The organism is Streptomyces sp. NPDC048461 (assembly GCF_055587105.1).
Genome location: NZ_JBVJGW010000002.1, coordinates 470,258 through 526,845, shown reverse-complemented (window position 1 = coordinate 526,845; position 56,588 = coordinate 470,258). Strand labels below are relative to the sequence as shown.

The following is a 56,588-nucleotide window of genomic DNA, read 5'->3' as shown; positions in this document are numbered from 1 at the left end:
CGCGGCCGCAGGACGTGATCGGCATGCACTTCTTCAACCCGGCGCCGGCGATGAAGCTGGTCGAGGTGGTCCGCACGGTGCTGACCGCCGACGACGTGCACGCCACGGTCCGCGAGATCTGCCTGAAGGTGCGCAAGCACCCGGTGGACTGCGGGGACCGGGCCGGCTTCATCGTGAACGCGCTGCTGTTCCCGTACCTCAACAACGCGATCAAGATGGTCGAGCAGCACTACGCGAGCCTCGACCAGATCGACGCGGCGATGAAGCTGGGCGGCGGCTACCCGATGGGGCCCTTCGAGCTGCTCGACGTGGTCGGCCTGGACGTCTCGCTGGCCATCGAGAAGGTCCTCCACAAGGAGTTCCGCGACCCGGGTCTGGCCCCGTCCCCGCTGCTGGAGCACCTGGTGGCGGCGGGCTGCCTGGGCCGGAAGACCGGCCGCGGATTCCGTGAGTACGCCCGCCGGTAAGCCGACGGGCCACGAGCCGGATGCGTGGGGAGGGCTGCTCGGGTCCGCCGGACCCTCACGGCGGACACACCCTCCCGAGCCCAGTGCGGGCTCTCCCCCGCATCCACCCCCGTCCCGCCCCCCGCAGGCGCGCTCCCCTGCGCGGATGAAGTACTTTCGCTCTATGTCCCAGCCCGCCAAGACCTCGCCCCGCGCCTCCTCGGCCTCCGACGCCCCGGAGAGCCCGGCCGGCACCAAGGCGGCCGCCCAGCGGCTCAGGATGCGCCGCGAGCTCGCGGCGGCGGCCATGGAGCTGTTCGCGACCAAGGGGTACGAGGCGACGACGGTCGACGAGATCGCGGCGACCGCCGGGGTGGCGCGCCGGACCTTCTTCCGGCACTTCCGGTCCAAGGAAGAGGCGATCTTCCCGGACCACGACGACACCCTGACCCGCGCCGAGGCGGTGCTCGACGTGGCCCCGGCGCACGAGCACCCGCTCGACACGGTGTGCCGTGGGATCAAGGAAGTCATGAAGATGTACGCCGCCTCGCCCGCGGTGTCGGTGGAGCGTTACCGGCTGACCCGCGAGGTGCCGGCGCTGCGGGAGCGGGAGATCGCCTCGGTGGCCCGGTACGAGCGGTTGTTCACCCGGTACCTGCTGGCCCACTTCGACGAGCACGAGCAGCACGACGGCAATGACGACCCGCTGCTCGCCGAGGTGGCCGCCTCGGCGGTGGTCACCGCCCACAACCACGTGCTGCGGCGCTGGCTGCGGGCGGGCGGCCAGGGCGACGTGGAGGCGCAGCTGGACCACGCCTTCTCGATCGTGCGCAAGACCTTCGGCTCGGGGATCGGCGCGGGCCGGACCCTGACGACGGCGCCGGCCGCCCCGGCGGCGGTCCGCACGCAGGGCGAGGTGCTGGTGGCGGTGGCCCGTACGGACGCCCCGCTGGACGAGGTCATGCGGACGATCGAAGAGGCGCTGCGCGGCACGTAGCCGACGCGCGAGGCGACACACAGGGCGACACGCGTCACAGAGGGCCGCTCCCGTTCCGGGGGCGGCCCTCTGCGTATGTCCGGCTTGCCCCTACTCGCGGGTAACTCTGATCGATCATCGCTCATCTGCGCAGGTCAATCGGCAAATGAGAGAAAGTTTTGGCACGCGGTGCCTTGCTGAGTGACACCGGGTGCCATACGTTGAATCTCGTCCGGATGTCCCCGCGACCCACGCCCACTCGGCACGGAACGCGCCCCGGATGCCTGCGTCACCAGGCACGGCACGCCTCACCACGGGCACGCCCGGCACCACCGCACCAGCCGGAACCGACGGCACACAGCACCTCGCAGCACCATCCACCCGCACCCACGCTCGCAACGCGTATCCCCCAGCGCACCCTCATCAGCGCTCATGCCGGAGGCTCTACCGTGAAGGACATCCTGGACGCGATCCAGTCGCAGACCGCCACGGCCGCGGACTTCGCGGCCCTGCCGCTCCCCGACTCGTACCGCGCGATCACCGTGCACAAGGACGAAGCGGAGATGTTCTCCGGGCTCACCACCCGCGAGAAGGACCCCCGCAAGTCCCTGCACCTCGACCAGGTCCCGGTTCCCGAACTGGGTCCGGGCGAGGCCCTGGTGGCCGTCATGGCCTCCTCGGTCAACTACAACTCCGTCTGGACCTCGATCTTCGAGCCGGTGTCCACCTTCAGCTTCCTGGAGCGCTACGGGCGCCTCTCGGAGCTCACCAAGCGCCACGACCTGCCGTACCACGTCATCGGCTCCGACCTCGCGGGCGTCGTCCTGCGCACCGGTCCCGGCGTGAACGCCTGGAAGCCGGGCGACGAGGTCGTCGCGCACTGCCTCTCGGTGGAGCTGGAGTCCTCCGACGGCCACAACGACACGATGCTCGACCCCGAACAGCGCATCTGGGGCTTCGAGACCAACTTCGGCGGCCTGGCGGAGATCGCCCTGGTCAAGTCGAACCAGCTGATGCCCAAGCCGGACCACCTCAGCTGGGAGGAGGCCGCCTCCCCCGGCCTGGTCAACTCCACCGCGTACCGCCAGCTGGTCTCGCGCAACGGCGCCGGCATGAAGCAGGGCGACAACGTCCTGATCTGGGGGGCGAGCGGCGGCCTCGGCTCGTACGCCACCCAGTTCGCGCTGGCCGGCGGCGCCAACCCGATCTGCGTCGTCTCCAGCGCCCAGAAGGCGGACATCTGCCGGGCGATGGGCGCGACCGCGATCATCGACCGCAGCGCCGAGGGCTACAAGTTCTGGAAGGACGAGCACACCCAGGACCCGAAGGAGTGGAAGCGCTTCGGCAAGCGCATCCGCGAGCTGACCGGCGGCGAGGACATCGACATCGTCTTCGAGCACCCGGGCCGGGAGACCTTCGGCGCCTCCGTGTACGTCACCCGCAAGGGCGGCACCATCACCACCTGCGCCTCGACCTCGGGCTACATGCACGAGTACGACAACCGCTACCTGTGGATGTCCCTCAAGCGGATCATCGGCTCGCACTTCGCGAACTACCGCGAGGCGTGGGAGGCCAACCGCCTGATCTCGAAGGGCAAGATCCACCCCACCCTCTCGAAGGTCTACTCGCTGGAGGAGACCGGCCAGGCGGCCTACGACGTCCACCGCAACCTCCACCAGGGCAAGGTCGGCGTCCTCGCGCTGGCCCCCGAGGAGGGCCTGGGGGTGCGCGACCACGAGATGCGCGCGACCCACCTCGACGCCATCAACCGCTTCCGCAACGTCTGAGACGCCTCAAAGGCCAAAGGGACAGCCTGAGATGACAGAGCGCCAGAAGGACCGTCCGTGGCTCATGCGGACGTACGCCGGCCACTCCACGGCCGAGGCGTCCAACGAGCTGTACCGCCGCAACCTCGCCAAGGGCCAGACCGGCCTGTCGGTCGCGTTCGACCTGCCGACGCAGACCGGCTACGACCCGGACCACATCCTCGCCCGCGGCGAGGTGGGCCGGGTCGGGGTCCCGGTCTCCCATCTGGGCGACATGCGGCGGCTGTTCCAGGACATCCCCCTGGAGCAGATGAACACCTCGATGACGATCAACGCCACCGCCATGTGGCTGCTGGCGCTCTACCAGGTGGCCGCCGAGGAGCAGGGAGCGGACATCTCCCAGCTCCAGGGCACCACCCAGAACGACATCGTCAAGGAGTACCTCTCGCGCGGGACGCACGTCTTCCCGCCGGGACCGTCCCTCCGCCTGACGACGGACATGATCGCGTACACGGTCAACCACATCCCGAAGTGGAACCCGATCAACATCTGCAGCTACCACCTGCAGGAGGCCGGGGCCACCCCGGTCCAGGAGATCTCGTACGCGATGTCCACGGCCATCGCCGTGCTGGACTCGGTCCGCGACTCGGGGCAGGTGCCCGAGGAGCGGTTCGGCGAGGTGGTCGCCCGGATCTCGTTCTTCGTGAACGCGGGCGTCCGCTTCATCGAGGAGATGTGCAAGATGCGCGCCTTCGGCCGCATCTGGGACAAGGTCACCCGCGAGCGCTACGGCATCGAGAACGACAAGCAGCGCCGCTTCCGGTACGGGGTCCAGGTCAACTCCCTCGGCCTGACCGAGGCCCAGCCGGAGAACAACGTCCAGCGCATCGTGCTGGAGATGCTGGCCGTCACCCTCTCCAAGGACGCCCGCGCCCGCGCCGTTCAGCTCCCCGCCTGGAACGAGGCGCTGGGCCTGCCCCGGCCCTGGGACCAGCAGTGGTCGCTGCGCATCCAGCAGGTCCTGGCGCACGAGAGCGACCTGCTGGAGTACGAGGACATCTTCGCCGGATCGCACGTCGTCGAGGCCAAGGTCGAGTCCCTGGTCGCCGAGTGCCTGGCCGAGATCGACCGGATCCAGGAGATGGGCGGCGCCATGGCGGCCGTCGAGTCCGGCTACCTGAAGTCCCAGCTGGTCTCCTCGCACGCCGAGCGGCGGGCCCGGATCGAGGCCGGCGAGGACAAGATCGTCGGCGTCAACTGCTTCCAGCAGACGGAGGAGAACCCGCTCACCTCCGACCTGGACGGCGCCATCATGACGGTCGACGGGGCCGTGGAGGCCCAGATCGTCGAGCGCATCGGGCTCTGGCGGGCCGAGCGCCAGGAGTCCTCGGACCGGCAGGGCGGGGGCGACCCGTTCGTCTTCCCGACGGTCCGCCAGGCCCTGGACCGGCTGAAGGAGGCCGCGGCCGGCACCGAGAACCTGATGGAGGCCACCCTGGAGTGCGCCCGCGCCGGCGTCACCACCGGCGAGTGGTCGATCGCCCTGCGCGAGGTGTTCGGGGAGTTCCGCGCGCCGACCGGGGTCTCCTCGGCCCCGGTGGCGGTCACCGCCGAGGCGGGCACGCCGATGGCCCTCGTCCGCGAGAAGGTCTCCCGTACGGCCGACGACCTCGGCGCGGGCCGGCTGCGCCTGCTGGTCGGCAAGCCGGGCCTGGACGGCCACTCCAACGGCGCCGAGCAGATCGCCGTCCGGGCCCGCGACGCGGGCTTCGAGGTGGTCTACCAGGGCATCCGGCTGACGCCCGAGGAGATCTCCTCGGCGGCGCTGGCGGAGGACGTGCACTGCGTGGGACTGTCCATCCTGTCCGGCTCGCACTGCGCGCTCGTCCCGGATGTCCTCGAACGGCTCCGCGCGGCGGGGGCGGGTGACATCCCCGTCATCGTCGGAGGCATCATTCCGAACGCCGACGCCGTGACGCTGAAGGCGGCCGGGGTCGCCGCCGTCTTCACGCCGAAGGACTTCGGCATCACGGAGATCATCGGCCGTATCGTCGACGAGATCCGCAAGGCCAACAAGCTCGAGCCCCTCATCAGCACCGACATCGTTGCAAGCACGGAGGTCCCCGCATGACCACGCCAGCCCACCCGGTGAACCGTCTCCGCCCGCGCCGTTCCTGCCTCGCGGTCCCGGGGTCGAACCCGCGCTTCCTGGAGAAGGCCCAGGGCCTGCCGGCCGACCAGGTCTTCCTGGACCTGGAGGACGCCTGCGCGCCGCTCGCCAAGGAGGGCGCCCGCCACACGATCGTGGACGCGCTCAACAACGGCGACTGGACGGGCAAGACCCGGGTCGTGCGCGTCAACGACTGGACCACGCACTGGACGTACCGCGACGTCATCACGGTCGTCGAGGGCGCGGGCCAGAACCTCGACTGCATCATGCTGCCGAAGGTCCAGGACGCCCAGCAGATCGTGGCCCTGGACCTCCTCCTGACCCAGATCGAGAAGACGATGGGCTTCGAGGTCGGCAAGATCGGCATCGAGGCGCAGATCGAGAACGCCAAGGGCCTGGTGAACGTCGACGAGATCGCCGGCGCCTCCCCCCGGCTGGAGACGATCATCTTCGGCCCGGCCGACTTCATGGCCTCGATCAACATGAAGACGCTGGTCGTGGGCATGCAGCCGCCCGGATACGGCGCGGACGCCTACCACTACATCCTGATGCGCATCCTGATGGCGGCGCGCACGCACAACCTCCAGGCGATCGACGGCCCCTTCCTCCAGATCCGCGACGTGGACGCCTACCGCGAGGTGGCCGGCCGGGCGGCGGCGCTGGGATTCGACGGCAAATGGGTGCTGCACCCGGGCCAGGTCGACGCGGCGAACGAGGTCTTCTCCCCCTCGCAGGAGGACTACGACCACGCCGAGCTGATCCTCGACGCGTACGACTGGTGCACCTCCGAGGCCGGCGGCAAGAAGGGCTCGGCGATGCTCGGCGACGAGATGATCGACGAGGCCAGCCGCAAGATGGCCCTGGTCGTCGCGGGCAAGGGCCGCGCCGCGGGCATGGAGCGCACCACCAAGTTCGAGATCCCCTCGACCGAGAAGACGGCGGAGGCCTGATCCCGATGCAGTTCGGACGCACGTACGAAGAGTTCGAGGTCGGGGCCGTCTACAAGCACTGGCCCGGAAAGACCGTCACCGAATACGACGACCACCTCTTCTGTCTGCTGACCATGAACCACCACCCGCTCCACATGGACAGCAACTACGCCGAGAACACCACCGACTTCGGCAAGAACGTGGTCGTGGGCAACTACATCTACTCGCTGCTGCTCGGCATGTCCGTCCCGGACGTCTCCGGCAAGGCCATCGCCAACCTGGAGATCGAGTCGCTGCGCCACGTGGCGCCGACCTTCCACGGCGACACGCTCTACGGCGAGACCACGGTCCTCGACAAGACCCCGTCGAAGTCGAAGGACGACCGGGGCATCGTGTACGTGGAGACCAAGGGCTACAAGCAGGACGGCACCCTCGTCTGCGTCTTCCGGCGCAAGGTGATGGTCCCGACCGAGACGTACATCAAGGAGCGCGGCGGCGAGCAGCCCGGCCGCCCCACGCTGAAGGAACAGGTGAAGTAGCCATGGCCCGACTCGCCCAGACCGCCGGGCTCACGGACGTCCAGCGGGAGATCCTCAAGACCGTCCGGGAGTTCGTCGACAAGGAGATCATCCCGGTCGCCACCCAGCTGGAGCACCGCGACGAGTACCCGCAGGACATCGTCGACGGGCTCAAGGAGCTCGGCCTGTTCGGCCTGATGATCCCGGAGGAGTACGGCGGCCTGGGTGAGTCGCTCCTCACGTACGCCCTGTGCGTCGAGGAGATAGCGCGGGGCTGGATGTCCGTCTCGGGCATCATCAACACCCACTTCATCGTGGCGTACATGCTCAAGCAGCACGGCACGCAGGAGCAGAAGGACCACTTCCTGCCGCGGATGGCGCTCGGCGAGGTGCGCGGCGCGTTCTCGATGTCCGAGCCGGCGCTCGGCTCCGACGTGTCGGCCATCACGTCGAAGGCGGTGAAGGACGGCGACGAGTACGTCCTGAACGGCCAGAAGATGTGGCTGACGAACGGCGGCACGTCCACCCTGGTGGCCGTTCTCGTCCGGAGTGACGAAGGACACGCCGAGGGCACGCCCCCGCACAAGTCGATGACGACCTTCCTCGTCGAGAAGGAGCCGGGCTTCGGTGAGGTCCGTCCGGGCCTGACGATCCCGGGCAAGATCGACAAGATGGGCTACAAGGGCGTCGACACGACCGAGCTCATCATGGACGGACTGCGCATTCCGGCCAATCGGGTCCTCGGAGGCCAGACCGGCCGAGGGTTTTACCAAATGATGGACGGGGTCGAGGTCGGCCGCGTGAACGTGGCGGCGCGTGGCTGCGGCGTCGCTCAGCGTGCCTTCGAGCTGGGTGTCTCGTATGCCCAGCAACGTCACACTTTCGGCAAGGCGATCGCCGAGCACCAGGCCATCCAGTTCAAGCTGGCCGAGATGGCCACCAAGGTCGAAGCCGCCCATGCGATGATGGTGAATGCAGCACGCAAAAAGGACTCCGGGGAACGAAACGACCTCGAAGCGGGGATGGCCAAGTACCTCGCCTCCGAGTACTGCAAGGAGGTAGTGGAGGACGCGTTCCGTATCCACGGTGGCTACGGCTTCTCGAAGGAGTACGAGATCGAGCGCCTCTACCGGGAGGCCCCGATGCTGCTGATCGGTGAAGGTACCGCCGAAATCCAGAAAATGATCATCGGGCGACGCCTGCTCGAGGAGTACCGACTCCAGGGCTGAAAGTACCTTTTGCGGCGAATCATCCATGGGTTCGTCGCGAAAGGGTCACTGCCAGTCACTGGCCGACGGTCATCGACTCGGCTTCTGGCTTGCCCAGTTGTTGCGTGCAACCGATAGCATTCCAGTAAAGCCGCCGTCCCGTCCCCCTGTTTGCGGCGCGGCAATCACCCGCTACGAAGGTCATCCATGCCCCACAGCCAAACCTCTGCACCTCGCGACAGCCTCCTTGGCGTACGCCTCGCGCGCGGAGCATCGCCGTGGCTTCTGCCGACCGTCGCCACCGCGGCGCTCAGCCTCACCCGGGCTCGCAAGTCCGGGCGCTGGGCCGCGGCGGCCGTGCCCGCCACCGCGCTCGCGGCGGGCATGCTGTGGTTCTTCCGCGACCCCGAGCGCGAGATCGCCCAGGGCCGCGTCATCTCGCCCGCCGACGGTGTGGTGCAGAGCATCATGCCGTGGAAGGACGGGCGCACCCGCGTCGCGATCTTCATGAGCCCGCTGAACGTCCACGTCAACCGGGCGCCCCTCGCGGGCACGGTGACCTCCGTGGAGCACATCCCCGGCGGATTCGTTCCGGCGTTCAACAAGGAGAGCGAGAACAACGAGCGGGTCGTCTGGCACTTCGACACCGAGCTCGGCGACATCGAGATGGTGCAGATCGCCGGCGCCGTCGCCCGTCGCATCGTGCCCTACCTCCCGGCCGGCACCAAGGTCGAGCAGGGCGAACGCATCGGTCTGATCCGCTTCGGGTCCCGAGTCGACATCTACCTCCCCGAGGGTGTCGAGGTCGCGGTCGAGGTCGGTCAGGCCACCACCGCGGGGGTGACCCGAATTGACCGTGACTGACCCGGAGACTCCCTCCGCCGGCTGGGTGCCGGAGCCTGCCGACGAGGAGTCCGCCGAAGACGACATGCCGCTCTCGCTGCGGTTGTCGATAGCGGACACCCTCACCCTCGGCAACGCGACGTGCGGGTTCATGGCGGTGTACTTCACCACCACCGGAATCCTCATCCCGCACCTGACCGGCAGCAACGAGTCGGGCATGGCCCGTCACAGCGCCGCGACGGCAGTGATACTGATGCTGCTCGCCGCGGTCTTCGACCTCTTCGACGGCATCGTGGCCCGCAAGCTGCGCAGCTCGCCGATGGGCGCCGAGCTGGACAACCTGTCCGACCTGATCAGCTTCGGCCTGGCTCCCGCGTACTTCGTGCTCGTCTACGGCATGGTCGCCGACGACGCGCACCAGAAGATGTCGGCGCTGGCCGCGATCGTGGTGCTGCTGGCCGTGGTGCTCCGGCTCGCGAGATTCAGCTGCGTGACGCTGAAGGACGGCATGTTCCAGGGCATGCCGAGCCCCTTCGGCGCGCTCACGGTCGTCTCGATCGTGCTGCTGGAGCTGCCGTTCATCCCGACGCTGCTGGCGATCATCGGGGTGGCCTGGCTGATGGTGAGCCGGGTCGAGTACCCCAAGCCGCGGGGCGTCCTCGCGGTGGCGATGCTGAGCTGGATCGTCGGGGCGATGGGCCTGCTGGCGGCCTGGGCGTTCGACGCCCCGGGCGGCCAGCTGCTGCTGCAGACCGGCTGCGCCCTGCAGATCGCGCTGGCGGCGACCATCCCGCTGTTCGCGACGACCCGGAGGGCCAACACCTTCCGGCACAACCGCCGCGAGGCGCGGGCCACCCAGCCGTAGCCGCAGCGCCGTGTTCGACGTGTGAGAGGGCCCCGGATGCCAGTCGGCATCCGGGGCCCTCTCGTCGTACGGGCACCCGCGGCGGCGTGCGGAGCACCGGCGCCCGCGGGGCCGTACGCCGCCGCAGGCGCCCGAGTCCCCGCTCCCGGCCGCGGAGGGCGCCCGGGGCCGGGGAGGGCCCGCACGGGCCCTCCGGGGGCCGGGAGGGGGTGCGTGGGGGTTCCGCGGCCGCGGGCGCCGGGGAACGGCACGCGGGCGCGGCCGGCCGGCCCCTCGAGGACGGCCGGCCGCGCCTCGTCGCGAGCGGCGGGTCCGGGGGTCAGCCCGCGGGGGTGAACTTCTCCGCCGCGGGGGCGACCCCGGCCTCCTTGACCACCTTCAGCCCGCCCGGCGTCTTCTCGTCCGGCTTCATGATCACGCTCTGCCGGGTCGAGGGGGCCTTCGGGTCGGAGAAGTCGTGCGTGATCCCGAAGCCGCCGTCGTACGACTTCAGGGTCAGCAGCGCCTTGCCGACCCCCTCGCGGGTGAGGTCCTTGTCGGTGCAGGCCTTCTTCAGCGCCTCCCCGTAGACCCCGGCCGCCGAGTACCCGGCCACCACGCCGTTGTCCAGGGCCGCGCCCGGGTACTCCGCCGTGTAGGCCGCGGCGAGGGCCGCCGGGCCCGCCTCGGTGGAGCCGATCGGGAGCGTGGAGGCGGCGACGTAGTAGTCCTTCTGCAGGGCCGCGCCCGCCGGGGTGGCGAGCAGCTGGGGCGAGAACGCGGAGTTGTTGCCGACCACCGGGACGTTCCAGCCGCCGGCCGCGGCGACCCCGACGAGCGAGGCGGCCTGCCGGGGCCCCGCGCTGACCACGACGGCCTTGACCCCGGCCTGCTTGAGGGCCGCGACCTGGGCGGACATGTCGTTGTCGGTGGGCTTGATCTTCTGCTCCACGACGGTCAGCCCGGCCTCCGCGGCCGCGTGCTTGGCCCCCGCCAGGGCGTTCTCGCCGTAGTCCCCCTCGAAGTAGATCTGCCCGATCTTGTCGCCGGAGGCGATCCGCTTCTGTTCGAGGAGGTAGCCGACGAGGTTGACCGTCTCGATGTCGTACGTGGCGCCGATCGTGCGGACGTACGGGCTGCCCAGCAGCGACGCGGACCAGGCCTGGGGGATGACCAGGCCCTTGTCCTGGCCGTCGACGCGGTCCTCGACGGCGGCGACGAACGGGGACCCGATGAACTGGGCGAAGCCGAGCACGTCGGGCTCCAGCTCCGTGTAGCCGGCGAGGGCCTTCTGCGGGTCGTAGCCGTGGTCGCGGACGGTCAGCTCCAGCTGACGGCCGCAGATGCCGCCGGCGGCGTTGGCCTGCTTGACCCACAGTTGCTGGGCCTGGGTGACGCTCTTGCCGAGGGAGGCGTAGACGCCGGTCATGTCGGTGAGGGCGCCGAGCCGGATCGCGGTCGCGGAGACGCCCTTGCCGGTCTTGAGGCCGTCCTCCCCCTGCTTGTCGCCGGCGCCGCCGCCCGCCTTTCCGCTGCATCCGGCGGCGCCGGTGAGGACGAGGGCGGCCGCGAGGACCGCCGCTCCGCGTCGCGCGCGCTGGCGGGGTCGGGCCGTACGGACTCTGTTCACGCTGGCTCCTTCGGGGGGCGTGCGGGCTGGGAGGGACGGATGCGGGCCAGGCCGCCGGGGAGGAAGAGGACCACCGCGACGACGGCCGCGCCGTAGAGGTAGCGGGACGCCTCGCCCGGGGAGACTCCGCCGCTGCCGGGGGCGGAGACCAGGGGGAGGGCGTCGCTGTACCGGGTGAGCAGCTGGGGCAGCAGGGAGACGAAGACCGCGCCGACGACGGCGCCGCCGACCGTGCCGAGCCCGCCGATCACGATCATGGCGAGGTATTCGAGGGACAGGACCATGCCGAAGTAGTCCGGCACCGTCCGCTGGAAGACGAGGGCGAGCAGGACCCCGGCGAGGCCGGCGTACATGGAGGACAGGACGAACACGGCGGCGCGGTGGCGGGCCACGGGCACGCCCATCACCCCGGCGGCGATGTTGTGGTCGCGGATGGCGTTCAGGGCCCGCCCGGGGCGCCCGCGCAGGACGCCGCGGGCGAACAGGGCGCAGGCGAGGAGGGCGGCCAGGGCCACGTACCAGAGCTTCTCGGCGGACTGGAACGGAACGGCCGCGATCACGGTCTCGGTGTCGTCGAAGGTGATCCCGAGGAGGGACAGGGGCTCGACGGGGCGGCCGTTGAAGCCGCCGGTGAGGGAGGTGGCGTTGAACAGCACGTGCTGGCCGATGAAGATCAGCGCGAGGGTGGCGATGCCGAGGTAGGCGCCGCGCAGCCGGCCGGCGATGGGGCTGAAGAGGCCCCCGGCGGCGCCCGCGAGGGCGACGGCGAGGACGGCGGCGAGCCAGCTCGGCAGGCCCAGCCCGACGAGCTGGTGGCCGCCGGAGCGGCCGTCCTCCCCGGCCAGGACGCAGTAGCCGTACGCGCCGACGGCCAGGAAGAAGGCGTGTCCCATCGACAGCTGCCCGGTGGATCCGGTGAGCAGGTTGAGGCCGATGGCGCCGATCCCGGCGGCGATGGCGAACAGGCCGGCCTGGAGCCAGAAGCGCTCCAGGTAGAACGGCAGGGCCAGCAGCACCACGGCCGTGACGGCCCAGGCCGCGTGGCGCGGGGAGACCCGGCGGGCCGGGCGGACGGTGGCCGCGGGGGTCGCCGCCGGTTCGGCGGCGACCGCTGCGGCCGCGGCGGGGCGGGTCCCGGCGGGGGTCGCGTCAGACACGGGCGGGCTCCTTCGTTCCGAAGAGGCCCGCGGGGCGCAGGAGCAGGACCGCGACCATGACCAGGTACGGGGCGAGGTCGCCGATCCCGCGGCCGAGGAAGGCGAGCTCGCTCTGGTAGCCGGTGGCCATGGCCTCGGTGACACCGACGATCAGGCCTCCCGCGAGGGCCCCGGTGGTGGAGTCGAGGCCGCCGAGGATGGCGGCGGGGAAGGCCTTGAGGGCGGCCAGGGAGGTGGCCCGTTCCAGGCCGGGGGTGGGGAAGACGGTCAGGAAGAGCGCGGCCACGGCCGCCAGGGAACCGGCGACCGCCCACGCGGCCAGGGAGACCCGGCCCAGCCGGACGCCCATCAGGGCGGCGGTCTCCGGCTTCTCGGCGGCGGCCCGCATGGCCACCCCCCAGGCGGTGTACCGGAAGACCAGCAGGAACGCGCCGATCAGCAGGGTGGCGGAGACGAAGGCGGCGATCCGGGTCTGCGGGAGGGTGACCGGCCCGAGGTGGACGACGGCGTCGCCCCACGGGTCGCCCAGCGCGAGGACGTCCGTACCGATGCGGCGGGTGAGGTCGGTGGTGATCAGGATGTCCACGCCGATGGTGACGATGGCGAGGACGCTCTGGTCCTGGCCCCGGTAGCGGCGCATCACGAGGAACTCCACCGCGGCGCCGACCGCGGCGGCCGAGGCGATGCCGACGGCGAGGGCGGGCCAGAAGCCGATGTCGTCGTGGAGGACGGCGGTGACGTACCCGCCGGCGAGGAGGAGGGAGGCGTGGGCGAAGTTCACGACCTCGGTGGCCTTGAAGATGACGACGAAGCCGAGGGCGATCAGTGCGTACACGGAGCCCATGGACAGGCCGCCGAGCAGCAGTTCCAGGAAGGTGGTCACGCGGCCGGTTCCTCCTCGCCCAGGTAGGCGCGCACGACCGCGGGGTCGCTCTGCACCTGGGCGGGTGTCCCGCCGCCGATCCGTTTTCCGAAGTCGAGTACGGTCACCGCGTCCGCGAGCCGCATCACCACCCCCATGTCGTGTTCGACCAGCACGATCGATATGCCGAGGCCGTCACGGACGCCCGCGACGACGGCGGCGGTGCGCTGCCGCTCGTCCGCGGTCATCCCGGCGACCGGTTCGTCCAGGAGCAGCAGCCGGGGCTCCATGCACAGGGCCCGGGCCAGCTCCACGAGTTTCTGTTTGCCGTACGGGAGGGAGCCCGCGGGGGCCGCCAGGTCGGACTCCAGGCCGACGAAGGCGGCGATCTCGCGGACCCGTTCGCGGTGGCGCCGGTCCTCGCGGACGGCGGACGGAAGCCGCAGGCCGGCGGCGAGGAAGCCGGACCGCATCAGCCGGTGGCGGCCCAGGAGCAGGCTGTCGGCGACCGTGGTGTGCGGGGGCAGGGCCAGGTTCTGGAACGTGCGGGCGACGCCGAGGGCGGCGACCTCGTGCGGGGCGAGCCCGGTGAGTTCGGCGTCTCCGAAGCGGACGCTGCCGGAGGCGGCCCGGTAGACCCCCGAGAGCACGTTGAAGCAGGTGGACTTGCCGGCGCCGTTGGGGCCGATGACGGCGTGGACGCTGCCCGGCTCGACGGTGAACGAGACCGCGTCGAGGGCGGTCAGGCCGGCGAAGCGGACGGTGACGTCGCTGACGGTGAGCGGCGGGGGCCCGGCCGCGGGCGGGGCCGCGGGCGCGTTCACGCGGACCACCTCGCCAGCGGGCGGGTCGCCCGCGGCGGCGGGGCGGCCTCGTCCGTGATGCCGAGGTAGCGGCGGCGGACCTCGTCGGAGGCGGCGAGCTCGGCCGCCGGGCCGGACAGGGTGACCTCGCCGACCTCCAGGACGTAGGCGTGGGAGGCGAGCCGCAGCGCGAGGGCCGCGTTCTGCTCCACCAGGAGCACCGAGGTGCCCGAGGCGTTGATCTCGGTGATCGTCTCGGCGATGGTGGCCGCCATCTTCGGGGCGAGCCCCAGCGAGGGCTCGTCGAGGAGCAGCAGCCGGGGCCTGGCCATCAGCGCCCGGCCGAGCGCGAGCATCTGCTGCTCCCCGCCGGAGAGCAGGCCCGCGCGCTGCCCGGAGCGGCCGGCGAGGACCGGGAACAGCTCGTGGACGCGGGCCAGCGAGCGGGCGGTGTCGGCGCGGGAGCCGGCCCGGGAGCCGAGGGCTCCGGCCCGCAGGTTGTCCGCGACGGTCATCCGCGCGAACACCTGCCGCCCCTCGGGGACCTGCACCACCCCGGCGGCCACCGCGCGGGCCGGGGAGATCCCGTCCAGCGGCCTGCCGTCGAAGCTGATGCTCCCGCCGGTCGCCGCTCCCCGGTGGAAGGCGAGCGTCCGGGACACCGCCCGGAGCAGGGTCGTCTTTCCCGCGCCGTTCCCGCCGAGTACGACGACCACGGCGCCCTCGGGCACGTCGAGCGACACGTCGCGCAGCGCCCGTACCGGCCCGTAGCCGACGGACAGTGCGCGCACCTGGAGCGAAGCCACAGGTCCTCCACTTCTTTGACGTTGTGCTGGCGCACAGACCAGCACCGGGCGGGGCGGGCGTCCACGGCCGGAAGCGCAATCGCTGCGGATGACCAGCCGGGGGCGGGGTGCCGTTGTGCAGTGGCACAGACCTGCCGACGCGGCCCCTTACGGGGGCGGTCGGGGGGTGGCATCCTCGGCGGCCATGGGCGGACGCAGGGCGCGCACGGAAGCGGAATGGTCGGTGCTGCTGACGGCGGCCGAGGTGCTGCTGGAGCGCGTTCCCGCGCTGACGGAGCGGCTGATCGGCGAGCTGGCGAAGCACTCGCCGCTGTTCGACCTGGCGGTGCCGCGGGACGAGCACTGGCAGCAGGTGTCCGAGGCGATGCGGTACGGCATCGAGGCGTTCGCCGCGCGCCGCTGCGACCCGCGCAAGGACCTGGCGTACGCGCAGGAGCTGGGGCGCAGGCGCGCCGAACAGGGGCTGCCGCTCGACCTGTTGCTGTACGCGTACCGGCGGGCGGGCCGCCTGACCTGGGAGGCCCTGCTGGACATCGTCACGGAGGACGAGCCCGACGCCCTGCCGGTGCTGGCGCGGACGGCCGGTGCGATGTGGGCCGGGATCGAGCAGCAGGCGGCGGCCACGGCGGAGGCCTACCGGGCGGGCGAGCTGGAGCTGCGGCGGCGCTGCGACGAGCGGGTGCAGGCGCTGCTGGACGCGCTGCTGGAGGGGAACGCGGCGCCGGGCCTCGCGGCGCGGGCGGCGGCGGGCCTGGACCTCCCGGAGCAGGGGCGGTACGCGGTCGTCGTGCTCCCGGTGGACCGGCGGGACTCGGTGCACCGGGTGGTGTCGGCGGGCGGGATGCGGATGTTCTGGCGGATGCGGGCGGAACAGGAGCTGGCGGTGGTGTCCCTCGGGGACGCCTCGCTCGGCGAACTGGTCGGCGAGCTCGCCGACCGGTGCCCGGGCCCGGGCGGGATCAGCCCGGTGGTGGACGGCCTGGCCGAACTGGGCCGGGCGCGGCGGCTGGCGGAGACGGCGCTGGGCACGTGCGCGCCGGACGACCGGACCCTGGTGTGCCTCGCGGACCGGCTGCCGGCCGCCCTGGTGGTGCGCCAGCCCGAGCTCGCGGGGGAACTGGTCCAGGCGGTGCTGGGTCCGCTCCTGGAGCTGGACCCGGCGGACCGGGCGGTGCTGCTGGAGACGCTGGACGCCTGGCTCGCGGCCGAGGGCTCGGCGGGGCGGGCGGCGACCCGGCTGTACTGCCACCGCAACACGGTCTTCAACCGGCTGCGCCGGCTGGAGCACCTCACCTCCCGCTCCCTGTCCCGCCCGCACGACCTGATCGCCCTGACCCTGGCCCGGGACGCGCACCGCCTGGCGGCGGGCCCGGCCCCGGCGGGCGGGTGACCGGTCCCGGCGGGCGCGGCGCCCTTCCGGGCGGCGTAGTCTTGATGTCGGAAAACCGCCAGCCGACCTCTCCCCGCGCGGGGATCCTGGACTCATGCACACCGACACCGAGCGCTGCGTCAGAGCCGTGCAGTCGAAGGACGCCCGCTTCGACGGCTGGTTCTTCACCGCCGTCCTGACCACCCGGATCTACTGCCGTCCGAGCTGCCCGGCCGTGCCGCCCAAGGTCGGGAACATGACCTTCCTGCCCAGCGCCGCCGCCTGCCAGCAGGCCGGGTTCCGGGCCTGCAAGCGCTGCCGTCCCGACTCCAGCCCCGGCTCGCCCGAGTGGAACGCCCGCGCCGACGCCGTGGCGCGGGCGATGCGGCTCATCCAGGACGGGGTCGTCGACCGCGAGGGCGTGCCCGGCCTCGCCACCCGCCTCGGCTACTCGACCCGCCAGGTGGAGCGGCAGCTGAACGCCGAGCTCGGCGCGGGCCCGCTGGCCCTGGCCCGGGCACAGCGTGCGCAGACCGCCCGGCTGCTCATCGAGACCTCCGAACTCCCCATGGCCGACGTGGCCTTCGCCTCCGGCTTCTCCTCGATCCGCACCTTCAACGACACCGTGCGCGAGGTCTTCGCCCTGTCCCCCAGCGACCTGCGGGTCCGTGCGGCCCGGGCGAGCCGCCGGCCCGACACGCAGCCCCGCGTCCCGGGGACGATCAGCCTGCGGCTGCCGTTCCGGACCCCGCTCAACCCCGACAACCTGTTCGGGCACCTCGCCGCGACCGCCGTTCCCGGGGTCGAGGAGTGGCGCGACGGGGCGTACCGGCGCACGCTGCGCCTGCCGTACGGCACCGGCGTGGTCGCCCTGTCCCCCCGGCCGGACCACATCGCCTGCCGGCTGGCCCTGACCGACCTGCGCGACCTCACCATCGCGATCAGCCGCTGCCGCTGGATGCTCGACCTGGACGCCGACCCGGAGGCGGTGGACGGGCAGTTGCGGTCCGATCCGCTGCTGGCCCCGCTGGTGGACAAGGCCCCGGGGCGCCGGGTGCCCCGTACGGTCGACGCGGCGGAGTTCGCCGTACGGGCCGTGCTCGGGCAGCAGGTGTCCACGGCGGCGGCGCGCACGCACGCGGCCCGGCTCGTGGCCGCGCACGGCGAGCGGGTCGAGGACCCGCACGGCGGGCTGACCCGCCTCTTCCCGTCCCCGGAGGCACTGGCCGGGCTGGACCCCGAGGCGCTGGCCCTGCCGCGCAGCCGGCGCGCCACGCTCACCACCCTGGTCTCGGCGCTGGCCGACGGCTCGCTGCCGCTCGGCATCGACAGCGACTGGGACGCGGCCCGGGCCCGGCTCTCGGCGCTGCCGGGCTTCGGGCCGTGGACCACCGAGGTGATCGCGATGCGGGCGCTCGGCGACCCGGACGCGTTCCTCCCGTCCGACCTCGGCGTCCGGCGGGCCGCGCAGGACCTCGGGCTGCCGTCCACCCCGGCGGCGCTGACCGCCCGGGCGGCGGGCTGGCGGCCCTGGCGCGCGTATGCCGTGCAGTACCTGTGGGCCACCGGCGACCACCCCGTCAACCACCTCCCCGCCTGAAAGGCACGTACGACCATGAACCCCAGCAGCAGGCAGCACACCGTCGTCGACAGCCCGTACGGGCCGCTCACGCTGGTCGCGACGGAAGGGGTCCTCAGCGGCCTGTACATGACCGGGCAGCGGCACCGGCCGGCGGAGGAGTCCTTCGGCGAGCGGGTCGCGACCGCCGAGGAGCCCTTCCCCGAGGTGGTGCGGCAGCTGGCCGCGTACTTCGCCGGCGAGCGCACCGCGTTCGACCTGCCGCTCCGGCTGGAGGGCACCGACTTCCAGCGCAGCGTGTGGGACCAGCTCGTCCGCATCCCGTACGGCGAGACCTGGTCGTACGGACGGCTGGCGGGCGAGCTCGGCAAGCCGAACGCCTCCCGCGCGGTCGGGCTGGCCAACGGGAAGAACCCGATCGGGATCATCGTCCCGTGCCACCGGGTGATCGGGGCCTCGGGCGGCATGACGGGGTACGGCGGCGGGCTGGAGCGCAAGGTCCGGCTGCTGGACTTCGAGTCGGGAGCGGGCCGGCTGGTCTGAGGGCCGTCCCGTGAGCTCCGGCGGGCGCGCGTCGTCAGGCGGGCGGGATCCGGGTGCGCAGGAGGCAGAACTCGTTGCCCTCCGGGTCGGCCAGGACGTGCCAGCTCTCGGCGCCGCTCTGGCCGACGTCGGCGGGCCGGGCGCCGAGGGCGAGCAGCCGTTCCAGCTCGGCGTCCTGGTCGCGGTCGGTGGCGTTGACGTCGATGTGCAGGGGGAGCTTCCCGGTCCGCGGGTCGCTGCTCGGGCTGAGGACGAGGGTGGGCTGCGGGCCGCCGCCGGGCGGCCCGATCTCGATGCTCCCGTCGTCCTCGCGGCCGAGTTCCACGTAGCCGAGGACCTCGCTCCAGAACGCGGCGAGCCGCTCGGGATCGGCGGCGTCGAGGACCAGCTCACTGATGCGGCATGCCATGCCCGTCAGTCTACGGAGGGCCGGCCGGGGCCGCTCAGACGACGGCGAGCGGGACCAGCAGGGCGAAGGCGGCGCCCGCCTCGACGGCGTACGCGTAGAGCGAGGGGTGCTGGACGGGGGCGGCGAGCAGGACCACGCTCTGCTGGGCGGCGGCCGCTTCGACCCAGTCGGGGTCGGCGCCGAGTCCGCCCTCGTACCAGCCCTCGCAGGAGCCCGGTCCGGTGACGGCCAGGAAGTCGTCCTCGCGGCGGTAGAAGGCCCGCCAGCCGGCGGCGGGGACGGACCAGCCCTCGAAGTCGGTGAACCGGACCCAGCCGCCGTCGCGTATCGCGGAGTCGAACAGCCAGACGGGCGTCCCCTCGGGGGTGACCTCGCCGCCGGCCTGCTCGTCGGTCGTGAAGTGGACCATGGGGAGGGCGTCCGGGCCGTCGGCGGTGCTGGGCCAGGCGTACATCGTGATCATCTGCTGAATCGTGTCCTGGTCGAAGGGGGCGCGGTGTCACCGGGCGGGCTCCGGATGACGATGACGGATGACGGGCAGCGGGCTCCGGTGGGCGGCTCGTGCCGGCGGCTCGGGTCGGCGGCTCGGGTCGGTCGGGGCGTCCTAGCCGGCGGCCGGCCGGCGGCCGTTCTCCAGCTCCGCGGCGCCCTCGCCGGACTCCAGGACCCGGTAGGCCTCCGCGGTGCGCAGGCCGAGCGATCCGGGCAGGTACGCGGTCAGTTCGGCGGGCTCGACGAGCCGCCAGGAGAGCAGTTCCTCCTCCTGGAGCGTGACGGAGGCGAGCTGCTGCGCGTCCAGCACCCCGCCGTCGTAGAGGTAGGCGACGAGCGGCGGGCGGGCCGCGCCCAGGGTCCAGTCCACCGCGAGCAGCCGGCCCAGCGGCACGTCGATGCCGATCTCCTCGGCGCTCTCGCGGCGGGCGGCCGTGCGCGGCGACTCACCCAGGTCGGACTCGATGGTGCCACCGGGAAGGGCCCATCCCGCGCGGTAGTTGGGCTCGACGAGCAGCACCCGGCCCTCCGCGTCGCGGTAGAGGGCGGCGGCTCCGGCCAGCACCCGGGGCAGGCTCGCGATGTAGGTGGCGTAGTCATCCGTGGTGGTCACGACGCCACCCTACCCAGGCCCTCCGGGCGGGCGGAGGCCCCCTCCCGAAGGCCGCCATTGCGGATCAATCGGTCGTCGGACCCCCGCCGTCCTCGCGGTCGCGCCCCCGGGACTCCGCGACGCGCCGCAGCCGCGGGTGCCGGTCCGGGCCCTGCTCGCTGACCGCGTCGCCGACCATCGCCCGGACCGCGTCCCGCAGCCCGTGCAGGGCGTGGTGGCGGGCCGGGCCCGCACCGGGGTCCGCGCGCAGCTCCTTCACCAGGGCCCAGCACAGCAGCAGCATGACGAGGACGAAGGGCAGCGCGACCAGGATGGTCGCGGTCTGGAGGGACTTCAGGCCGCCGGCGACGAGCAGCACGGCGGCGACGGCGGCCATCAGGATGCCCCAGGTGACGACGAGCCAGGTCGGCGGGTTCAGGGAGCCCCGGCTGGTGAGCGAGCCCATGACCAGGGAGGCCGAGTCGGCGCTGGTCACGAAGTAGGTCATGACCAGGAGCATGGCGACCCAGGAGGTGACCGTGCCCAGCGGCAGCGCGTCGAGCATCGCGAAGAGCGAGGCCTCCGTCCCGTCCTTGACCCGGACGGCGAAGTCGACCGCTCCGGTGGAGTCGAGGCGGATCGCGGTGCCGCCCATGACGCAGAACCAGATGACGGTGGCCCCGCTGGGGACGAGCAGGACGCCGACGAGGAACTCCCGGATGGTGCGGCCGCGCGAGATCCGGGCGATGAAGGTGCCGACGAAGGGCGCCCAGGAGAGCCACCAGGCCCAGTAGAAGATCGTCCACGCGCCGAGCCACGTGGCGTCGGTGAAGGCACCGGTGCGGCTCGCCAGGGACAGGAGTTCGTCCAGGTAGCCGCCGACACTGGCCGGGATCACGTCGAGGATGTAGACGGTCGGGCCGAGCACGAAGACGAAGAGCATCAGGGTCGCGGCGAGCACGAGGTTGATGGTGCTCAGCCACTTGACGCCCTTGTGGAGGCCCGAGAAGGCGGAGAGCACGAAGGCCGCCGACAGCGAACCGATGATGATCAGCTCGACGGTGGTGGAGTCCTCGACTCCGGTGGTGATGCTGAGCCCCTTCGACACCTGGAGCGCGCCGAGGCCGAGGCTGGTGGCGGTGCCGAACACCGTCGCGAACACGGCGAGCAGGTCGACGGCCCGGCCGGGCCACCCGTCGGCCCGCTCCTGCCCCATCAGCGGGACGAAGGCGGAGCTGAGGCGGTTGCCACGGCCCTTGCGGAAGGTGGCGTAGGCGAGGGCGAGGCCGGCGATCCCGTAGATGGCCCAGGGCGTGAGGGTCCAGTGGAAGAAGGAGTACTCCATGGCCGCGAGGGCGGAGCCGCCGGTGCGCGGGGCGGCCCCGGAGGCCGGCGGCGGGAACAGGTAGTGGGTCAGCGGCTCCCCCACGCCGTAGAACATCAGCCCGATGCCCATGCCGGCGCTGAACATCATCGCGATCCACGCGACGTTGGTGAACTCCGGCTCGGAGTCGTCGGCGCCGAGCCGGATGCGCCCGAAGCGGCTGATCGCGAGCACCACGCACATCACGAGGAAGACGTCGGCCGCGATGACGAAGAGCCAGGCGAAGTTGTCCAGCACCCAGGCGAGCGCGGTGCCCGAGACGCTGTCGAACGAGCTCGTGCCGAGGGCCGCCCAGGCGACGACGGCCAGGACGGCGAGCACCCCGACGGTGACGAGGGTGCGGTCGGGCGCACCGTCCGCAGGGCCGCCGGACCCCCCTCCCGGGCCGTCCGGACGGGACTGTTCCAGCGATTCCGCACTCATGCGGCCCCACTATGGGGTGGTAAATACGCCTTTACGGCGATGGCGCGCCGGGTGTGGCCCAGGCCACCCATGGGCATAGGAGGATCCTCCGGATAGGCTCAGGGCGGCGCGACTGCACTGTTCGATAGCAAGGGAATGGCAAGTGACGGACGGAGCAGTAACTGAGACCGCGCGCGTGCTCATCGCCGCGGACAAATTCAAGGGCTCGCTCACGGCCGTGCAGGTCGCGGAGCGGGTGACGGCCGGCCTTCGCTCGGCCGTACCGGACGTGGAGATCGAGACCCTCCCCGTCGCGGACGGCGGCGACGGCACGGTCGCGGCCGCCGTGGCGGCCGGTTTCGAACGCCGGGAGGTACGGGTCACCGGACCCCTCGGTGACCAGGTCACGGCCGCTTTCGCGCTGCGCGACGGCACCGCGGTGGTCGAGATGGCGGAGGCCTCCGGGCTGCAGCTGCTGCCGGCGGGCACCTTCGCGGCACTGACCGCGACCACGTACGGCTCGGGCGAGCTGCTGAAGGCGGCCCTGGACGCGGGCGCCCGCTCGATCGTCTTCGGCGTGGGCGGCAGCGCGACCACCGACGGCGGCGCCGGCATGCTGGCCGCACTGGGCGCGGTGTTCCTGGATGCGAACGGCGAACCGGTCGGACCGGGCGGCGGCGCACTGGCCTCGCTGGCCTCCGCGGACCTGTCCGGGATCGACCCGCGCTTCGCCGACGTGGACCTCGTCCTCGCCAGCGACGTGGACAACCCCCTGACGGGCCCCAAGGGCGCGCCCGCGGTCTACGGCCCGCAGAAGGGCGCCTCCCCGCAGGACGTGGAGACCCTCGACGCGGCACTGGCCCACTTCGCGGTGGTGCTGGAGAAGTCGATCGGCGCGAAGGCCGCCGAGTGCGCGGTGCTCCCGGGTGCGGGCGGCGCCGGCGGCATCGGTTACGGGGCGCTGCTGCTCGGTGCGACGTTCCGCCCCGGCATCGAGCTGATGCTGGAGGTACTGGGCTTCGCGCCGGCGCTGGAGCGCGCCACGGTGGTCATCACCGGCGAGGGTTCGCTGGACGAGCAGACCCTGCACGGCAAGGCGCCGGCGGGCGTGGCGGCCGCCGCGCGCGCGGCGGGCAAGCCCGTGGTGGCGGTCTGCGGCCGGCTGCTGCTGAGCCAGGAGGCACTGGAGGCGGCGGGCATCCGCCGGGCGTACCCGCTGACGGCCCTGGAGCCCGACCCGGCCAAGTCCATCCCGAACGCGGGTCCCCTGCTGGAGCGGGTCGCGGCCGGCATCGCCGCCGACATCCTCTGACCGGACCCGGTTTCCACGGACCGGCGCACCGGTCCCCGCCGCGGTGGACGAGGCCCGGGCCCCTTCGGGGGTCCGGGCCCCGGCCGTGGGCCCGGGGCCGGCGGAACCGGCCGGCACGGAGCGGGCGCCGGGCCGCGGGGGGGGCCCCCGACGCCGGCGGGCGCCCCCCCCGCCGGGGCCCCCCCCCCCCGCCCCCCCGCCCACCCCCCCCCCCCCCCCGGCCCCCCGCCGCCGCCCCCCGCCCCCCCCCCCCCCCCCCCCCCCCCCCGGGGCCCGGGGCGGCCCCACCGGTACCGTGCGTCCGCCCGGCGACGGCGCAGCCGCCGCCAAACCACCGCGACAGTGTTAGAAATGGCTCATGACCGGACGTAAGGGTCGCCAGCCGACCGGGTGGGGTGCGCGGCTGCTCGCGCGCCTGTCCCTGGGGCTGCGCAGCGTCGCCGGTCAGGTCTTCGCCCTCCAGGCGGCCATCGTGCTGCTGCTGATCACCGCCGCCTCGGTGGCCCTGGTGGTGCAGGCCCGGTTCGACAGCCAGCGCGACGCCCGCCACCGCTCGCTCGCGGCCGCCGAGGCCTTCGCGCACGCCCCCGGCCTGCCCGCGGCCCTGAGGGCGCCGGACCCGACCGTCGAGCTCCAGCCGCTGGCCGAGGCCGCCCGCCGGGCGTCGGGGATCGACTTCATCGCCGTCATGGACCTCTCCGGGATCCGCTACACCGACTCGCGGCCCGAGCTGATCGGCCGGCGTGCCACCGGCGACCTCTCCCGCGCCGCCGCCGGGCAGTCGTTCACCGAGTCCTTCGAGGGCGCGCCGAGCGACGCGGTCCGGGCCGTGGTGCCCGTACGGGACGCGGGCGGCGCCGTCATCGGCCTGGTCAGCACCGGCATCGAGGTGGAGAACGTCTCCGAGGTGGTCGAGGACCAGCTCCCGCTGCTGCTCGGGGCCGCCGTGTGCGCCCTGCTGCTCGGCACCGGCAGCGCCGCGCTCGTCAGCCGCCGGCTGCGGCGCCAGACGCACGGTCTGGGCGCCGCCGAGATGTCCCGGATGAGCGAGCACCACGAGGCGGTCCTGCACGCCGTGCGCGAGGGCGTGCTCATCATCGGCGCCGACGGCCGGCTGGTCCTCGCCAACGACGAGGCCCGCCGTCTCCTGGACCTGCCCGCCGACGCCGAGCGGCGTCACGTCACCGAACTGGGCCTCGACCCGCGCACCACCGAGCTGCTCGTCTCCGGCCGGGTCGCCACGGACGAGGTCCACCTGGCGGCCGACCGGCTGCTGGCCGTCAACGTACGGCCCACCGAGCCGTACGCGGGCCGGCCCACCGGCAGCGTCATGACCCTGCGCGACACCACCGAGCTCGCCTCGCTCTCCGGGCGGGCCGAGGTGGCCCGGGGGCGGCTCCAGCTGCTGTACGACGCCGGGGTGCGGATCGGCACGACCCTGGACGTGGTGCGGACCGCCGAGGAGCTGTCGGAGGTGGCCGTGCCGCGCTTCGCGGACTTCGTCACCGTGGAGCTGCTGGAGCCGGTGCTGCGCGGGGACGAGCCCGTCCGGGCCGGTGGCGTGTACACCGAGATGCGCCGGGCGGCGATGTCCGGCGTCCGCACCGACCAGCCGCTCCAGCCCGTCGGCGACGTCATCCGCTTCGTCGTGTCGACGGCCCCGATGTCGGCGGCGCTGAACGCCGGGCACGCCGTGCTCGCGGCCGATCTGAACGCCGCCATGGGGTGGCGGGCCCAGGACCCGGCCGGCACCCGGGTGGCCCTCGACTACGGGCTGCACTCGCTGATCTCCGTACCGCTCCAGGCGCGCGGGGTGGTCCTGGGCATGGCCAACTTCTGGCGGGCCGCCGACACCCCGGAGGCGTTCGACGAGGAGGACCTGTCCTTCGCCGAGGAGCTCGGGGCGCGCGCGGCCGTCTCCATCGACAACGCCCGCCGCTACACGCGGGAGCACGCGACGGCCGTGGCGCTCCAGCGGAGCCTGCTGCCCCGGGTGCTGCCCGACCAGACGGCCGTGGACGTGGCGTTCCGCTACCTCCCGGCGAAGGCGGGGGTGGGCGGGGACTGGTTCGACGTGATCCCGCTGCCCGGGGCCCGGGTGGCCCTGGTCGTCGGGGACGTCGTCGGGCACGGGGTGCACGCGGCGGCCACGATGGGCCGGCTGCGGACCGCCGTGCACAACTTCTCCACCCTGGACCTGCCGCCCGACGAGCTGCTCGGGCACCTGGACGAGCTGATCCACCGGATCGACCAGAACGAGTCCGGGCCCGGCCCGGCCGACGACGGCTCCGGCGCCGACGGCCCCGGTGGGCCGGAGCTCCTCGACGAACCCGCCGCCGTCACCGGCGCCACCTGCCTGTACGCCGTCTACGACCCCGTCTCCGGCCGGTGCCTGATGGCGAGCGCCGGCCATCCGGGGCCCGCCCTGGTCCACCCCGACGGGCGCGTGGAGTACCCCGAGCTGCCGGCCGGCCTCCCCCTCGGCGTCGGCGGGATGCCCTTCGAGGCCACCGAGCTGCGGCTGCCCGAGGGGAGCCGGCTCGCGCTGTTCACCGACGGCCTGGTCGAGGACCGCGACCGGGACTTCGACGCCGGTCTGGTCCTGCTCGCCGAGACCCTGGCCCGGCCGGGCCGGAGCCCCGACCAGGCCTGCGCGGACGTACTGGCCGCCCTGCTGTTCCCGACGCCGAGCGACGACATCGCCCTGCTGATCGCCGACACCCGGCGCCTGGAGCCCGACCGGATCGCCGAGTGGGAGGTGCCCGGGGAGCCGTCGGCCGTGTCGCGGGTGCGCAACGCGGGCTCGGCGCAGCTCGGCGCCTGGGGCCTGGAGGAGATCGCCTTCCCGGCCGAGCTGATCCTCAGCGAACTGGTCACCAACGCCATCCGGTACGGCAGCGCTCCCGTACGGGTGCGCCTGCTGCGCGACCGGAGCCTGATCTGCGAGGTCTCCGACGGGAGCAGCACGTCCCCGCACCTGCGGTACGCGGCCACCACCGACGAGGGCGGGCGCGGGCTGTTCCTCGTCGCGCAGTACGCCGAGCGGTGGGGCACCCGGTACACCGAGCGCGGGAAGGTGATCTGGGCCGAGCTGCCGCTGACCGGGGGCGCGGAACCGCCGGCGGCGGACCTGCCGGACCTGGACGCCCTGGAGGACCTGGCCTGGTGACGCGGCCCGGCCGCCCGGCCCGCTCGGACCGCCGGTCGGGCAGTCGGTCAGACGGTCAGACGGTCAGATGGTCAGACGGTCAGACGGCGAGGGTGCGGGCCAGCAGGACCGCGACGTCGTCCTGCGGGGCGCCCGGGAGCAGCCCCGCCAGGATCCCGTCGCACAGCGCCTCCAGGGGCTGTCGTACGTCCCCCAGCGCCAGCGCGAGCTGGCCCATGCCCTGGTCGAGGTCGCGGTCCCGGGCCTCGATGAGCCCGTCGGTGTACAGCGCGAGCAGCGTCCCCGCGGGCAGCGGGACCGCCTCGGTGCGGAAGTCCCGTCCCCCGGTGCCCAGCGGGGTCCCGGGCGGGCCGTCGAGGAAGGTGATCCTGCCGTCGGCGGTGACCACGGCCGGCGGCGGGTGGCCGGCGCGGGCGATCTCGCACACGCCCGTCACCGGGTCGTGGACGGCGTACACGCAGGTGGCCATCTCGTCCTCCCCCAGATCGGCCACCACGGCGTCCAGCGAGCGCAGCAGCTGCGCCGGGGGCACCTCGTGGCGCGCGAGGGTCCGGACGGCCGTGCGCAGCTGCCCCATGACGGCCGCCGCGTGGATACCGTGGCCCATGACGTCCCCGATGACCAGGCCGGTCCGTCCGCCGGACAGCCGGATGACGTCGAACCAGTCCCCGCCCACGTCGTGGTCGCTGGCGGGCAGGTAGCGCCCGGTGAGCTCCAGGCCGGCGACCCGGGGCAGCTCGCTGTTGGTGAGGCTGCGCTGGAGCGTCAGGGCGGCCTGCCGCTGCCGGGTGTACATCCGGGCGTTGTCGATGTTGAGGGCCGCGCGGGCGACCAGCTCGTCGACGAGCACGCAGTCCTCCCCGGCGAACGGCTCCCGCTCCCGGACCCGGGTGACGGCGACCGCGCCCAGCACGGTCCCCCGGGCGACCAGGGGGATCAGGCGGGCGGAGCCGAGGGTGGCGAGGTAGGCGCGCAGGGCCTCGGCGCGCGGGTCGGTGATCAGCGCGGGGATGTCGGAGCGGTAGAGGTTCATGGCCCGCCCGCCCTCGATGACCCGCTCGTAGACGGTGCCCCGGGGGATCTGGAAGGTCTGGCCCGCGGCGAGTTTCGCGGTGGGGGCCGTCGGGTCGGGGAACCGGGCGGCCAGCCGGCGCAGGACGCCGCGCGTGGAGGCCCCGGCGTCGTCCGGTTCCAGCACGGCCTCCAGGAGCTGGACGTCCGCCGAGTCGGCGAGCTGCGGCACGAGGACCTCGACGATCTCCTGGGCGGTCTGTTTCAGGTCCAGGGTCGTGCCGATCCGGGTGCCGGCTTCGGCGAGCAGGGCGAACCGGCCCCGGGCCCGGCCGGCCTCGGCCTGGGCCCGCTGGCCCTCGGTGATGTCGATGAGGGAGGCGATCACGCCGAGGGGCCGCCCGTTGCCGTCCAGCAGCGGGGCGTACGAGCAGGACCAGGTGCGGTCGTGCTCCGGGTCGGCGGGGGTCCGGCCCGTGCGGCGGACGTCGACGACGGCCGTGCCGCGGTCGAGGACCTGGCGCATCGTGGCCTCCAGCGCGATGGCGTTGACGCCGGGCACCACCTCGGTGAGCCGTTTGCCCAGGTGCTCGGCGGCGGAGACGCCGTTCATCCGGGCCAGCGCGTCGTTGACCCGCAGGAACCGCAGGTCGGTGCCGAGGGTGGCGAGGCCGATCGGCGACTGGGTGAACAGGGTCTGGAGGGCGGCGAGGGAGTCCCGCATGTGGAGCACCTCGGAGGTCTCCACGGCGATCAGCATCGCCCCGGTGCGCCCCCGGGGGTCCGCGGCCGGGACGATCCACATCTCCATCGCCACGCGGTGGCCGTCGCGGTGGCGCACCGGCAGCGTCCCGACGACGGTCTCCCCGGCCTGGACGCGGCGGGTCAGGTCGTCGGCCAGCCCGCGGTTGGCCTCGGGAACGAGCACGGAGCTGCCGGGCCGGCCGAGGATGTCGGCGGGGCGGTGTCCGAGCAGGTCCTGGGCGGCGAGGGACCACTCCACGATCAGCCCGTCGGCGTCCTCCCGCCACAGGGCGATGGGGAGCAGCTCGCGGAGCACGCCCGCGTACCCGACAGCCGCCGCCGGCTGGTCCGGCACCTCGCTCGTCGACTGGTAAGCGTCCAACGCACCGACCTCACCCCGGGGGGCCCGATTCCTTCGGATTCACCCTATCCGAGGCGTCGCCGGGAGGCCCTGTGTCGCGGGCGGACGGGCGGACGCCCTGCCGGGCGGGGACGCGGCCGCGGACCGCGGAGCCCGGGCCCCGGGCCCCGCCGGCTCAGGAGCCCTGGCGCAGGTGGCGCCAGACCGCCTTGGCCGCGTTGTGGCCCGACATGCCGTGCACGCCCGGGCCCGGCGGGGTGGCCGAGGAGCAGAGGAAGACGGCCGGGTGCGCCGTCGTGTACGGGGAGAGGGTCAGCTTCGGGCGCAGCAGGAGCTGGAGCCCGGAGGCGGCGCCGCAGGCGATGTCCCCGCCGACGTAGTTGGGGTTCTTGGCGGCCAGCTGCGGAGGGCCGGCCGTGGCGCGGGCCAGCACCAGGTCGCGGAAGCCGGGTGCGAAGCGCTCCAGCTGGCGCTCCACGGCGTCGGTGAGGTCGCCGTCCCAGCGCGCGGGCACGTGCCCGTACGCCCAGAACACGTGCTTTCCCTCGGGTGCCCGGCCGGGGTCGACGAGGCTGGGCTGGGCGGTGATGAGGAAGGGCGAGCGGGGGGCCCGGCCGCCCGAGGCCAGCTGGAGGGCGGCGTCGATGTCCCGGCTGCGCGGTCCGATCTGGACGGTCCCGGCGCGGCGCGGTTCCTCGGCGGTCCACGGGACCGGGCCGTCCAGCGCGTAGTCGATCTTGAAGACGGACGCGCCGTACCGGTATCCGTCGTAGGCGTTGCCCAGGCGTGCGATGCGGGCGAGCGCGGTCGGCGAGGTGTCGAAGACGTACGCGCGGGCCGGCGGCAGCTCGTCGAGCCGTTTCACCTCGAAGCCCGTGTGGACGGCTCCGCCGAGGTCGCGCAGGTACGCGGCCAGGGCGTCGGAGATGGACTGGGATCCGCCGCGCGGCAGGGGCCAGCCGTTCGCGTGCGCGGCCAGGGCGAAGACCAGGCCGACGGCGCCGGTGCCGATCCCGCCGAGGGGGGCGATGACGTGCGCCACGAGTCCCGCGAACAGGGCGCGGGCGGGCTCGTCGCGGAACCGGCGCAGCAGCCAGGTGGAGGGCGGCAGCCCGGCCAGTCCGAACCGGGCGAGCGTGACCGGGTCCCGGGGCAGCGCGGTGTTCGGCAGCGACATGAAGTCCCGTGCCAGGGTGTCCCACTTGCCGAGGAACGGCGCGACCAGACGGCGGTAGGCGCCCGCGTCCCGCGGCCCGAAGGATCCCGCCGTCTCGGCGACGGAGCGGGACAGGACGGCGGCGGTGCCGTCGTCGAAGGGGTGCGCCATGGGCAGCGGGGCGTGCAGCCACTCCAGCCCGTAGCGCTTCAGGGGCATCGTGGCGAAGACCGGCGAGCCGATGCCCAGCGGGTGCACGGCCGAGCACGGGTCGTGGCGGAAGCCGGGGAGCGTGAGCTCCTCGGTCCGCGCTCCCCCGCCGATCGAGTCGGCGGCCTCGAAGACGGCCACCGAAAGGCCGCGGCGGGCCAGTTCGACGGCGGCCGTCAGCCCGTTGGGCCCCGCCCCCACCACGACCGCATCGAGAATCGACGGCACTTGCGACTCCTTCGTCCGGCGGCGCCTGCGCCACCAGGATATGGCGCCCTTCGGGGCGGCCGGTCCGCTACGCGCCCCGGAGGAGGTCCCGGATGCGTATCGCGGTGGCCTCGTCCCGGCCGACCGCGAAGGGCAGCGCGTTGTCGCGGTCCACCCGGAAGGGCACTCCGTCGACCGTGCTCTGGGCTCCGCCCGCCTCGGCGACGAGCAGCAGGCCGGCCGCGTGGTCCCAGGCGGAGGGCCAGGTGAAGGCCAGGCCGTCCATCTCGCCGCGGGCCACCCGCAGGTACTCCAGCCCCGCGGAGCCGCAGGGACGGGCCGCGACACCGGGCACGTCCAGCCGGGACAGGGCCCGCTTGTCCTCCTCGGAGGTGTACAGCGGGTGGGCCGTGGCGACCCGCAGGTCGGCGCCCGGATCGGGCGAACCGCTGTGGATGCGGACGCCGTTGACGTACGCGCCCTGCCCGCGGACGGCCGTGGACATCTCCTCCAGCGCCGGGGCGAAGGTCCAGGAGGCGAGGATCTCGCCGCGGTGGGCGAGCGCGACCAGGGTGCAGAAGGCGGGGTCGCCGTTCACGAACTGGCGGGTGCCGTCGACCGGGTCGACGATCCACACCGGGGCGTCGTCGCGCAGCGCGCCGTACACCGCCGGATCGGCGTGCACGGCCTCCTCGCCGACCACGGCCGAGCCGGGCAGCAGCCGCGTCAGGGAGGCCGTGAGGTGCTCCTCGGCCTGCCGGTCCGCGATGGTCACCAGGTCGTGCGGACCGCTCTTCTGGTCGACCTCGTGCTCGGCGAGCTGCCGGAACCTCGGCATGATCTCCACCGCCGCCGCCTTGCGGACGGCCTCTTCGACATCGGACAGGCCACGGGCCAGGAACTCATCGATCATGCCCCCAGCAAAGCACGCCGGACCGACAAACCCCACCGGCGGTCGGAACGGGCGCACGGACACCGGGTGGCCGTCCGGTGAACCGGGACCCGTCTCCCGGGCCTCGGGCGCGGCCGCCGGGGCCTCGGGCGCGCGGCCGCCGGGCCCTCAGGCGGGGCCGCCCGGTACCACCAGGCCGCTCTCGTAGGCCGCGACCACCGCCTGCGCGCGGCTCTCCAGGCCCAGCTTGGTCATGGTGCGGTTGAGATGGCTCTTGACCGTCGCCTCGCTGATGAACAGCCTCCAGGCGATCTCCGCGTTCGCCAGCCCCTGGCCGACCAGCTCCAGCACCTCGGTCTCACGGCCGGTGAGGGCCTCCAGGGCCGCGGCGCCGGCCCGGCCCGCGAGGGCCTCCCGGCCGGCTCCGCGCAGCGCGAACGCCTCGACGAGCCGCCGGGTGACCGTGGGCGCGAACAGCGCGTCGCCGTTGCCCACCGCGGCGATGGCGGCGAGCAGCCGCTGCGGCCCCGAGTCCTTGAGCAGGAAGCCGGAGGCTCCGGCCCGCAGCGCGCGGTACACGTACTCGTCCAGGTCGAAGGTGGTCAGGATCAGTACGCGCGGTGCGGGCGCCGGGGCGCGGGCGAGGATCAGCTCGGTGGCGGTGATGCCGTCCGTGCCGGGCATCCGGATGTCCATCAGGATCACGTCCGGACGCAGGCTCAGGGCGAGTTCGACCGCTTCGGCGCCGTCGGCGGCCTGCCCGGCCACCTCCAGCCCGGGGGCGGCTTCCAGCAGCCCCACGAGGCCCGCCCGGATGAGGAACTGGTCGTCGGCCACGAGCACCCTGAGCGGTGCGTTCGCTGTCATGCGGGGAGATCGTCCCCCCGCGGTACGGTCCGCGCGGAGGTCGGCAGGGTCAGGTGCACGCCGTACCCTCCCTCGCTGCGGGGCCCGATGACGATCGTGCCTCCGTAGAGCTTGGCCCGCTCGCGCATGCCGATCAACCCGTGTCCGCTTCCCGGGGCGATTTTGGCCGGATCCACCACCTCGCCGTCGTCCGTCACCGTGACGCCCATGTGCCCGGGCCGGTAGTCGAGGGTGACGGTCACCCGGGCGTGCCGGGCGTGTTTGAGCACGTTGGTGAGCGCCTCCTGCACCACCCGGTACGCACACAGCTCCACCCCCGGGGCCAGGGGCCGCGGTTCGCCCGTGACGCGCAGCTCGACCGGTACTCCCGCGGCCCGGACCCGTTCGGCCATCTCCCCCAGGCGGGACAGCCCCGGCATCGGCGCGTCCCGGCCGCCATGGCCGGGGCCGCCGCGGCCCGTCGCCCCCGTGCCGTCCAGTCCCGTGCCGTCCAGTCCCGCGCCGTCCGCCGGGTCGTCGGCGTCCGTGGACCGCAACAGGCTCAGCATCCGGCGCAGTTCGTCGAGCGCCTCGGCGCTGGTGTCCTCGATGGTGTTCAGGGCGGCGCGCGCGGTGGCGGGCGCGGAGGAGAAGACGAAGCCCGCGAGTCCCGCCTGCACCGAGATGACGGACATGTGGTGGGCGACGATGTCGTGCAGCTCGCGGGCGATCCGGCCGCGTTCCTCGGCGACCTCCCGCCGGGCGCGTTCGTCCTGTTCGCGGCGCAGCTGCCGGGCCAGGCCGGCCGAGCGGCGCGCGATGAGGCCGAACCGCCACAGCACCGCGGGGAAGACGAGGGCCTGGGCGAGGACGGTGGCCATCGAGCCGCCGCCGGGACCGTGCCCGAGCAGGCCGGCGTAGATCCAGACGGCGCTCATGAGCCCGGCGCACGCCACCGAGGTCCGCACGGGGCACAGGGCGGCCACCGTGTACACGGCGAGCATGGGGCCGAAGGAGTTGACCACGGGCCAGTAGCCGGCGGTGACGTACACGCACCAGGCCGCCATGACGAACAGGCAGACGGCGAGCGGCGCCCTCGTGCGGACGGCGCCCGGCACGTTCACCAGTCCCACCAGCAGGTATCCCGCGAGGTCGAGCTCCGGCCAGCCCTGCTGGACGGCCTCCCGGCCCAGCAGGACGGCCACGCCGGTCTGCGCGGCGGCCGTCAGGACGTCCACGTACGAGGGGCGGATGCGCATCGCCGCAGCGTAGCCGCGCCGGTGCGGGCGTACCTCCAACTCCCGCTGTCACACCAGGGGTGGAGGAACCGGCGCACTGGCACGGAAGTTGGCGCCGGGGACCCACCCGGCACGGGACGACGGGGCGGGTGCGCGGCCCGTAGCTTCGTGCCCCGACAGGACGGGACCGGAGTACCTCCGGTTCCGCACAGGACCGTGGACCGCTCGGGGGGAGTCCGTCGGGGGAACCGGTCCGCAACGAAAGGACGATCCGGACATGCTCGTACGCAAGCGTCTCGCGCTCCTCGTCGCCTCGACCGCGCTGTGCGCCGGTGTCTCCCTCGCCCCGGGAGCCGTGGCCGCCACGAACTCCGGCGCGGCGGTGGCCGGCGTGCGTGGGTGTAACCACACCAATGACCAGCCGGTGATCAGCCGGGGGTCGAAGGGTGCGGCGGTCCGGCAGGCGCAGTGCCTGCTGAAGACCTGGAACGTCAACATCGGCCGCTACGGCGTCGACGGCGACTTCGGCGCGGACACCGACCGTGCCGTGCGCGAGTTCCAGAACCGCGTCAAGACCATGTGCAACATGCCGGTCGACGGCATCGTGGGTCCGAAGACCTGGAGCGCCCTCAAGAACCCGGTCTGCTGAGCACGGTTCTGTCGCACCGCCGCCCCCGCGGGAGCCGGCCGCACCGATGGTGCGGCCCCGCGGGGGCGGTCGTTTTCGGCCGTCTTCCGGCGCGGCTGGCGGCCGGCCGTCCCGGCTCAGCGGCCGAAGGTGTCGATGCCCTCCACGAGCCAGCGCCCGTCCCGTGCGACGAGGTCGAGGGCGAACATGGCGCCCGCGTAGACGCCCTGGTCCTGGGAGGCCTGCTTCTCGGCCCCCGCCGTGCCCACGCTGCTCTGGTCCGCGTAGATCAGGACGCGTGCCCGGTCGCCGTCGATGCGCTCGACCGCGCTGTCCGTGACCGTCGTGGTGATCACCGTCTTCTGCTTCTCGGCCTGGGCGAGGACGTCGGCGAAGAGCGCCCGGTGCTGGGTGACGGCCTTGCCGGTGAGCATGGTCTTCGACGCGCTCGCGAAGGCGTCCGGCTTGGCGTGGTCGTACGAGAAGAGGGAGGCCACGGCCTTGGCGGTCTGGCCCTTGATCTCACTGGTGCGGGCGAGGTCGGTGAGCGCGGTGTTGCCGCGCACCGGATCGTCCCGCAGCGCCCCGGCCCGGCTCTGGGCGAAGCCCGCGAAGGCTCCGAGGAGGACGGTGAGGGCGCAGAGGATCAGGAGGGGGGCGAGGCGCCTGCGACCGCTCCCGTCCGTACCGGCAGCGACGGCCCCTTCGCCCCGCTCGGGCAGCGCCTCGCGCTTCGAGCCGCCGGCCTTCCGCGCGCGTGGCGCCTCCCCCGCCGGGGTCCGCGACGGCGCGGGTGCACGCAGACCGCCCCCGGGCGGGCGAGGCGCACCGCCGGGGGCCTCCTCCGGTCCCGTGTCCCCGGCGGTGCGCGCCGCGGGGAGCGGCCGGCTGCCGTCGGCCTGGCGCCGGCGCTGGCGCTGGCGGTTGATGAGGTGGCGGGTCGTCGACATCGTGCGCGTCCTTTACGGGTGCGGGCGGCTCTCGGATGCGGGCGGCTCTCGCGGTGCGGCGGCCGGTCAGCCGGACGCCGTGCCGCCCACGGGCGCCTGACCCAGTGCGCTGAGCTTCCACTGGCTCCCGGTGCGGGTCAGTTCACCGAGCATGCGGCTGTCCTTCTCGCTGCTCTTGTCGTCGGCCGCCTTCACCGTGATCCGCAGGGCGATCAGCACCCTGGCCCGGCCCGCGCGGTCGTCGAGTTCGGTGACGGCGCCGGACAGCACGCGGGCCGTCGTCACCGTCCTGGCGGTCTTGACCTGGTTCGCGAACTCGGCGCGGCCCTGCACGAGCTGGTCGTGCAGTTCACCGGTCGTGGACGACTCCCACAGGTCGAGTCCCTGGTCCACCTTGGCGTGGTCGAGGGTGTTGAGGTTCTGCACGGCCTGTTCCGCCGCCGCGAGCGCCCGGTCGCGCTGGACGGCGTACGCGGCGGACTCGTCGTGGCTCGCCCCGTACCAGCCCAGGCCGGCCCAGGCGGCGAATCCGCCCGCGATCAGGGTGAGTACGAGGGCGGCGGCCACGATCGGCCGGGTGCCCCCGAGGGCGCGCACCGCGAGTGTCATGGGGTGGTCCCGTCTCCCGCTCATCTCTCAGCGGGCCTTGATGTCGACGATCTGCCAGCGGTTCTCCTGGAACCGGGCGGTGACGGTCAGCTGGGCCGCGGCCGAGGTGACGGCGCCCCCGTCCCGGCGCGAGGTCTGGTCGAGGAGCACCAGCAGCCGTGCGGTGTCCCCGTCCAGTTCGATCACCCCGGTGCGGACGGCCTGCGTGTTCAGGGTGATCTTCTGTGTCTCCAGGTTCGTGCGGAGCTGGGCGAACAGGTCGTCGTACTGCCGGGCCGCCCGGCCCCCGAGCACCGTCCGCGCCGAGCGGGCGGTGGCGTCGGCGCCGGTGGGGGTGTACGAGAAGATCCTGGCCAGGCCGTCGCCGACCTCGGCGCTCACCCGCTCGGTGGCCTCGGTGTCGGCGAGGGCGCGGTTCTGTGCGGACGGGGTGGAGCGCAACTGGTGCGCGCCGTGGAAGAGGGCGCCGCCGCCCAGGAGCAGGACCGCGAGGGCTGCCGCGAAGACCGCCGTACGCCACCGGCCGCCGAACCGGGAGCCCACCCCGGAGCGGAACCGGGCGCCGAACCGGGCGCCGGTGCCCCGGCCGTCCGGGGCGGTGTGGCCGTCGGCGTCGCCGTCGGCGTCGCCTTCGGCCCCGTCCGCCGGCTCCGGGTCGCCGCCGGCCTCGTCAGGCTTCTCCGGGCCGCCCCGGGCCGCGTCAGGCTTCTCCGGGCCGCCCCGGGCCTCGTCCGCCGGCTCCGGGCGACCGCCCGGCGCGTCCTGTGCGAGCGGAGACCGCGGGGCCTCCGGCTCCCCGCTCTGCGCGTGCTCCTCCGTGGTGTTCCCCGGCCGTCGCGTCACCTGGCCTCGCTCCCCCCGCCGGCGGGCGCCGTCCCGGTGGCGTCCGTACCCGCCACCGGGACGGCGCTCAGCGCCCTGACCTTCCACGTGTCGTCGCCCGTGCGTTCCAGTACGGCCTCCAGCCGCTTGCGGTCGCTCGTCGCCTTCGCGGTGCCCTGCGGCGTGACGTCGACGCGCACGGTCGCGATGAGCTTCGCCGTGCCGGCCCGCACGTCCAGCGCGGTGACGGCCGCCTCGGTGACGGTGGCGCGCGCCGAGGCGCCCGTCGCCGCCCGGGTGGCGCTCAGTTCGGTGTGCAGCGGCCCGGTGGAGACGTCGCGCCACGCCGTGATGCCGGCTTCGGCCCGCTCGCGCGTGGACGCGTCCAGGGTGGTGAGCACCGCGATGTGGTCGCGGCCCTGGGCGAGGGCGGCGTCCCGCTCACCGGCGAAGGCGAGACCGTCGTCGGTGCGGGCCTGTGCGTACGTCCAGGCACCGGTCCCGCAGAAGGCGAGCGCCACCGCCAGTGAGGCGCCCGCGAGGACCCGCGCCCGCCTCATCGGCCGCTCCCGGCTCCGAGGCCGAGCAGCCCGGCCATGTCGGTGGGCCCGCCGTCCTGGGAGGGCAGGCCGAGCGCCCCGGGCAGGGCCGTCGCGGCCGGCGCCGCGGCGGAGCCGGCGCTGCCCGAGGGCAGGGAGCCGGGCCGGGCCGGGGTGGGGACGGCCCCGCCCTTCGGGGCGTTCGCGGAGCCGCGCACGTTCGTCCCGGACGAGGCGGGGCTGGTGCAGGAGGCCCCGGTGTTCAGGGCGGGCGCCGTACCGAGGTCGAGGCCGTTGCGGTAGCGCGTGCCGCCGTAACCGGAGGTGCAGGGCAGGGGCTTGAAGAAGGTGACGGCCATGCCGAGGTTCATCCGTCCTCCGTCGACGGTGGTGGCGCCCGCGGAGACGGCCGCGGGGAACTTCACGAGGAGCTCCTCCATGCCGCGCTGCCGGGTCACGGCGATTTCCGAGGTGGTGAGCAGGTTGGCGAGGACCACGCCGAGGCTCGGATCGAGGTCGCGCAGGAGGCCGCTGACCTGCGTGGCCGCGTCCGGGGTGACGGCGAGGAGGCGGCGCACGTCGCTGTCGGAGCCCTTCAGGGTGACGGCGAGCTCGCGCGCGCCGGTGGCGAAGTCGCGGATGGCCTGCCCCTCTTCGGCCTGGGTGCGCAGGACGACCTCGCCGTCGTTGATGAGGCGGGTGGTCGCGGGCAGGGAGCGGTCGGCTGCCTGGACGAACGCGCTGCCGCTGTCGATCAGGGCCTGGAGGTCGTCGCCGTGCCCCTCGAACGCCGTGCCCAGTTCGTCGACGACCGTGCGCAGCGATTCGAGCGGTACGGACCGGGTGAGGTCGTTCATGCTGGTCAGGAGGTCGGTTACGGGTGCGGGGACCTCGGTGTCGGCTTGGTCGATGCGGGCGCCGTCGGCGAGGTAGGGCCCCCGGTCGCTCTCGGGCCGCAGGTCGATGTACTGCTCGCCGACGGCGGACAGTCCGGCGACGACGGCCTTGGCGTCGGCGGGGACGCGGGCGGCCGACTTCTTGATGCGCAGCTGGGCCACGACCCCGTCGGCGGTGAGGTCGATGGCGCCGACGCGGCCCACGGAGACCCCCCGGTAGGTGACGTCCGAGTGGGGGAACAGGCCACCGGTGCGGGCGAGGTGGACGTCGACGGTGTAGTAGTCGGCGGCGCCGACGTAGCGTCCCAGGTCGGCGTAGCGGATGCCGAGGAAGCCGAGGACGAGGACGGCGATGACGAGGAACGCGAGGTTCTTCAGCCGTACGGCGAGGGTGATCACGGGGTCCTCCCTCCGTCGGCGGCTCCGGTCGCGGTGCGCGGCGCGCCGCCGGTGGCGGACGGCCCGGCCGGTGTGGCGCTCTGGACGGGCGGCAGCGGCAGTGGTGACGCCGGCTTCCCGGATCCGGTCCCGGACGGGCTCCTGCGGAGGGCGGCGCCCGGGTCTTCCGGAGGGGTCTCCGGGTCTTCCGGCGGAATCTCCGGGTCTTCCGGCGGGGTGGGCGGGTCCGTCGGCGGGGTGGGCGGGTCCGTCGGCGGGGTGGGCGTGGCCTGCGGGACGAGCGGTGGGATGACCTGCGTGCCCGGCGCGGCGGCGATGTGCAGGTAGGTGTTGAGGTAGTCGCCCTTGACGCCCCGCATCACCTCGTCGGTGAAGGGGTACGTCAGCAGCGCCTGGAGGGAGTCGGGCAGGTCGGTGCCGGCGTCGGCGAGTGCCTTCAGGGTCGGCGCCAGGGCCTTGAGGTCGGCGACCATGTCGTCCTTGCTCGCGTTCACGGTGGAGACGGTGACGCCCGACAGCGTGTCGAGGGCGCGCAGCATGGTGAGGAGCGAACCCCGCTGCTCCTCCAGGGTCTTGAGGCCGGGCGAGAGGCCGGTGAGGACCTTGCCCACGTCGTCCTTGCGTCCGGCCAGGGTGGTGGAGAGCCGGTTGACGCCGTCGAGTGCGCGCGTGATGTCGTCCCGGTGGGTGTCGAGGTCGGTGACGAGGGTGTTGACCCGCTCCAGCATGGAGCGGACCTCGGGTTCCCGGCCGCCGAGCGCCGCGTTCAGCTCCTTGGAGATGGTCTTCAGCTGGTTGACCCCGCCGCCGTTGAGCAGCAGGGACAGGGCGCCGAACACCTCCTCGACCTCGGTGTTGCGGCTGGTGCGGGAGAGCGGGATCGTGCTGCCGTCGGCGAGGCGCGCGCCGCCCGTGTCCCGGGCCGGGGCGGTGAGTTCGACGTACTTCTCGCCGAGCAGGCTGGACTGCTGGAGGCGGGCGCCCGCGTCGGCGGGCAGGCGGACGTCGCCGTTGATCCTCATGGTGACGCGCGCCGTCCAGTCGCCGGTCCCCAGGCGGATCTCGGTGACGCGGCCGACGGCGACGTCGTTGACCTTGACCGCGGACTGCGGGACGAGGCTGAGGACGTCCGTCAGTTCGGCGGTGACCGTGTACGGGTGGGAGCCGAGGTCCGCGCCGCCGGGCAGCGGCAGGTCCTCGATGCCGTCGAAGCGGGGCAGTCCGGGGAGCACCGTCACGGTGAGCACGACGACCGCGCCCAGGGCGACGATGCCGCCGGTCCGGGCCCCGGGGCGCTTGCCGGCGAGCGGGATGCGGCGCTTCACCGGTCCCCCTTCCCGCCGGTGGCCGCGGAGCCGCCGGTCACGGGCAGGGGGAGCAGCGGTCCGCCCATGCTGATCTCGTTGAGGTTGGCCCGGCCGTCGAGGGTGCGGGTGTCCTCGTTGTACGCGCCCACCACGTTGGCCGCGGCGAGGGGGGCCACGTCCAGGGCTTCGGCCAGGGAGGCCCGCTGGTCGACGAGGGTCTGGGTGAGGGGGACGAGCCGGTCCACGTTCTGCTTCAGCTCGGCGCGGTTGTTCTGGATGAAGGTCTTCACCTGGGCCAGGGCCTTGCCGAGTTCGGCGAGGGCGCCCGCGAGGTCGTCCTTGTTGGCGGCGAAGAAGGTCACCACGTCGTCGAGTCGCTCCTGGGCGGTGCGGACGTTGCCGTCGTTGTCCTTCAGCATGGTGGTGAACGTCTGGAGCTGGCCGAGGGTGGCGAACAGGTCGTCGCTGCTGCCGTCGAGGGTCTTGGCCGCCTTGCCGAACTCCCGGATGGAGGTGCCGATCGCGTCGCCGTTGCCCTTGAGGTTCTCGGCGCCGGTGTCGATCAGTCCGGACAGGGCGCCGGTCGCGTTGGCGCCGTCGGGGCCGAGGGCCTTGCCGAGGTCGGTGATCGAGGCGTACAGCTGGTCGATCTCGACGGGGGTGCGGTTGCGGGACGCGGCCAGCTGCGCTCCGTCGGCGAGGGCCGGGCCCGTGCTGTACGCCGGGGTCAGCTGGACGTACCGGTCCGCGACGATGCTCGGCGCGACGATGACGGCCCGGGCGTCGGAGGCGACGCGGACGCCGTCGTCGACGCGGAGGCGGACGCGTACCCGGGTGCCCTCGGGCTCCACGGACTCGACCTCGCCGACGCGTACCCCGAGGATCCTCAGGTCCGATCCGGCGTAGACGCCGACGGCGCGGTCGAAGTACGCGGTGACGCGGGTGCCGTCGGAGCCGAGGAGGCGTACGCCGACGAGTCCGACGGCCGCGAGCACCACGAGGGCGAGCCCGACGGCGAGGGGCCTTCTGGGGGTGTTCATCGTGCACCGCTCCCCTTCGCCGCCGCCGGCGTCTGCTGCGGCGGTTGGCATCCGGTCTTGGGCTGTGACGCCTCGGGCAGGTAGTTCCGGGGCACGACTCCGCACAGGTAGCTGTCGAACCAGTGGCCGCTGCCCAGGGAGTTGCCGACGAGCCGGTAGTACGGGCCGACGAGGGCGAGGGTCTTGTCGAGCTGGCTGCTGTTCTCCTCCAGGACCTTGGTGACGCGGCCGAGCGCCTTCAGGGTGGGTCCGAGCTGCCGGTCGTTGTCGTCGACGATGCCGCTGAGCTGCGTGCCCAGGTCCCGGCTGCCCTTGAGCAGGGCGCGGATGGCGTCACGCCGGTCCTTGAGCTCGCCGAGCAGCGAACCGCCGTCCTCCAGCAGGGTCTCGAAGCTGGACTTCTTGCCCTCCAGGGTCTTGGTGAAGGTCCGGCTGCCCTGGAGGAGCCGGGTGAGCTGGGCGTCCCGGCTGGAGACGGACTTGGACAGCTCGGACAGGCCGGTCGCGGCGCTGCGCACGTTCGGCGGCGAGTTCTTGAAGGTGTCGGAGATCGTCTCGAAGCTCTCGGCGAGCTTCTCGGTGTCGATGGCGTCGACCGTGCCGCTGAGGTCCTGGAACGCCTGCGTCACGTCGTACGGGGACGTGGTGCGCGCCAGCGGGATGCGGCTGCGGGGGTCCTGGCGTCCGGCGCCCAGCGGGTCGAGGGCCAGGTACTTGTCGCCGAGCAGGGTCTTGATGGCGATGGCGGCGGTGGACCGGTCGCCGATCCAGGCGTCGCCGACCTCGAACGTCACCTTCACCTTGGGCCCGTCGAGGGCGACGCCGGTGACGGAGCCGACCTTGACGCCGGCGATGCGCACCTCGTCGCCCGTGCCGAGACCGGCGGCCTCGGTGAAGTCGGCGCTGTAGGAGGTGCCCGTGCCGGCGAACGGCAGGCGGTCCGCGTGGTAGGCGAGGACGGCGATCAGGGCGAGGACGACGAGTCCGACGGCGGCCACCGCGACGGGGTTGCGGGCCCTGACGGGAGTGAACCGGGGCGGGCGGCTCATCCTCGGCACCTCGATTCGGTGACGGCGATGCCGGTCGGCGGCTTGGAGCCGTCGGAGGTGCTCACACCGCTCACGCGGGCCTCGCAGAGGTAGAGGTTGAACCACGAGCCGTACGAGGACAGCCGGGCCAGGGCGGCCATCTTGGCCGGTGTCCTGTCGAGGAAGTCCTCGATCTGCGGCGTGTGGTCGCCGAGGGTGTTCGAGAGGCGGCCCAGTTCGCCGATGCTCTGCTTCAGGGGGGCGCGCCCGTCCTGGAGGAGGCCCGCGGTCGAGGTGGTGAGGTCGCCCATCGCCTGGACGGCCTCGCCGAGGGGCTTGCGGTCGCCGTTGAAGCCGGTGACGAGCTTCTGGAGGGTGACGACGAGGTCGTCGAAGGCGGCCTCGCGGGTGTTGAGCGTGTCCAGGACGGTGTTGAGGTTGGTGACGACCTGGCCGATCACCTTGTCCTTGGCGGCGACCGTGTGGGTGAGGGAGCCGATGTGCCGGATGAGGCTGTCGACCGTGCCGCCCTCGCCCTGGAGGACCTGGATGAGCGAGCCGGCGAGCTCGTTGACGTCACCCGGCGACAGGCCTTCGAAGAGCGGTTTGAACCCGTTGAAGAGCAGGGTCATGTCGAGTGCGGGCGTGGTGCGGTCCAGCGGGATGGTGGCACCGGGCTGCAGGGTGCCGCCGATGTCACCGCTGCCGCGGTCGAGGGCGACGTAGCGCTGCCCGACCATGTTGAGGTACTTCACGGCGGCGGTCACCGAGCCGGGGAGCGTGCGGTCGTCGCGGATGCGGAAGGTGACCTGGGCGGTGCGCCGGTCGACGACCCGGACGTCGGTCACCTCGCCGACCTCCACGCCGGAGATCCGGACGCTGTCGCCGTCGATGAGTCCGGTGGCGTCGGTGAACAGCGCCTTGTACGAGCGGGTGTCCGAGCCCACGCCGGTGTTCGCGATGCTGAGCGCGAGCACGGTCGTGGCGAGGGCGGTGACCAGGACGAAGACGAGGGACTTGACCAGCGGGCCGGTCAGCGGCCGCCGTCGGGTGTGGGCGAGGTCGTCCGTCACTTGAGGATCACCTCCGTGCCTCGGTAGGCGGGTCCGGCCAGCAGACTGCTCCAGTCGGGCAGGTCGCCGGCCTGCTTCTCGGCGGCGGGCGCGAGGAGCTCGTTCAGGAAGTCGTTCTCCTGGGGGGAGTTGGCGGGTCCCAGGTCCTGCTCGGCTGCTGCCGCGGGTCGCACGGCGGGTGCGGCCGGGATGCCGAGGTAGGGCACGGGGTAGCAGCGCGGACCGCCGCCCGCGGTGTAGGAGGGGGTGTCGCGGCCGGGTGCGTACGCACCGCGCGAGGGCACGGTGACCACGTTGACGTGCAGCCCGGGCTGGTCGGTGCCCTTGCCGAGCGCCTTGTCCATGGCCGGCACGAACTCGGCCAGGGTGCGCAGGGTGCAGGGGAAGGACGGGGCGTACTCGGCGAGCAGCTCCAGGGTGGGCCGGCCGGTGGCGCTGAGCCGGATGATGTTGTCCTTGTTCTGCCGCAGGAAGGCGGTGACGTCCTGGGCGGTACGGGTGGTGGCCCCGAAGGTGCCGGCCAGCTCGCTCTCCTTCTCGGCGAGGGTGCCGCTGGTGGTGGTGAAGTCGGTGAGCGCCGTCACGATGTCCGGGGCCGCGTCCGCGTACAGGTTGCTGACCTTCACGAGTTCCTGGAGGTTGCGGTTGAGTGCGGGCAGCTCCGGGTTGAACTTCTCCAGGTGGGCGTCCAGTTGGGCGAGCGTGGTGCCGAGCTTGTCTCCGCGCCCTTCGAGGGCCCGGGACACGGCGGACAGGGTGGCGGACAGCTTCTGCGGCTGCACGGCGGTGAGCATGGGCAGGACGTTGTCCAGGACCTGCTGGAGTTCCACGGCGCTGCTGGAGCGGTCCTCGGGGATGACGGCCCCGGCGCCGATCGGCTCCGCCGAGGGCGCCGGCGGCGGGACGAGCGCCACGAACCGTTCGCCGAACAGGGTCGTCGGCAGCATCTGGGCACGTACGTCGGAGGGGACGCGGCCGAGGGTGCCGGGATGCATCGCGAGGGTGAGCCGGGCTCCGGTGCCGGTCGCCTCGATGGAGCGGACCTCGCCGATGACGACGCCGCGCATCTTGACCTCGGCGCCCGGGTGCATCTCGTTGCCGACGCTGCCCGTCTCGACGGTGATCGGCGCGCTGTCGGTGAACTGCTTGTCGTAGACCGCGATCGCCAGCCAGACGAGGAGGGCGGGGACCAGCAGGAAGACGACTCCGGCGAACCGGCGGCTCAGGGTCTCACCCCGTGGGCTGCTCATGTCACCCCGCCACCTTCACGGTCGTGGTCGCGCCCCACAGGGCCAGCGACAGGAAGAAGTCGGTGACGCTGATGATCACGATGGCGTTGCGCACGGAGCGGCCCACGGCGACGCCGACGCCGGCGGGACCGCCGGAGGCGCGGAAGCCGTAGTAGCAGTGGGCGAGGATCACCATGACGCTGAAGATGAACACCTTGAGGACGGACAGCACGACGTCCGTCGGGGAGAGGAACAGGTTGAAGTAGTGGTCGTACGTTCCCTTGGACTGCCCGTTGAACAGGACGGTCACGTAGCGGGAGGCGAGGTACGACGAGAGCAGGCCGATCGCGTAGAGCGGGATGATCGCGACGACGCCCGCGATGATGCGGGTGGTGACCAGGTACGGGATGGAGCGGATGCCCATGCCTTCGAGGGCGTCGACCTCCTCGTTGATCCGCATCGCGCCGAGCTGGGCGGTGAAGCCGGCGCCGACGGTCGCGGAGAGGGCGAGCCCGGCGACCAGGGGGGCGATCTCGCGCGTGTTGAAGTACGCGGAGATGAACCCGGTGAACGCGGCGGTGCCGATCTGGTCGAGGGCCGCGTACCCCTGGAGGCCGACGACCGTGCCGGTGAAGAGGGTCATCGCGATCATCACGCCGATGGTGCCGCCGATCACCCCGAGCCCGCCGGAGCCGAAGGCCACTTCGGCGAGCAGCCGTTGGACCTCCTTGAGGTAGCGGCGCAGCGTGCGCGGGATCCAGGCCAGTGCCTTGACGTAGAACAGGAACTGGTCGCCGGACCGGTCGAGCCAGACGAACGGGGAGGCCATCGGCCTCAGCCTCCCTTCGGCGGGACGATGTTCAGGTAGACGGCCGTCAGCACCATGTTCACGAAGAACAGCAGCATGAACGTGATGACGACGGACTGGTTGACGGCGTCGCCGACCCCCTTGGGGCCGCCGCGCGGGTTGAGGCCGCGGTAGGCGGCGACGATGCCCGCGATGAACCCGAAGACGAGGGCCTTGAACTCGCTGATGTACAGGTCGGGGAGCTGGGCGAGCGCGGAGAAGCTGGACAGGTAGGCGCCCGGGGTGCCGCCCTGGAGGACGACGTTGAAGAAGTAGCCGCCGAGGGTGCCGACGACCGACACCAGGCCGTTGAGGAGCACGGCCACGCCCATCGTCGCCAGCACCCGCGGCACGACCAGGCGTTGGACGGGCGAGACGCCCATGACCTCCATCGCGTCGAGCTCCTCGCGGATCGTGCGGGAGCCGAGGTCGGCGCAGATGGCGGAGCCGCCGGCGCCGGCGATGAGCAGGGCGACGATGAGCGGGCTCGCCTGCTGGATGATGGCGAGGACGCTGGCGCCTCCTGTGAACGACTGCGCGCCCAGTTGCTGGGTGAGCGAGCCGACCTGGAGGGCGATCACCGCGCCGAACGGGATGGAGACGAGCGCGGCCGGCAGGATCGTGATGCTGGCGATGAACCAGAACTGCTCGACGAACTCCCGGAATTGGAAGGGCCGCCTGAAGATGGACCGGCCCACCTCGGCCGCGAGGGCGAAGAGGCGGCCGGTGTGGCGCAGCCCGTTCGTGATCACGAACCGCTCCCGGTGGCCGGCATCCGCAGGGTGGGCGCCTGCGCTCCGCGTGCGTACGTGTCCTCGATGGCGGCGCGGGCGGCGGCCGGCAGGGTGTCGAGCATGCCGAGCACGCGCTCGCGGCGCCGCAGCGCGGCCTGGCGCGGCGGCAGTCCGGGCGAGGGCTCCAGTTGCGGAACGATGACCCGGGGGGCGGCGGGTTCCGCGGCGGGGACGGCGGCCTCGGCGGCGAGCGTGGCCGCGTCCTTCTCCTCGGACATCCCGATGGGGCCTTCGCGCCGCCCCGCGAGGAACTGCGCCACGACCGGCTCGTCGCTGGTGAGCAGCACTTCGCGCGGGCCGAAGGTGACGAGGTTGCGCCGGAAGAGCATCCCCATGTTGTCGGGGACGGTGGCGGCGATGTCGAGGTTGTGGGTGACGATGAGCATCGTCGCGTCGATCTGTGCGTTGAGGTCGATCAGCAGCTGGGAGAGGTTGGCGGTGCGGACGGGGTCGAGGCCCGAGTCCGGCTCGTCGCACAGCACGATCTGCGGGTCGAGCACGAGCGCGCGCGCCAGTCCCGCCCGCTTGCGCATGCCGCCGCTGATCTCGCCGGGGAGCTTGCCCTCGGAGCCGACGAGCCCGACGACGTCGATGCGCTCCATGACGATCCGGCGGATCTCCGACTCCTTCTTCCGCGTGTGCTCGCGCAGCGGGAAGGCGATGTTGTCGAAGAGCGACATGGAGCCGAAGAGCGCTCCGTCCTGGAACATGAGGCCGAAGAGTTTGCGGGCCTCGTATATGTCGCGTTCGGGGCTGTTCACCATGTCCACCCCCGCCACGAGGACGCGTCCCCGTTCCGGCTTGAGCAGACCGATGAGCGACTTCAGGAACACCGTTTTCCCGGTACCCGAAGGGCCGAGCATGACGCTGACTTCACCCGCGGGCAACGTCAAGGTCACATCCTGCCAGATGTTCTGTTTGCCGAAGGACATGGTCAGACCCTCAACAGCCACCTCGATTCCCATATCACCTCCAGCAGGCGTGTCGCGTGCGCTTCGCAGGCCGCACGTTAGGTCGTTCACGATCATCGGGACAATAGGCGTGACACCAATTCGGCCCGGCGCCCCGGAATTTGTCACCGTGTGGACAAATCCGAGTGCTCCACTTGTCTCCGGCGAGACAGAGCGGGGTCTCGGAGGGCCGTGAGCCGGATCGGCGGGGCCCCCGGGAAGGTGCCGGCCCCGGCGGGAGGCAGGGCCGAGACCATCGGGCACGACTTCTGCCGTCAGGGGCCGCCAACCAGGGGTCGAGCGTCGCACCCGGAACGCTACGGCCGGGTAACATCCGACGGCAATACGCAGGTCCGAGTTTTTCCGTACGCCTCCCGCACCCCGGCGTTCCTTGTCACGCGGATTACACATGCACCCCGCGGCTTGTCATGCCGGAGAGCACTTCCTCTTCATATCGAGATTCATACGACCCGCCCCGGCGAAAAAAGTGGCAGCACGGTGCGTGATCGATCGAAATTGTCGACATTGCGCACCCGGAGACTAAGGCGGCGTCGAGGACCGCTCACCCGGCGAACAGGTAATTCGGGCTCTTCAAAGAATCTTGAACTGCGCCATTGTTCAGCCAAGTTTCCCGCAAGTAACGTCAGCGTCGCGGCCGAGGAACACCGAGCCGCGGGTCCTCTGTGTCTCCCCCATCGCACAGCTGCGGCCCACCTCTGCCGGTCAATCCCCAAGGAGAGTCCCAGAGCCATGAAGAAGTCCATCAGAAACCTCGCCGTCGTCACCGGTGCCGCTGCCGCCGCGTTCACCCTGACCGTGGGCCCGGCGTCCGCCGTGCCGTCCACCACCTGGACCGTCAACCCCTCCCCGTCGACCTACACGGCGACGAACAGCGGGAACATCGTCCTCAGCGTCAACGGCATCGCCATGACGTGTACGACGTCGGGCGCATCCGGCTCGATGGCCAGCACCACCGGCAACCCGGCCACCGTCGGCTCGATCAGCGCCATCAACTTCGGTGCCAGCGGCTCGCCCTGCACGAGCGTCCTGGGCAACGTGACCACCGTTCCGACCACCCCGTGGACCGTGGTGGCCCAGGACTACACCGCCGCGACCGGCGTCACCAAGGGCTACATCGGCAACGTCGACGCCAAGGTCACCGTCGGTGCCTGCGTCTTCCGCGTGACGGGCAAGGCGGCCGCCACGTACACCAACTCGACGGGCAAGCTGGCGGTCGCGAGCACCTCCGGTCAGCTCAACGTCGTCTCGTCCACCAACTGCGGCAGCGCCGTCCCGGTCGGCGCCAAGCCGATCTTCACCGGTGCCTACCTGGTCAAGAAGACCGGCACGGCGATCATCCCGACCATCGTCGGCTCCAACCCGTAAGGCGTGCGGGAGTGCCACCGGCACTCCCCCGGGTCCGAGCGCCCGACCGGTGACCCCGGCCGGGCGTTCGCCGACCCCCGGCACCGAACAGACGCACCGCACGGAAGCACCGCACAGATACGCCGCACAGATTCGCCGACCAGACACGCCGACCGGCCGCGCCGGCCGTCGGCGCCCCCGCACGACGCCCGAGCGGAGCAAGCGATGAGTGGCCACCCTCCCGCCCCGGGGACACACCGCGTCCGCGCGCGCGGTGCGGCGATCGCCGCCCTCGCGGCGCTCGCCCCCCTGATCCCGTCGGCCGCCGCCGCGGTGGGCTCGCAGGAGATCACCGCGAAGTTGTCCTACGACTGCGCGCTGCCCTCGGGGCACCAGCGCGCCGCGGTCCGGGTCAAGGCCACCTTCCCCGGCCGGGCCACGGCCGGCGAGAAGATCCTTCCCACCGGGGTGACCACGGCGGTCGAGCTCCCGGCCGCGGCGGTCGCCGACCTCACGGCCCTGAAGGCCACCACGGTGGTGCCCGAGACCCGGCTGTCGCTCGACGTCGCCCAGCGCGGGGCCTCGACGCAGGCCCTCTGGCGCGGCACGGCCGGAGCCCCGGCCGTCCCCGTGCCCGCCGAAGGGCCGCTGACCCTCACCACCACCGGCGACGCCCCGACCGTCACGGCGGCCGCCGACGGCGACCTCACCTTCACGGCCGCGGACCTCGGCGTCGACCTCGCCCTCGGTACGGCCGACGGGACGCCCGCCACACCCGCGTCCCTCTCCCTCACCTGCACCCTGGCGAAGGACGCGGAGGGCCACGGCTTGCTGGCCGCGGTGCCGGTCGGGCCGGCCCCCTCCACGCCGGCCCCGAGCGGTTCGCCCTCGCCGTCGGCACCCACGGCTCCGGCGTCCGGAAAGCCGGCGGACCCGGCGTCCCCGTCGGACCCCGGCACCGCGAAAGGGTCGACGGCGCCCGGCACACCCCCCGGCCGGACGGGCGGGGCCAAGGACGGGGACAAGGCCCCGAAGGTCGGCGACGCACGCGCCGGCTCGTCGGCCGCCCGACCGCCGGCGCCGCCCTGCGTCAAGCAGAACCCGACCGACAAGTCGCTCAACGCGTACATCACGGGCTACTCCAACGTCCGCAAACTGGGCGGCGCCTCCCTCATCCCGGTGTCGTGCGTACAGATCGAGCAGGGCGACCCGGAGATCGCCTTCCCTCCGGACGGGAGCATCCACCTGCTCCAGAAGTCCGACGCCTACCTCGACCACCAGGGCCGCAAGCAGACCCCGCCGTTCCAGTCCACCTTCCTGACCTTCGGCTTCACCCCGACGACGGCGACCATGATCCTCGAACAGGCGGGGCCCATGACCGTCGCCTCGGACGTCCTGCTCGTCTTCCCGGACAACATCGCGGAGACGTACGTGCGCGCCCCGCTGGTCCTGCGCGTCCTGGACGTCAAGGTCAACGGCACGCCGCTGGACGTCGGCCCGTCGTGCCGTACGCAGACGCCGCTCAGCTCCCCCGAGCCCGATCCGGCCACGTACCCGGGTCCGCACCTCGTGATGCTCGGGAAGGGACAGCTCATCAACGGCACGGATGCCACCGGATACGTCCTGACCTCCGGCGGGCCGCTGACGGGCGAGGTGACCATCCCCCCCTTCACCGGCTGCGGCGCCGGCGGTGAGGACCTGGACCGGCTGCTGACCGCGTCCATCTCGGGACCCGGCAACTACGTCAAGCAGATCCAGGGGCAGACCTGCGCGGTGGGCGTCGAGGTACCCACCGAGGGCCAGTGCACCGAGGACCGCCAGCCGTTCGTGGTCCCCGTGCCGGAGCGCTGATCCGTACCCCCCGCCCAGACGCCCGGCGCCCCCGGCAGATCCGGACCGCGCACCGGCACCCCGAAGACCCGCACCCGCAAGCCCGTCCCGAACGTCCCCCGTCACCGAAAGGCACCTCCATGCCACTCGCCTCCGCACGTACCCGGCTCGCCACCGTCGCGGCGCTGACCGCGTTCGGCGCGTTCGCCTCCCTCGGCACGGCGACCGCCGCCACGCCGGACCTCAACGGCGCGTGGGGTCCGTTCACCCGCTGTCCCGTGGACTCGCCGACGATGCTCGGGGCGGACGGTCTGGACAAGGCACCGCAGTGCGTCGTCTCCTACGCCGCCAGCGGGTCCATCAAGCTCGGCAACACGACGGTCATCACCGGCAACAGCAACCTCCAGATGGGCGTCGTCCAGAACGCCGACGGCACCAGCACCGTCGTCGCGCCCGCCTCCGGCGCGATCATCGCCGCCTCGGCGACGGTGCCCGGCGGTCTCCTCGGGCTGATGTGCCCGAGCAACATCCCCGGCGTCACCGCCATCTGCAAGCAGCTCTCGGACGGCAAGCTCAACAAGATCACCGCGACCCTGGAGTCGGTGGGCACCCCGTCGGACTTCGACCAGATCGCGGGCGTCGTCACCGACCAGACGATCGTGAACATCCCGGTCCGCATCCACCTGGAGAACCCGTTCCTGGGCAGCAACTGCTACATCGGCACCAAGACCAACCCGATCGTCCTGAAGCCGAAGAACCTGACCTACCCGTCGTTCGCCGTGGAGCGGTTCGACGGTGACGGCACCGCGAACGAGGAGGGCGAGATGAGCCGCCTCAACCTCCTCGGCTCCACCCAGAGCGACACGACCTTCGCCGTCCCCGGCGCCAGCGGCTGCGGGCTGGGGCTGTTCGGCGTGATCGACGCGGCGGTCAACCTCAAGACCGGCCTGCCGTCCGCGGCCGGGAAGAACAGCCTGACCCTGAACAACACCCAGACCTACCTGAGCGGACTCTTCGCACCCGGGACGATCGCCCCCGACGCGGGCAAGCAGCTCGCCCGCAACTGGCACTCGGCCGTCAAGTAACAGTCAGCGAAGGACCATTCCCGGCCGACTCGCCGGGCTCCACCCGCACTCCTGCGCATCTCCTGCTCAAACGGTGTACAGCACAGCGGACTTGACCTAGCGTCAGCACCTCACACAGGTATGCACCTGACGGTCGCGCAGCGCCTCCCAGCCAGCGGGGCGCTGCCACGCCGCTCCCCCACCGGGCGCGCAGGAGAGCAAGGGATCAGTCATGCCCTCGATGCCAGAAACGCCGGACCTCGGCGAACCGCTCGACCCCCTCCCCAAGGAGTTCGCGGCCTTGATGAGGCCCGAGGTCCCGGGGCTCATCAAAGAGATACGGGTCGAGGTCCAGCGCGCCTATCCGGTGTACGCCCGTCTCCTCAACGGCCCCAACGCGGACGCCATCCGGCAGGGCGTGGAGCAGGCACTGGCCACCTTCGTGGACCGCGTCGCCGACCCCGGCACGAGTTCGGTCCTGCGCGACGAACTCCTGCGCAAGTTCGGCCGGGTGGAGGCATACGAGGGCCGTGACCTCGACACCCTCCAGGGTGCCTACCGGCTCGGCGCGCGCATCGCCCTGCGCCGGGCCAAGACCATGGGCCGCCAGTACAACCTGTCCCCCTCGCTGATCCTCGCCTTCGCGGACGCGCTCTTCGCCTACGTCGACGAGCTGGAGGCGGTCGCGCGCGAGGGGTACGCGGAAGTCCAGGAACGGGCGCCCTCCGAGTTATCGGCGTTACGCCGGAAACTGCTCCATCTCATCCTGGTCGGGTCGCCCCTGCCGCAGGCGACCATCGCCGAGCTGTGCGAGCAGGCGTCCTGGGAACTGCCGGCGCTGTGCACGCTGGTGGCCCTGCGCGCTCCGGCCCCCGACCACATACGGGCGTGCCTCGACCGGGACGTCCTCGCCGACCTCGGCATCCCGCAGCCGCACCTGCTGATCCCGGGGCCGCTCACCCCCGAGCGCCTGGCGATGCTCGAATCCGCGCTGGCGGGCGCCCCGGCCGTGATCGGCCTGACCGTGCCGCCGCCACAGGCCGCCGACTCCATCCGGTGGGCCAGGAAGGTATTGCAGCTCATCGACGACGGGATCGTGCCCGACGGCCCGGTCGTGCACTGCGAGGACCACCTGACCACCTTGTGGCTGCTGTCCGACCCGGGACTGGTCACGCACATCGCGGCTCGTGAACTGGCCCCGCTCAGCGGGCTGGGCGGCTCCCGGCGCGGCCGTCTGGTCGAGACGCTGCGCGTCCACATCGCCACACGGGCCCCCGCCGAACAGGTCGGCGAGGTGCTCGGCGTCCACGCGCAGACGGTGCGGTACCGCCTGCGCAACCTGGACGCCCGTCTGGGCGACCGCATCACGGACCCGGACCACCGCTTCGCGCTGGAGGCGGCCCTGCGCTCGCTCCACCTCCAGGGCAACGACTACGCGGAATAGCCCGGCCCGCGCCGCGGGGCCGGCCCGTCCGGCGACGCGGTTGCCGACCACGTACGGGAGAGCGCTTTCCCACGGCGGGAACCTAACGGGGCTCCCGGCCGGAGTCAAGGAACCGGGCGCTCAATCCGCCGCCCGGGAAGCCGAGTTCCCGGCATCGGGGCGGCGCCTTGCGCTGCCCGTTCCCTCACGGGGTGGCGTGGGCTAACTTCTGTCCTCAACTCCCCCACCCCCCACTCCACCATCCCCAGCTTCGGGCGGATCGTTATGAGTCGTTCCATCGCCTTGCGCGATGTCAGCAAGAGATACGGGCGCGGCTCCCTCGCCGTCGAGCGCGTCTCCCTCACCGTCGAACCGGGCGAGTTCCTGGTACTGCTGGGGCCGTCGGGCTGCGGCAAGTCAACCGTCCTGCGGATGATCGCGGGCCTGGAGGACATCACCGAGGGCGCGCTGTTCCTCGACGGGGAGTACGCCAACCACGTGCCGCCGAGCGAGCGGGACATCGCCATGGTGTTCCAGAGCTTCGCGCTGTACCCGAACATGACGGGCCGGGCCAACATCGGCTTCCCCCTCAAGCTGCGCGATCCCCGCGGTGATCACGAGCCGCAGGTGGAGGCGACGGCCCGGATGCTGGGCATCGAAGACCTCCTCGACCGCTTCCCCGGTCAGCTCTCGGGCGGCGAGCGCCAGCGGGTCGCGATGGGCCGGGCGATCTCCCGCCGGCCGTCGGTGTTCCTGATGGACGAGCCGCTTTCGAGCCTGGACTCGAAGTTGCGCGGGCGCCTGCGGGCCGAGATCGCCCGTCTGACGGCCGAACTCGGCGTCACCACGGTGTACGTGACGCACGATCAGTCGGAGGCCATGTCCCTCGGCCACCGGGTGGCGGTCATGCGCGGCGGCGTCCTGCAACAGGTCAGCTCGCCCCGGGACGCCTACGCCCTCCCGGCGAACGTGTTCGTCGCCGCGTTCATCGGCACACCGCGCATCAGCCTGCTCCAGGCAGTCGTCCACGCGCCGCTGGGCTCGGGAATGTGGATCGACCTGGGCCGGCACCGGCTCACCCTGCCCGAGCCCCTGAGCGCCGATCACCAGCTGCTGCGGATCCAGCAGGGGCGCCCGGTCATCGTCGGCCTGCGGTCGGAGGCGGTCAGGATCGCGGCACCGAGCCGGGCGCGGCCCGGCGAGGTGGCGGTCACCGGCATCGTCGAGCACGTCGAGTACCAGGGGCACGAGGCCCTGGTACACGTGGACACGGGTTCGCGGCCCGCGGTGGTGGCGGATCTCGAGGCGGCACGGCACCCGGCCGCTCCCGGCCGCGCCGCCCTCAGGCGGCGGCGGAGCGGCCTGGGCCGGCTCAGGGACCGCGCCGCGGAACGGCTGTCCGGGTCGGTGGCGGTCCTGGACGAGCCGGCGGAACCTGCCCGGGGGCCCGCCCCGGGCTTCGCTCCCGAACGGCCGGGGATGGTGCGCAGCGACCTCGTGGTGCGCACGGGACCGCACGAACGGGTGCGGGTGGGGGCCCAGATCCCGCTGCTGGTCGATCTCGGGCAGCTGTACGTCTTCGACCGGGCGGGGCGTCGGGTGTCTCCGGCCGGGGACGGGATCGCCCCTCTGGAGAGGTAGCGCCCCGATGCCGAACGGCCCACCTCGCAGACTGCGGGGTGGGCTGCGGGTTCAGTGTGCCGCCCGCTCCTGCAGTGTGGTCCGCCAGGCCGGGAGCGGTTCCTCGCGTTCGGGTTCCGTGCGGTGGCCGCCGTGGGCGAAGAAGTCGGCGAGGGGCAGGATCCCCGCGCCGACGGTGACGGCGTCGGGGCCGAAGGTGCCGAGGTCGATGCGGACGTTGGCGGCCGGGTACGACAGGGCGTACGAGGTGGCGTGGGACCGTACGGAGTCCAGGAAGCGGGTGCCGAGCTGCAGGCCGGCCCAGCCGCCGACGAGGATGCGTTCGGGCTGGAAGAGGTTGATCAGGTCGGAGAATCCCGCGCCGAGGTACTCGGCGGTCTCCTCCAGCACGGCCAGGGCCGTCGTGTCGGCCCGGGGGGCCGTGCCGTCGGGGCCCGGTGCCGGGTAGGCGGCGGCGAGCATCGCGGTCAGGGCGGTCTCCTCGTCCGTGTCCGCCAGCGGGCGCCCGCCGGCCTCGGCCCAGCGTTCCAGGAGGGCCTCGGCCCCCGCGTACGCCTCCAGGCAGCCCTGGGCGCCGCATCGGCAGCGGCGCCCGCGGACCCGGACGGTCAGGTGGCCCCACTCGATGGCGCGGCCGGTCCGGGTGTCGTCGCTGACCACGCAGGCGCCGACGCCCGAGCCGAAGAGCACGACGACGGCGTTGCGCGCTCCGCGGCCGGCGCCGAACCACATCTCGGCCTGGCCGAGGGTCTTGGCCCCGTTGTCGATGTAGTACGGGACGGTGTCGGGCAGCAGGTGGGAATCGCGCAGCATCCGTTCCAGGGGGACGGCGTCCCAGCCGATGGTCTGGCCGTGGACGACGGCTCCGCCGTCGGTTCTCGCGACGATGCCGGGAACGCCGATGCCGACGCCGAGGAGCCGCTCGGGTGCGATTCCGGCCCGGTGCAGGACCTCGGTGATGCCCTCGCGGAGGTGCCGCATGACGACGGCGACGTCGTAGCGGTCGACGCGGCGGGGCCCCGCCGTCTCCAGAGGCCGCTCCACGCGTGCGAGCTCGGTCAGGGTCAGGTCGAAGAGCTCGATGCGGATGCGGGTCTCGCCGACGTCGACACCGATCATGTAGCCGCTGGTCGGGCTGACCCGGAGCAGGGTCCTGGGGCGTCCGCCGGCCGACTCGACGCTCCCGGCTTCCTCCACCAGGCCGTCGCCGACCAGCTCCGCGACCACGTTGCTGACCGAGCCGGAACTCAGCCCGGTGGCAGGGCCCAGCGAGAAGCGGCTGAGGGGGCCGTCGAAATACAACCGCTGCAGTACGGCGGTTCGGTTCTCCCGCCGCAGGTCACGCACTGTCCGGCCGCTACGCACTCGCACTCTGTCCCCTGTCATCGATGCCCATACCTGCAAGATACCTGCGTGAACGCTCTTGACGAGTCCTTCGCTTGAGGTTTAACTCACATCCTAAATTAAGCCATGTGGTTTTGGGGGCGGCCCGCGGAACGTCCGTCCCCCACCCCGCAGTCGGCATCCCGTTCCTTCCTGAAAGGCCCATGGAGCCATGCGCAGAATCAGAGTCGCAGCGGTCGGCGCCGTCACCCTCTCCCTCGTCCTCGGGGCGGCCGCCTGCGGCGGCGGCTCCACCGGCGGGAGCGGGTCCAACGAGCAGCCGAAGACGCTGACCTACTGGGCCTCCAACCAGGGATCGAGCCTGGAGGTCGACAAGCAGGTCCTCCAGCCGGAGCTCGACAAGTTCGAGAAGCAGACGGGCATCAAGGTCAAGCTCGAGGTCGTGCCGTGGGGCGACCTCCTCAACCGCATCCTGACCGCGACCACCTCCGGCCAGGGTCCCGACGTCCTGAACATCGGAAACACCTGGAGCGCCTCGCTGCAGGCCAGCGGCGCGCTGCTCCCGTGGGACGGCAAGAACTTCGAGAAGATCGGCGGCAAGGACCGGTTCGTGGAGTCGGCGCTGGGCTCCACCGGCGTCCAGGGGCAGGACCCGGCGGCCGTCCCGCTGTACTCGATGTCGTACGCGCTCTACTACAACAAGAAGGCGTTCGCCGACGCGGGCGTCACCAAGGCGCCGGCCACCTGGGACGAGCTGATCGCGACCGGCAAGCAGCTGACCAAGGACGGCAAGGCCGGCTTCGGTGTCGAGGGCTCCAACCTGTCGAACAACATCCACCAGATCTTCGTCCTGGGCAAGCAGCACGGCGCGGACTTCTTCACCGCGGACGGCAAGGCCGACTTCACCTCGGACGGTGCGGTCAAGGCCGTGAAGCAGTACGTCGACCTGATGGCGGACGCGCAGATCGTCGCCAAGGGCAACGCCGAGTACTCCCAGAACCAGTCACTGAGCGACTTCGCCAAGGGCAAGACGGCCATGGTGCTGTGGCAGACCGCGTCGGCCACCTTCGCCGCGCAGGGCATGAAGGAAGACGAGTGGGGCGTGGTCCCCGCGCCCGTGCAGTCCGGCACGCCGGGCCAGGGCACCTCCGTCAACTCCATGGTCGCCGGCATCAACATGGCCGTCTTCAAGAACACCAAGAACATCGACGGCGCCACGAAGTTCGTGAACTTCATGACCGGCGACGAGGAGCAGAAGATCCTCAACAAGGCCTACGGCTCCATCCCGCCGGTGAAGTCCGCGCAGTCAGACCCGGCGTTCAACACCCCCGGACTCGCCGTCCTGCGCGACACCCTCTCCAAGAGCGCCGCCGCCCTCCCGCAGGTCCCCGAGGAGTCGCAGTTCGAGACGGTGGTGGGCACCGCGGTCAAGGAGCTCTTCGCCGACGCGGCCGCCGGCCGGCCGGTGACGCCGGAGTCGGTGAAGGCCAAGCTCGAGAAGGCCCAGCAGCAGATGCCCAAGAAGTAGGCACGGATACCTCATGACCACCACCGCCCCCCCTCGTTCGGGCAAGCGGACGGTACGGAAGAACCACCCCGGAGCGGCGCCCCGCACGCGCCGCTCCGGGCGGCTGCGCCGCATCTCCCTTCCGTACCTGCTCCTGCTCCCCGCCCTCGTCCTCGAACTCCTGGTCCACCTGATCCCGATGCTCATCGGCATCGTGGTCAGCTTCAAGGAGCTCACCCAGTTCTACCTCCGCGACTGGGGCAGTGCGCCCTGGGCCGGCCTGGACAACTACTCCCTGACCGTCGACTTCGACGCACCGGTCGGTGAGGCACTGCTGAGCTCCTTCTTCACCACGTGCCTGTTCACCTTCTTCTCCGTGGGCCTGTGCTGGCTGATCGGCACGGCCGCCGCGGTCTTCATGCAGGAGAC

Annotated in this window: 50 protein-coding genes (2 of these 50 running past the window's edge); 22 read left to right on the top strand and 28 right to left on the bottom strand. The window is 72.6% G+C overall.

Annotation, left to right across the window (positions count from 1 at the left end):
- The 9 genes from ACZ6S8_RS05205 to pssA form a co-directional block, all read left to right on the top strand.
- Window positions 1-467, top strand: the 3' portion of a protein-coding gene (locus ACZ6S8_RS05205; protein WP_469452613.1) for a 3-hydroxyacyl-CoA dehydrogenase family protein. It extends 1,330 nt beyond the left edge of the window; only the last 467 of its 1,797 coding nucleotides appear in the window; its start codon lies off the left edge, out of view; the stop codon is at window positions 465-467.
- Between the two features lie 163 nt (window positions 468-630).
- Window positions 631-1,443 (top strand): TetR family transcriptional regulator, encoded by an 813-nt coding sequence (locus ACZ6S8_RS05200; RefSeq protein ID WP_469452611.1) that lies wholly within the window; start codon window positions 631-633, stop codon window positions 1,441-1,443.
- Between the two features lie 428 nt (window positions 1,444-1,871).
- Window positions 1,872-3,209: a crotonyl-CoA carboxylase/reductase gene (gene ccrA / locus ACZ6S8_RS05195; RefSeq protein ID WP_267720678.1), complete on the top strand. Its 1,338-nt coding sequence runs from the start codon at window positions 1,872-1,874 to the stop codon at window positions 3,207-3,209.
- Between the two features lie 31 nt (window positions 3,210-3,240).
- Complete coding sequence (locus tag ACZ6S8_RS05190; protein ID WP_469452609.1) at window positions 3,241-5,319, top strand: protein meaA; 2,079 nt, start codon at window positions 3,241-3,243, stop codon at window positions 5,317-5,319.
- Window positions 5,316-6,308: an HpcH/HpaI aldolase/citrate lyase family protein gene (locus ACZ6S8_RS05185; RefSeq protein ID WP_469452607.1), complete on the top strand. Its 993-nt coding sequence runs from the start codon at window positions 5,316-5,318 to the stop codon at window positions 6,306-6,308. The genes ACZ6S8_RS05190 and ACZ6S8_RS05185 overlap by 4 nt, the downstream gene beginning before the upstream one ends.
- A 5-nt stretch (window positions 6,309-6,313) precedes the next feature.
- Entirely contained in the window at window positions 6,314-6,826 is a 513-nt protein-coding gene (locus tag ACZ6S8_RS05180; protein WP_469452605.1) for a MaoC family dehydratase, read from the top strand.
- 2 nt (window positions 6,827-6,828) lie between these two features.
- Complete coding sequence (locus tag ACZ6S8_RS05175; protein ID WP_383932192.1) at window positions 6,829-8,034, top strand: acyl-CoA dehydrogenase family protein; 1,206 nt, start codon at window positions 6,829-6,831, stop codon at window positions 8,032-8,034.
- A 186-nt stretch (window positions 8,035-8,220) separates the two neighbouring features.
- A complete protein-coding gene (locus tag ACZ6S8_RS05170; RefSeq protein ID WP_030010161.1) occupies window positions 8,221-8,877 on the top strand; it encodes a phosphatidylserine decarboxylase in 657 nt (218 codons plus the stop codon).
- A 64-nt stretch (window positions 8,878-8,941) separates the two neighbouring features.
- Window positions 8,942-9,721, top strand: coding sequence for a CDP-diacylglycerol--serine O-phosphatidyltransferase (pssA, locus tag ACZ6S8_RS05165; protein WP_469452790.1), 780 nt, complete (start codon window positions 8,942-8,944; stop codon window positions 9,719-9,721).
- Between the two features lie 319 nt (window positions 9,722-10,040).
- Here the strand turns inward: pssA and ACZ6S8_RS05160 are convergent, their stop codons facing one another.
- The 5 genes from ACZ6S8_RS05160 to ACZ6S8_RS05140 are packed head-to-tail and all read right to left on the bottom strand — an operon-like array spanning window position 10,041 to window position 14,958.
- Window positions 10,041-11,330, bottom strand: coding sequence for an ABC transporter substrate-binding protein (locus ACZ6S8_RS05160; RefSeq protein ID WP_469452601.1), 1,290 nt, complete (start codon window positions 11,328-11,330; stop codon window positions 10,041-10,043).
- On the bottom strand, window positions 11,327-12,487 hold the full coding sequence (locus ACZ6S8_RS05155) for a branched-chain amino acid ABC transporter permease (protein WP_469452600.1): 1,161 nt from the start codon (window positions 12,485-12,487) through the stop codon (window positions 11,327-11,329). Before ACZ6S8_RS05155 ends, ACZ6S8_RS05160 begins: the two co-directional genes overlap by 4 nt.
- Window positions 12,480-13,370 carry a branched-chain amino acid ABC transporter permease gene (locus tag ACZ6S8_RS05150; protein WP_383932127.1) on the bottom strand — a complete coding sequence of 297 codons (891 nt, stop codon included), beginning with the start codon at window positions 13,368-13,370 and terminating at the stop codon, window positions 12,480-12,482. The genes ACZ6S8_RS05155 and ACZ6S8_RS05150 overlap by 8 nt, the downstream gene beginning before the upstream one ends.
- Complete coding sequence (locus ACZ6S8_RS05145) at window positions 13,367-14,182, bottom strand: ABC transporter ATP-binding protein (RefSeq protein WP_469452598.1); 816 nt, start codon at window positions 14,180-14,182, stop codon at window positions 13,367-13,369. Before ACZ6S8_RS05145 ends, ACZ6S8_RS05150 begins: the two co-directional genes overlap by 4 nt.
- Window positions 14,170-14,958, bottom strand: a complete 789-nt coding sequence (locus ACZ6S8_RS05140) for an ABC transporter ATP-binding protein (protein ID WP_469452596.1) — start codon at window positions 14,956-14,958, stop codon at window positions 14,170-14,172. Before ACZ6S8_RS05140 ends, ACZ6S8_RS05145 begins: the two co-directional genes overlap by 13 nt.
- A 184-nt stretch (window positions 14,959-15,142) precedes the next feature.
- Between ACZ6S8_RS05140 and ACZ6S8_RS05135 the strand changes: the two genes are divergently transcribed.
- From ACZ6S8_RS05135 to ACZ6S8_RS05125, 3 genes are all read left to right on the top strand, one after another.
- Window positions 15,143-16,348: a PucR family transcriptional regulator gene (locus ACZ6S8_RS05135; RefSeq protein WP_469452595.1), complete on the top strand. Its 1,206-nt coding sequence runs from the start codon at window positions 15,143-15,145 to the stop codon at window positions 16,346-16,348.
- 94 nt (window positions 16,349-16,442) lie between these two features.
- Window positions 16,443-17,927 (top strand): AlkA N-terminal domain-containing protein, encoded by a 1,485-nt coding sequence (locus ACZ6S8_RS05130; protein WP_469452593.1) that lies wholly within the window; start codon window positions 16,443-16,445, stop codon window positions 17,925-17,927.
- A gap of 15 nt (window positions 17,928-17,942) precedes the next feature.
- Complete coding sequence (locus ACZ6S8_RS05125; RefSeq protein WP_469452591.1) at window positions 17,943-18,449, top strand: methylated-DNA--[protein]-cysteine S-methyltransferase; 507 nt, start codon at window positions 17,943-17,945, stop codon at window positions 18,447-18,449.
- Window positions 18,450-18,483: 34 nt separating this feature from the next.
- On the opposite strand, the gene ACZ6S8_RS05120 is transcribed toward ACZ6S8_RS05125, so the two are convergent.
- The 4 genes from ACZ6S8_RS05120 to ACZ6S8_RS05105 all read right to left on the bottom strand — a co-directional run bounded on the left by ACZ6S8_RS05120 (window position 18,484) and on the right by ACZ6S8_RS05105 (window position 21,749).
- Window positions 18,484-18,858, bottom strand: coding sequence for a VOC family protein (locus ACZ6S8_RS05120; RefSeq protein ID WP_469452588.1), 375 nt, complete (start codon window positions 18,856-18,858; stop codon window positions 18,484-18,486).
- Between the two features lie 34 nt (window positions 18,859-18,892).
- Window positions 18,893-19,321, bottom strand: coding sequence for a hypothetical protein (locus tag ACZ6S8_RS05115; RefSeq protein ID WP_469452586.1), 429 nt, complete (start codon window positions 19,319-19,321; stop codon window positions 18,893-18,895).
- Window positions 19,322-19,462: 141 nt separating this feature from the next.
- Window positions 19,463-19,963: an NUDIX domain-containing protein gene (locus tag ACZ6S8_RS05110; protein ID WP_469452584.1), complete on the bottom strand. Its 501-nt coding sequence runs from the start codon at window positions 19,961-19,963 to the stop codon at window positions 19,463-19,465.
- 64 nt (window positions 19,964-20,027) lie between these two features.
- Window positions 20,028-21,749, bottom strand: a complete 1,722-nt coding sequence (locus tag ACZ6S8_RS05105; RefSeq protein WP_469452583.1) for a BCCT family transporter — start codon at window positions 21,747-21,749, stop codon at window positions 20,028-20,030.
- A 142-nt stretch (window positions 21,750-21,891) separates the two neighbouring features.
- Between ACZ6S8_RS05105 and ACZ6S8_RS05100 the strand changes: the two genes are divergently transcribed.
- Window positions 21,892-23,040 (top strand): glycerate kinase, encoded by a 1,149-nt coding sequence (locus tag ACZ6S8_RS05100; protein ID WP_469452581.1) that lies wholly within the window; start codon window positions 21,892-21,894, stop codon window positions 23,038-23,040.
- A 358-nt stretch (window positions 23,041-23,398) separates the two neighbouring features.
- On the top strand, window positions 23,399-26,209 hold the full coding sequence (locus ACZ6S8_RS05095) for a SpoIIE family protein phosphatase (protein WP_469452579.1): 2,811 nt from the start codon (window positions 23,399-23,401) through the stop codon (window positions 26,207-26,209).
- A gap of 79 nt (window positions 26,210-26,288) precedes the next feature.
- Here the strand turns inward: ACZ6S8_RS05095 and ACZ6S8_RS05090 are convergent, their stop codons facing one another.
- The 5 genes from ACZ6S8_RS05090 to ACZ6S8_RS05070 form a co-directional block, all read right to left on the bottom strand.
- The gene (locus ACZ6S8_RS05090; protein ID WP_469452577.1) at window positions 26,289-28,346 is read right to left on the bottom strand and encodes a SpoIIE family protein phosphatase; all 2,058 of its coding nucleotides are present in this window, start codon (window positions 28,344-28,346) and stop codon (window positions 26,289-26,291) included.
- A gap of 154 nt (window positions 28,347-28,500) precedes the next feature.
- Entirely contained in the window at window positions 28,501-29,919 is a 1,419-nt protein-coding gene (locus ACZ6S8_RS05085; RefSeq protein WP_469452575.1) for a phytoene desaturase family protein, read from the bottom strand.
- 67 nt (window positions 29,920-29,986) lie between these two features.
- A complete protein-coding gene (locus ACZ6S8_RS05080; RefSeq protein WP_469452573.1) occupies window positions 29,987-30,811 on the bottom strand; it encodes an inositol monophosphatase family protein in 825 nt (274 codons plus the stop codon).
- Window positions 30,812-30,958: 147 nt separating this feature from the next.
- Window positions 30,959-31,657, bottom strand: coding sequence for a response regulator (locus tag ACZ6S8_RS05075; RefSeq protein ID WP_469452571.1), 699 nt, complete (start codon window positions 31,655-31,657; stop codon window positions 30,959-30,961).
- Window positions 31,654-32,895, bottom strand: a complete 1,242-nt coding sequence (locus tag ACZ6S8_RS05070) for a sensor histidine kinase (protein ID WP_469452569.1) — start codon at window positions 32,893-32,895, stop codon at window positions 31,654-31,656. Before ACZ6S8_RS05070 ends, ACZ6S8_RS05075 begins: the two co-directional genes overlap by 4 nt.
- Before the next feature lie 256 nt (window positions 32,896-33,151).
- Between ACZ6S8_RS05070 and ACZ6S8_RS05065 the strand changes: the two genes are divergently transcribed.
- The gene (locus ACZ6S8_RS05065; RefSeq protein WP_469452567.1) at window positions 33,152-33,523 is read left to right on the top strand and encodes a peptidoglycan-binding domain-containing protein; all 372 of its coding nucleotides are present in this window, start codon (window positions 33,152-33,154) and stop codon (window positions 33,521-33,523) included.
- Between the two features lie 116 nt (window positions 33,524-33,639).
- Here the strand turns inward: ACZ6S8_RS05065 and ACZ6S8_RS05060 are convergent, their stop codons facing one another.
- The 13 genes from ACZ6S8_RS05060 to ACZ6S8_RS05000 form a co-directional block, all read right to left on the bottom strand.
- Window positions 33,640-34,452 carry a hypothetical protein gene (locus ACZ6S8_RS05060; RefSeq protein ID WP_469452565.1) on the bottom strand — a complete coding sequence of 271 codons (813 nt, stop codon included), beginning with the start codon at window positions 34,450-34,452 and terminating at the stop codon, window positions 33,640-33,642.
- A gap of 66 nt (window positions 34,453-34,518) precedes the next feature.
- The gene (locus ACZ6S8_RS05055) at window positions 34,519-35,061 is read right to left on the bottom strand and encodes a hypothetical protein (RefSeq protein WP_469452563.1); all 543 of its coding nucleotides are present in this window, start codon (window positions 35,059-35,061) and stop codon (window positions 34,519-34,521) included.
- 27 nt (window positions 35,062-35,088) lie between these two features.
- Window positions 35,089-35,904: a hypothetical protein gene (locus tag ACZ6S8_RS05050; RefSeq protein WP_469452561.1), complete on the bottom strand. Its 816-nt coding sequence runs from the start codon at window positions 35,902-35,904 to the stop codon at window positions 35,089-35,091.
- A complete protein-coding gene (locus ACZ6S8_RS05045) occupies window positions 35,901-36,443 on the bottom strand; it encodes a hypothetical protein (RefSeq protein ID WP_469452559.1) in 543 nt (180 codons plus the stop codon). The genes ACZ6S8_RS05050 and ACZ6S8_RS05045 overlap by 4 nt, the downstream gene beginning before the upstream one ends.
- Entirely contained in the window at window positions 36,440-37,717 is a 1,278-nt protein-coding gene (locus tag ACZ6S8_RS05040; protein WP_469452557.1) for an MCE family protein, read from the bottom strand. The genes ACZ6S8_RS05045 and ACZ6S8_RS05040 overlap by 4 nt, the downstream gene beginning before the upstream one ends.
- Complete coding sequence (locus ACZ6S8_RS05035; RefSeq protein WP_469452555.1) at window positions 37,714-39,042, bottom strand: MCE family protein; 1,329 nt, start codon at window positions 39,040-39,042, stop codon at window positions 37,714-37,716. Before ACZ6S8_RS05035 ends, ACZ6S8_RS05040 begins: the two co-directional genes overlap by 4 nt.
- Window positions 39,039-40,064, bottom strand: coding sequence for an MCE family protein (locus ACZ6S8_RS05030; RefSeq protein ID WP_469452553.1), 1,026 nt, complete (start codon window positions 40,062-40,064; stop codon window positions 39,039-39,041). The genes ACZ6S8_RS05035 and ACZ6S8_RS05030 overlap by 4 nt, the downstream gene beginning before the upstream one ends.
- The gene (locus tag ACZ6S8_RS05025) at window positions 40,061-41,113 is read right to left on the bottom strand and encodes an MCE family protein (protein ID WP_469452551.1); all 1,053 of its coding nucleotides are present in this window, start codon (window positions 41,111-41,113) and stop codon (window positions 40,061-40,063) included. Before ACZ6S8_RS05025 ends, ACZ6S8_RS05030 begins: the two co-directional genes overlap by 4 nt.
- Window positions 41,110-42,165 carry an MCE family protein gene (locus ACZ6S8_RS05020; protein ID WP_469452550.1) on the bottom strand — a complete coding sequence of 352 codons (1,056 nt, stop codon included), beginning with the start codon at window positions 42,163-42,165 and terminating at the stop codon, window positions 41,110-41,112. The genes ACZ6S8_RS05025 and ACZ6S8_RS05020 overlap by 4 nt, the downstream gene beginning before the upstream one ends.
- Window positions 42,162-43,415 (bottom strand): MCE family protein, encoded by a 1,254-nt coding sequence (locus ACZ6S8_RS05015; RefSeq protein ID WP_469452548.1) that lies wholly within the window; start codon window positions 43,413-43,415, stop codon window positions 42,162-42,164. The genes ACZ6S8_RS05020 and ACZ6S8_RS05015 overlap by 4 nt, the downstream gene beginning before the upstream one ends.
- Window position 43,416: 1 nt before the next feature.
- Window positions 43,417-44,223: an MlaE family ABC transporter permease gene (locus ACZ6S8_RS05010; protein WP_469452546.1), complete on the bottom strand. Its 807-nt coding sequence runs from the start codon at window positions 44,221-44,223 to the stop codon at window positions 43,417-43,419.
- Window positions 44,224-44,228: 5 nt separating this feature from the next.
- Entirely contained in the window at window positions 44,229-44,993 is a 765-nt protein-coding gene (locus ACZ6S8_RS05005; RefSeq protein WP_469452544.1) for an MlaE family ABC transporter permease, read from the bottom strand.
- Window positions 44,990-46,000, bottom strand: a complete 1,011-nt coding sequence (locus ACZ6S8_RS05000; protein ID WP_469452542.1) for an ABC transporter ATP-binding protein — start codon at window positions 45,998-46,000, stop codon at window positions 44,990-44,992. The genes ACZ6S8_RS05005 and ACZ6S8_RS05000 overlap by 4 nt, the downstream gene beginning before the upstream one ends.
- Before the next feature lie 735 nt (window positions 46,001-46,735).
- Between ACZ6S8_RS05000 and ACZ6S8_RS04995 the strand changes: the two genes are divergently transcribed.
- From ACZ6S8_RS04995 to ACZ6S8_RS04975, 5 genes are all read left to right on the top strand, one after another.
- Window positions 46,736-47,371, top strand: coding sequence for a hypothetical protein (locus tag ACZ6S8_RS04995; protein ID WP_469452540.1), 636 nt, complete (start codon window positions 46,736-46,738; stop codon window positions 47,369-47,371).
- A 204-nt stretch (window positions 47,372-47,575) separates the two neighbouring features.
- Window positions 47,576-49,201 carry a DUF6801 domain-containing protein gene (locus ACZ6S8_RS04990; RefSeq protein WP_469452538.1) on the top strand — a complete coding sequence of 542 codons (1,626 nt, stop codon included), beginning with the start codon at window positions 47,576-47,578 and terminating at the stop codon, window positions 49,199-49,201.
- Window positions 49,202-49,320: 119 nt separating this feature from the next.
- Window positions 49,321-50,265, top strand: a complete 945-nt coding sequence (locus ACZ6S8_RS04985) for a hypothetical protein (RefSeq protein WP_469452537.1) — start codon at window positions 49,321-49,323, stop codon at window positions 50,263-50,265.
- 211 nt (window positions 50,266-50,476) lie between these two features.
- Complete coding sequence (locus ACZ6S8_RS04980) at window positions 50,477-51,688, top strand: PucR-like N-terminal domain-containing protein (protein WP_469452535.1); 1,212 nt, start codon at window positions 50,477-50,479, stop codon at window positions 51,686-51,688.
- Between the two features lie 264 nt (window positions 51,689-51,952).
- Window positions 51,953-53,308 carry an ABC transporter ATP-binding protein gene (locus ACZ6S8_RS04975; RefSeq protein ID WP_469452533.1) on the top strand — a complete coding sequence of 452 codons (1,356 nt, stop codon included), beginning with the start codon at window positions 51,953-51,955 and terminating at the stop codon, window positions 53,306-53,308.
- 51 nt (window positions 53,309-53,359) lie between these two features.
- Here ACZ6S8_RS04975 and ACZ6S8_RS04970 read toward each other — a convergent pair whose 3' ends face one another.
- Window positions 53,360-54,679, bottom strand: a complete 1,320-nt coding sequence (locus tag ACZ6S8_RS04970) for an ROK family transcriptional regulator (RefSeq protein WP_469452531.1) — start codon at window positions 54,677-54,679, stop codon at window positions 53,360-53,362.
- Window positions 54,680-54,863: 184 nt separating this feature from the next.
- Here ACZ6S8_RS04970 and ACZ6S8_RS04965 point away from each other — a divergent pair, with 184 nt between their 5' ends.
- Window positions 54,864-56,180 carry an ABC transporter substrate-binding protein gene (locus ACZ6S8_RS04965; RefSeq protein ID WP_469452529.1) on the top strand — a complete coding sequence of 439 codons (1,317 nt, stop codon included), beginning with the start codon at window positions 54,864-54,866 and terminating at the stop codon, window positions 56,178-56,180.
- Window positions 56,181-56,193: 13 nt separating this feature from the next.
- Window positions 56,194-56,588 carry the 5' end (the start) of a carbohydrate ABC transporter permease gene (locus ACZ6S8_RS04960; RefSeq protein WP_469452527.1) on the top strand. Its footprint extends 601 nt past the window's final position, so 395 of the gene's 996 nt are visible here — the first part of the coding sequence; it begins with the start codon at window positions 56,194-56,196; its stop codon lies beyond the right edge, outside the window.

What these genes read in the sequence shown, in the direction of transcription:
- ACZ6S8_RS05200 (WP_469452611.1), top strand. Translation starts at nt 631, where the DNA reads ATGTCCCAGCCCGCCAAGACCTCGCCCCGCGCCTCCTCGGCCTCCGAC.
- ACZ6S8_RS05190 (WP_469452609.1), top strand. Translation starts at nt 3,241, where the DNA reads ATGACAGAGCGCCAGAAGGACCGTCCGTGGCTCATGCGGACGTACGCC.
- ACZ6S8_RS05185 (WP_469452607.1), top strand. Translation starts at nt 5,316, where the DNA reads ATGACCACGCCAGCCCACCCGGTGAACCGTCTCCGCCCGCGCCGTTCC.
- ACZ6S8_RS05180 (WP_469452605.1), top strand. Translation starts at nt 6,314, where the DNA reads ATGCAGTTCGGACGCACGTACGAAGAGTTCGAGGTCGGGGCCGTCTAC.
- ACZ6S8_RS05175 (WP_383932192.1), top strand. Translation starts at nt 6,829, where the DNA reads ATGGCCCGACTCGCCCAGACCGCCGGGCTCACGGACGTCCAGCGGGAG.
- ACZ6S8_RS05170 (WP_030010161.1), top strand. Translation starts at nt 8,221, where the DNA reads ATGCCCCACAGCCAAACCTCTGCACCTCGCGACAGCCTCCTTGGCGTA.
- pssA (WP_469452790.1), top strand. Translation starts at nt 8,942, where the DNA reads ATGCCGCTCTCGCTGCGGTTGTCGATAGCGGACACCCTCACCCTCGGC.
- ACZ6S8_RS05135 (WP_469452595.1), top strand. Translation starts at nt 15,143, where the DNA reads ATGGGCGGACGCAGGGCGCGCACGGAAGCGGAATGGTCGGTGCTGCTG.
- ACZ6S8_RS05130 (WP_469452593.1), top strand. Translation starts at nt 16,443, where the DNA reads ATGCACACCGACACCGAGCGCTGCGTCAGAGCCGTGCAGTCGAAGGAC.
- ACZ6S8_RS05125 (WP_469452591.1), top strand. Translation starts at nt 17,943, where the DNA reads ATGAACCCCAGCAGCAGGCAGCACACCGTCGTCGACAGCCCGTACGGG.
- ACZ6S8_RS05120 (WP_469452588.1), bottom strand. Translation starts at nt 18,858, where the DNA reads ATGGCATGCCGCATCAGTGAGCTGGTCCTCGACGCCGCCGATCCCGAG.
- ACZ6S8_RS05115 (WP_469452586.1), bottom strand. Translation starts at nt 19,321, where the DNA reads ATGATCACGATGTACGCCTGGCCCAGCACCGCCGACGGCCCGGACGCC.
- ACZ6S8_RS05105 (WP_469452583.1), bottom strand. Translation starts at nt 21,749, where the DNA reads ATGAGTGCGGAATCGCTGGAACAGTCCCGTCCGGACGGCCCGGGAGGG.
- ACZ6S8_RS05095 (WP_469452579.1), top strand. Translation starts at nt 23,399, where the DNA reads ATGACCGGACGTAAGGGTCGCCAGCCGACCGGGTGGGGTGCGCGGCTG.
- ACZ6S8_RS05080 (WP_469452573.1), bottom strand. Translation starts at nt 30,811, where the DNA reads ATGATCGATGAGTTCCTGGCCCGTGGCCTGTCCGATGTCGAAGAGGCC.
- ACZ6S8_RS05075 (WP_469452571.1), bottom strand. Translation starts at nt 31,657, where the DNA reads ATGACAGCGAACGCACCGCTCAGGGTGCTCGTGGCCGACGACCAGTTC.
- ACZ6S8_RS05070 (WP_469452569.1), bottom strand. Translation starts at nt 32,895, where the DNA reads ATGCGCATCCGCCCCTCGTACGTGGACGTCCTGACGGCCGCCGCGCAG.
- ACZ6S8_RS05065 (WP_469452567.1), top strand. Translation starts at nt 33,152, where the DNA reads ATGCTCGTACGCAAGCGTCTCGCGCTCCTCGTCGCCTCGACCGCGCTG.
- ACZ6S8_RS05060 (WP_469452565.1), bottom strand. Translation starts at nt 34,452, where the DNA reads ATGTCGACGACCCGCCACCTCATCAACCGCCAGCGCCAGCGCCGGCGC.
- ACZ6S8_RS05055 (WP_469452563.1), bottom strand. Translation starts at nt 35,061, where the DNA reads ATGACACTCGCGGTGCGCGCCCTCGGGGGCACCCGGCCGATCGTGGCC.
- ACZ6S8_RS05045 (WP_469452559.1), bottom strand. Translation starts at nt 36,443, where the DNA reads ATGAGGCGGGCGCGGGTCCTCGCGGGCGCCTCACTGGCGGTGGCGCTC.
- ACZ6S8_RS05030 (WP_469452553.1), bottom strand. Translation starts at nt 40,064, where the DNA reads ATGAACACCCCCAGAAGGCCCCTCGCCGTCGGGCTCGCCCTCGTGGTG.
- ACZ6S8_RS05025 (WP_469452551.1), bottom strand. Translation starts at nt 41,113, where the DNA reads ATGAGCCGCCCGCCCCGGTTCACTCCCGTCAGGGCCCGCAACCCCGTC.
- ACZ6S8_RS05015 (WP_469452548.1), bottom strand. Translation starts at nt 43,415, where the DNA reads ATGAGCAGCCCACGGGGTGAGACCCTGAGCCGCCGGTTCGCCGGAGTC.
- ACZ6S8_RS05010 (WP_469452546.1), bottom strand. Translation starts at nt 44,223, where the DNA reads ATGGCCTCCCCGTTCGTCTGGCTCGACCGGTCCGGCGACCAGTTCCTG.
- ACZ6S8_RS05000 (WP_469452542.1), bottom strand. Translation starts at nt 46,000, where the DNA reads ATGGGAATCGAGGTGGCTGTTGAGGGTCTGACCATGTCCTTCGGCAAA.
- ACZ6S8_RS04995 (WP_469452540.1), top strand. Translation starts at nt 46,736, where the DNA reads ATGAAGAAGTCCATCAGAAACCTCGCCGTCGTCACCGGTGCCGCTGCC.
- ACZ6S8_RS04990 (WP_469452538.1), top strand. Translation starts at nt 47,576, where the DNA reads ATGAGTGGCCACCCTCCCGCCCCGGGGACACACCGCGTCCGCGCGCGC.
- ACZ6S8_RS04985 (WP_469452537.1), top strand. Translation starts at nt 49,321, where the DNA reads ATGCCACTCGCCTCCGCACGTACCCGGCTCGCCACCGTCGCGGCGCTG.
- ACZ6S8_RS04980 (WP_469452535.1), top strand. Translation starts at nt 50,477, where the DNA reads ATGCCCTCGATGCCAGAAACGCCGGACCTCGGCGAACCGCTCGACCCC.
- ACZ6S8_RS04975 (WP_469452533.1), top strand. Translation starts at nt 51,953, where the DNA reads ATGAGTCGTTCCATCGCCTTGCGCGATGTCAGCAAGAGATACGGGCGC.
- ACZ6S8_RS04965 (WP_469452529.1), top strand. Translation starts at nt 54,864, where the DNA reads ATGCGCAGAATCAGAGTCGCAGCGGTCGGCGCCGTCACCCTCTCCCTC.